Source organism: Ramlibacter monticola, assembly GCF_016722785.1.
Classification (GTDB): domain Bacteria; phylum Pseudomonadota; class Gammaproteobacteria; order Burkholderiales; family Burkholderiaceae_C; genus Ramlibacter; species Ramlibacter monticola.
Window position 1 is genome coordinate 349,903 of sequence record NZ_JAEQNE010000006.1, and the last position, 45,569, is coordinate 395,471.

Consider the following 45,569-nt stretch of genomic DNA (forward strand, 5'->3'; position numbering starts at 1 on the left):
GGCGGCGGGATCGTCGAGGTACAGCAGCATTTCCGCCGCGACGCCGCGCGATTCGCGCGACAGGCGGCCCGGATGCAGGAGGCGGTCCCTCAGGTCAGCCTGCACTGCGAACAGGTGCTGGGCATCGGGACGATGCGCGCCGTTTTCCATACTGCGTGTTCCTTTCCTGTCGAAGAAATCCGCCCACCCCCGCCGCGGGGGCGCACCCGGGACCTACTCGGGGATCACCGCCGTGGCCTCGATCTCCACCTTCGCGCGGTCCTCCATCAGCGCCGTCACTTCCACGGCGGTCATCGCGGCGTTGTAACTGCCGATGATCTCGCGGAAGGCGCGGCCCACGTCGCGGCCGGCGGCCAGGTACTCGCGCTTGTCGGTGACGTACCAGGTCATGCGCACGATGTGCTCCGGCCGGCCGCCGGCTTCGCGCAGCACGTCGACGATGTTCTGCAGCGCCTGCTGCGCCTGGCCGGCGAAATCGTCGGTGTGGAACACGCCCTGGGCGTCCCAGCCGATCATGCCGGCGATGTAGACCTGGCGGCCGGTGACGGTGACGCCGTTCGCGTAGCCCTTGGGACGGGGCCAGCCGGCGGGGAGAAGCACTTGCATCGGGGTTCCTCGGATGGTTTGATATCTCGGTGGCGCGCCGCGCTCAGCGGCCCGCCTTCAACAGTTCGCGGGCGATGATCAGCTGCTGGACCTCGGTCGCGCCTTCGTAGATGCGCAGGCTGCGGATCTCGCGGTAGAGACGCTCCACGGGCATGCCGCTGCGCACGCCCAGGCCGCCGAACATCTGCACGGCGGCGTCGATCACCTGCTGCGCGCCCTCGGTGGCGGTCATCTTGGCCATGGCGGCCTCCCGGGTGACGGCGCGGCCCTGGTCGCGCTGCCAGGCAGCGCGGTAGGTCAGGAGCGCGGACGCGTCGATGGTGGTCGCCATCTGGGCCAGCTTGGCCTGCGTGAGCTGGAAGTCGGCCAGCGTGCCGTTGAACATCCTGCGGGAGGTGGCGTGCTGCAGCGCCTCCTCCATCGCGCGGCGGGCGAAGCCCAGGGCGGCGGCGGCCACGGAAGTGCGGAACACGTCCAGCGTGCGCATCGCGACCTTGAAGCCCTCGCCGGCGGCGCCGATCCGGTTCGCAGCGGGAATGCGGCAGTCGCTGAAGCGCAGGCGCGCCAGCGGGTGCGGCGCGATCACCTCGATGCGCTCGGCGATCTCGAAGCCCGGCGTGCCGGCTTCGACGATGAAGGCGCTGATGCCGCGCGCGCCCGGCGCCTCGCCGGTGCGCGCGAAGACCACGTACAGGTCGGCGATGCCGCCGTTGGAGATCCAGGTCTTCTCGCCGTCGAGGACGTAGTCCCCCCCCTCGGCGCGCGCCGCGCATTGCATGGCCGCCACGTCGGAGCCCGCATCCGGCTCCGACAGCGCGAAGGCGGAGATCGCCTCGCCGCGGGCCACCCTGGGCAGCCACTGCGCCTTCTGGGCCTCGCTGCCGGCGAGGCTGATCGCGCCGGAGCCCAGGCCCTGCATGGCGAAGGCGAAGTCCGCCAGGCCGTTGTGGCGCGCCAGCGTTTCGCGCAGCAGGCAGATGGAGCGGGTGTCGATGACGTCCGCCGCGCCGCCGTACTGCCGCCCGGCCACGGCGTGCGACAGCCAGCCGGCGGCGCCGAGCATGCGGACGAGGCGGCGGCAGTCGGCATCGACGTCGTCGCCGTGCACGTCGCGGACCTGGGCGGCGGCCCAGGGCTCCAGCGCCTGTTCGAGATCGCGGTGCCGCGGCTCGAAGAAGGGCCAGTCCAGGTGTTCGCGCTGCATCTCAGTTGCCCTCGAAGCGAGGCTTCTGCTTGGCCACGAAGGCTTCGTAGGCGCGGTTGAAGTCCTGCGCCAGCATGCACAGGGCCTGCGCCTGCGCCTCGGCCTCGATGGCTTGCTCGATCGTCATGGCCCATTCCTGGTGCAGCATGGTCTTGGTGATGCCGTTGGCGAAGCTGGGGCCTTCGACCAGCTGGCGGGCCAGGGTCTGCGCTTCGTGCGCCAGGGCCTCGGGCGCGGCGAGCCGGTTGAAGAAACCCCAGCGCTCGCCCTCTTCGCCACCCAGCGCGCGCCCCGTGTAGAGCAGCTCGCCGGCACGGCCCTGGCCGATGATGCGCGGCAGCATGGCGCAGGCGCCCATGTCGCAGCCGGCCAGGCCGACGCGGTTGAACAGGAAGGCGGTCTTGCTGCGGGCCGTGCCGATCCGCAGGTCGGACGCCATGGCGACGATCGCGCCGGCGCCGGCGCAGACGCCGTCGACCGCCGCCACGATCGGCTGCGGGCACTGCCGCATCGCGTTGACCAGGTCGCCGGTCATGCGCGTGAACATCAGCAGTTCCGGCGCCTTCAGCTTCACCAGCGGGCCGATGATCTCGTGCACGTCGCCGCCGGAGCAGAAGTTGCCGCCGGCGCCCTGCACCACCACGGCCTTCACGTCGTCGGCGTACTTCAGTTGCCGGAACAGGTCGCGCAGCTCCGCGTACGAGTCGAAGGTGAGCGGGTTCTTGCGTTCCGGGCGGTTCAGCGTGACCGTGGCCACGCCTTCCTTCACTTCCCACAGGAAGTGGGTGGCACGGTAGCCCGCGGCGGGGCGGCGGTTGCCCGCCAGCAGGGCGGGGTCGACCCGCGTGTCCTTGTCGTCCATGGTCTGGTTCCCTGGTTTGTTCACATCACTTCGCCACCGGAGACCGAGATGGCCTGCCCGGTGATCGCGGAAGCGCCGTCGCCGCACAGCCAGCGCACGGCGTCGGCCACTTCCCGGGGGTGCACGATGCGCTGCTGCGGATTGCCCCTGGCGAACTCCGCCAGCGCCTCCGCCTCGCTGCGGCCGGTCTTGGCCACCACGTTGGCCACGCTCTCGCGCAGGATGTCTGTTTCGGTGTAGCCGGGACACACCGCGTTCACGGTGATGCCCTTCTTCGCCACCTCCAGCGCCAGCGCGCGGGTGAGCCCCAGCACGCCGTGCTTGGCGGCGACGTACGCGCTGACGTAGGCATAGCCCTTCTGGGCCGCCGTGCTGGCGATGTTCACGATGCGGCCGCCGCCGGCCGCCAGCATCTGCGGCAGCGCGGCCTGCGAACAGAGGAAGGTGCCCGTGAGGTTGACGGCCAGCATGCGCTGCCACAGCTCCACGCTGGTCTTGAGCAGGGGCGCGCTCTCCGCCTGGCCCGCGTTGTTCACGAGGACATGCAGCGCGCCCCGCTCGGCATGGGCCCGCGCGAACGCGGCGCCGACCTGCTGCGGGTCGGCCACGTCGGCGACGGCGATGCCGTGACGCCCCGGAAGCTGCGCGGCGAGCGCCTGCAGCGCCGCCTCGTTGCGCCCCAGCAGCGTCAGCGACGCGCCCTCCTCGGCGAGCGTGCGCGCGATGGCGGCGCCGATGCCGCGCGCCGCGCCGGTGACGAGGGCGTGCCGGCCCTGCAGCATCAGGCGCCCATCGCGCTGTTCGCCTGCTGCAGCGCCGTGAGGCCGGCGGCCTGGCTGGCGGCAGCGCGCTCGCGCTCCAGGTTGCGTTCCAGCTGCATCTTGGCCGAGCGGTACTGCTTGGGCCAGGCGAGATCGAGGTAGCCGATCTTCGCGGCTTCCATCAGCGTCCACGCGGGGTTGGCCAGATGCGGCCGCGCCACCGCGCAGAGGTCCGCGCGGCCGGCCGCGATGATGCTGTTGACGTGGTCCGCCTCCGAGATGGCGCCGACCGCGATGGTGGCGATGCCGGCCTCGTTGCGGATGCGGTCGGCGAACGGCGTTTGGAACATGCGGCCGTAGACCGGCTGTTCCTGCTTGCTCACCTGGCCGGAAGAGCAGTCGATCAGGTCGGCGCCGGCGCTCTTGAAGGCGCGCGCGATCTGGACGGCATCGTCGGGCGTGATGCCGCCCTCGACCCAGTCGTGCGCGGAGATCCGCACCGACATCGGCAGGTGGCTCGGCCAGGCGGCGCGCACGGCCTTGAACACCTCCAGCGGATAGCGCAGCCGGTTCTCCAGCGAGCCGCCGTACTGGTCGGTGCGCTGGTTGGTCAGCGGCGAGATGAAGGAGGACAGCAGGTAGCCGTGGGCGCAGTGCAGCTCCAGCCAGTCGAAGCCGGCCTGCGCCGCGCGCCGCGCGCCGGCCACGAAGTCGTCGCGCACGCGGTCCATGTCGGCGCGGCTCATGGCGCGCGACCACTGGCTGACGCCGTCCAGGTACTGCTGCGGCGAGGCGGAGATCAGCGGCCAGGCGCCCTGCTCCAGCGGCTGGTCGATGCCTTCCCAGGCCACGCGCGTCGCGCCCTTGGCGCCGGCATGCCCGATCTGCAGGCCGATCTTGGCGTCGGAGTTCGTGTGCACGTAATCGACGATGCGCTTCCAGCCGTCGCGCTGGGCGTCGCTCCAGATGCCGGGGCATCCGGGGGTGATGCGGGCATCCGGCGAGGGGCAGGTCATCTCCACCATCACCATGCCGGCGCCGCCCATGGCGCGCGCCCCCAGGTGCACGAGGTGGTAGTCGGCCGGCATGCCGTCCACGCAGGAGTACTGCGCCATCGGCGAGACCAGCACGCGGTTCTTCAGCGTCGTGCCGCGCACCGTGAAGGGCGTGAACATCGGCGGGATCGGCATCTGCTGCGGATGGCGCTCCACGCCGGCGCGCACGGCCATCCAGTCCTCGTAGGCTTCCACGTAGGCCTTGTCGCGCAGGCGCAGGTTCTCGTGGCTGATGCGCTGGCTGCGCGTGAGCAGCGAGTAGGCGAACTGCGCCGGCGGCAGGCCCACGTAGCGGTCGACGTTCTCGAACCACTCGGTGGAGTTGCGCGCGGCGTTCTGGATGCGCAGCACGCCCACGCTGCGCTCGGCCTCGTAGTCGTTCAGGGCCTGGCCGAGTTCGGCCGGGTTCTTCGCGATGCAGCGCGCCAGCTCGATCGCATCCTCGAAGCCCAGCTTCGTGCCGGAGCCGATGGAGAAGTGCGCGGTGTGGGCGGCGTCGCCCATCAGGACCACGGGCGCGCGGCCGTTGTGGTGCACCCAGCGCTTGCAGACCACGCGCGGGAAGCGGATCCACTGGGCCGAGCCGCGCAGGTGCGCCGCATTGGACATCAGGCGGTGGCCGTCCAGATACTTGCCGAACAGCTTCTCGCAGAAGGCGATGGATTCGTCCTTGTCCATCTTGTCGAGGCCGGCGGCCTGCCAGACCTCGTCGGGCGTCTCGACGATGAAGGTGGAGGTGTGGTCGTCGAAGCGGTAGGCGTGGGCCTGGAACCAGCCCCACTGCGTCTTCTCGAAGGCGAAGGTGAAGGCGTCGAACAGCTTGTGCGTGCCGAGCCAGACGAAGCGGCAGCGGCGCGTGTCGATGTCGGGCTGGTAGGTTTCGGCGTACTTGGTGCGGAAGCGGCTGTTGAGGCCGTCGCTGGCGATGATCAGGTCGGCGTCCGGGTAGTCGGTGTCGTCCTGCACGTCGGTCTCGAACACCAGCTTGACGCCCAGCTCCTCGCAGCGCTCCTGCAGGATGTTCAGCAGGCGCTTGCGGCCGATGCCGCAGAAGCCGTGGCCGCCGGAGCGCATCCTGTTGCCCTCGATGTTGATCTCGATGTCGTCCCAGTGGTTGAACGCATCGAGGATCTTCTCCGCCGTGGGGGCGTCGGCGAGCTGCAGGTTGCCCAGGGTCTGGTCCGAGAACACGACGCCCCAGCCGAAGGTGTCGTAGGGACGGTTGCGCTCGACCACGATGACTTCGTGGCGTGGATCCTGTTTCTTCATCAACAGGGCGAAGTACAGGCCCGAGGGGCCGCCACCGATGCAGACGATCTTCAAGGGACGCTCCTTCCCGCAGTTGCGACAGTTAGATGAATAATCATTTGTTTAGGGTTAAACAATTCTAGGGCGAGCTTCCCCGACTGGCAAGCTGCGGGGAAACCCTCAGGTGTGGCTCGGCAGGGACGGCCCGTCGCCTTCGATGGCGGCGCGCAGGTCCGGGGGGATGGCGACGGCGCGGTGCGTCTCGAGCGAGGTAGTGACGACGACCTGCCGCATGCGCATGCGGACTTCGCCGTCCCTGGCGGCCACGCAGCGCCAGTCCAGGGTGAGGGAGCGGCTGCCCAGCCGCTCCACCTCGAGCAGCAGGTGGACGGCATCGCCGACCCGGCTCGGGGCCTGGAAGTCGGCCTCGATGTGGACGCTCGGCAGGCCGATGCGGCGCCGGGTGACGAGGTCGGCGAAGCCGACCCCCAGGGCATCGACCCAGTCCTCCATCGCCCCGTTGAACAGCACGAAGTACTGCGGATAGAACACGATCCCGGCGGGATCGCAGTCGGAAAAGCGGATGCGCCGCTCGGTGCGGAAGCTGCGCATCACGCCCTCGCCCCGCGGTCCCAACAACCGGGCGGGATGCCCCGCTCGCGCAGCTTGTACTTCTGCACCTTGCCGTTCTCCGTGCGTGGCAGCTCCGCGACGATGTCGATGAAGCGCGGGATCGCGAACCTGGGCAGCCGCCCCTCGCAGAATGCCGCCAGTTCGGCCGGCGCCAGCATCGCGCCCTCGCGCGCCGTCACCGCCGCCATGACCTCGTCCTCGGCCAGTTCGGAACGCACCGGATAGACCGCGGCGGCCCCGACGGCGGGATGCATGGTCAGCACCTGCTCCACCTCCCACGAGGAGATGTTCTCGCCGCGGCGGCGGATCGCATCCTTGATGCGGTCCACGAAGCGGAAGGCGCCGTCGGCGTCGCGCACGACGCGGTCGCCGGTGTGGAACCAGAGGTTGCGCCAGGCCTCCACCGTCTTGCCGGGCTGGCCGAAGTAGCCGGTCGCGAAGGCGAAGGGCGCGTCGGCGCGCAGCACGAGTTCGCCGGCCTCGCCGGGCGGCAGCTCGTTGTCGGCCTCGTCCACGACCCGGGCGTCGAAGCCGGCGCGCACCCAGCCCATGACGCCCTGCCGGGGCGAATCGGGCCGGGTGGCGATGACGAAGTTCGTCTCGGTGGAGCCGTAGCCTTCCAGCAGCGGCACGCCGGTGCGCTCGCGGAAGGCGGTGCCGGCCGCCTCGGGAACGCCCGGGCCGAGGCCCAGCCGCACGCGGTGCGCGCGTTCCGCCGGGCCGGGCGCCTGCGCCAGCAGGATGGGGACCATGGCGCCCAGCAGGTAGACGACCGTGGCCCCGCTGTCCGCCATCGCGGGCCAGAAGCCCGAGGCGGAGAACTTCTCCAGGAACTGCACGCGGCAGCCGGTGACCGACGCCTGCGCGAAGGTGTTGAGCGCGTTGACGTGGAACAGCGGCAGCGTCGTGCACAGCACGTCGTCGCCGCGCAGGTCCAGCACGTCGGCGCTGTGCACGCCCCACCAGTAGTACTGGGCGTGCGGGCACAGCACGCCCTTGGACGGCCCCGTCGTGCCGGAGGTGTAGAGGATCGCCAGGGTGTCGGAAGGAAGCACGTCCGCCGCTTCCACCGCCTCGCCGGGCGCGGGCCAGGCGTGCAAGCGCACGCGGGCTTCGATGCCGCCGGCCGCGCTGCTGCCCTCGCCGACCACCCACACGGACTCGAGCGTCGTGCGGTCCAGGTCCGCCATCCGCAGCCGCTCGACGAAGAGGTTCTCCATCACCAGCAGGCGCGCCCCGCTGTCCGCCAGCAGGTATTCGATCTGCGGCCCCATGGAGGCGCTGTTGACCGGCACCGCCACGGCGCCCATCCAGCCGCAGGCCAGCACCGTCTCCAGGAACTCGGCGCGATTGCCGCACATCACGGCCACGCGGTCGCCGCGCTGCACGCCGGCCGCCTGCAGCGCCCCCGCGCGGCGCGCCGCCACCGTCGCCAGTTCGCCGTGCCGCCACTCGCCACCGGGGAGCGCGACGCAGGGCCGCTCGCCGAACCGGCTCGCCTGGCGGCGCAGCAGCGCCGGAAGGGTGCGCTGCGCCGGCGGCAGCAGCCACTCAGTCTTCATCCGCGTCGCCCCCGAGGTAGGTGGCCTGCACCCGCGGATCGTTGATCAGGACGTCCGAGGCGCCGCTCAGGGCGATCTCCCCGGTCTCCAGCACGTAGCCGTGGTCCGAGCTGAGGAGCGCGGCGTGCGCGTTCTGCTCCACCAGCAGCACCGAAACGCCCTCCCCGCGCAGGCTGCGCACGAAGGTGAGGATCTCCTGCACGATCAGCGGCGCGAGCCCCAGGCTCGGTTCGTCCAGCATCATGAGACGGGGCGAGGACATCAGGGCACGGCCCAGGGCCAGCATCTGGCGCTCGCCGCCGGAGAGCGTGTCGGCCCGCTGGGCCCGCCGCTCGCCCAGGCGGGGGAAGCGGTCGTAGACGAACTCCAGCCGGCTCTTCAGCGCGGCGCCGCGCAGCTTCTTCGGGAAGGCGCCGAGCATCAGGTTGTCCAGCACGGTCAGCTCGCCGAACAGCTCGCGCTTTTCCGGCACCAGGCACAGGCCCCGCTCGACGCGCTCCTCGACTTCCAGTTCGTGCAGGTCCTCGCCCTCGAAGCACAGCTTGCCCTTCGAGGGCAGCAGGCCCATGGCGGCACCCAGCAGGGTCGACTTGCCCGCGCCGTTCGGCCCGATCACCGAGACGATCTCGCCCGCGTCCAGCGTCAGGGACACGCCCCGCACCGCCTCCACCTGCCCGTAGCCGACGTGCAGGTCCCCGATTTCCAGCATGGGCGCGCCCATCACATCCCTCCCGCCGCGACCCTGCGCGGCTGCTCCATGGCCGCCCCGGCGGACACTTCCGTCGGCGAGGCGACGCTCTTGCCGGCGCGCGGCGCCGCGGCGATCACGCTGCCGCCCAGGTACGCGGCCTGCACCTCGGGATTGGCCCGGACCTCCGCCGGCAGGCCCTCGGTCAGCTTGGAGCCGAAATTCATGACCACCAGCCGGTCGACCAGCTTCATCACGAAATCCATGTCGTGTTCGACGATCAGGATCGTCACGCCCTCGGCGCGCAGCTTGCGCAGCAGCTCGCCGAGCTCCTGCTTCTCCTTGCGCCGCAGGCCGGCGGCCGGCTCGTCCAGCACCAGCAGCACCGGGTCGGCCGCCAGCGCGCGGGCGATCTCCAGGATGCGCTGCGTGCCGAGGGGCAGGCTTCCCGCCAGTTCGTGCGCGCGCCCGGCCAGCCCGATGCGGGCCAGTTGCCGATGCGCTTCGGCGAGGATCTGCGCTTCTTCGCCACGGTCCAGGCGCAGGCCCGCGGCCAGCATGCCCGCGCGGGTCCGGCCGTGGGCGCCCAGGGCGACGTTGTCCAGCAGGCTCATGTGCGGACGCAGCTTCACGTGCTGGAAGGTGCGCGCCATGCCGCGGCTGGCGATCTGCCGCTGCGCCAGGCCCGTCACGTCCTGCCCCAGGAAGTGCACCTCGCCACGCGTCAGCGCCGCCGCGCCGGTGACCAGGTTGAACATCGTCGACTTGCCGGCCCCGTTGGGCCCGATCAGGCCGACGATCTCGCCGGCGCGCACGTCGAAGCTCACCTCGTTCACGGCGATCAGGCCGCCGAAGCGCTTCACCGCACCGCGCACCGACAGCAGCGGCTGCCCGCGCGCGGGCAGCGTCCGCCGCGGCAGCGGCTCGGCGGCCGGCAGCGCCAGCGGTGCGGAGGGAGCGAAGCGGCCACGCGTCCAGCGCGCCACGAAGCCCATCACGCCGCCTCGCGCGTAGTGCAGCAGCAGCAGGAACAGCACGGCGAAGGCCACGGCCTCGAGCTGGCCGGCGCGCGTGGTGAGCAGCGGCAGCACGTCCTGCAGGCCGTTCTTCATGACCAGCACCGCCGCCGCGCCGACGATGGCGCCGCCCAGGTGCCCCAGGCCGCCGGCGACCGCCATCAGCAGGAATTCGATGCTGGCGCGCACGTCGAAAGGAGACGGGCTGACGAAGCGGTTCATGTGGGCGTACAACCAGCCCGCCACCCCCGCGAGCAGGGCGGCCATGACGAACAGCGCCAGCCGCACGCGGAACGCGTCCGCGCCCACGCTCGCCATCAGGATGCTGCCCCCGCGCAGGCTGCGGATGGCGCGGCCGCTGCGGGACTGCAGCACGTTGTGCGAGAACAGGAAGGCCAGCCCCACGATGGCCCAGATCAGGTAGTACATCGCGCGCGGGTCGGCCAGCGACCAGCCCGCGAGGTGCAGCGGCGGGATGTTGGACAGGCCCGTGTGGCGGCCGAGCGCATCCACGTTGCCGAACAGCAGCGCGATCGACAGTCCCCAGGCGATGGTGGACAGCGGCAGGAAGTGCCCGCCCAGGCGCAGCGTCAGCGAGCCGATCACCAGCGCCGCCGTGCCCGTGAGCCCCAGCGCGAACAGCAGGCCGATCCAGGGCGACATGCCCTGCTTGGTGGTGAGCCAGGCGCTCGCATAGGCAGCGATGCCGACGAAGGCGGCCTGGCCGAAGGAGGTGGCGCCGCCCACGCCCGTGAGCAGCACGAGCCCCAGCGCCACCAGGGCGCCGATGCCGATGTCATTCAGGAGGCTCACGCCGAAGTTGCCCAGCAGGGCCGGGGCGATCGCCACCCCGGCCACCACGGTCGCAACCAGCGCGAGCTGTCGACGATCCTGCGTCATGCCTCGATTTCCTCCACCTCTTCTTCGGGATGGCGCGTCAGCGCGGAGCGCAGCATCAGCACCGGCACCAGCAGGCTGAACACGATCACGTCCTTGAGCGCGCCGCTCCAGAACGAGCCGAAGGCCTCCACCACGCCCACCGCCAGCGCGCCGACGGCCGTCAGCGGGTAGCTGAGCAGGCCGCCGATGATCGCGGCGACGAGGGCCTTCAGGCCGATCAGGAAGCCCGAGTCGTAGTACATGGTCATCACCGGGGCGACCAGCACGCCGATCAGGCCGGCCAGCAGCGAGGCGAAGGTATAGGCCAGCAGGGCCGTGCGGGCCGGCCGGATCGCCACCAGGCGGGCGCCCACACGGTTGACCGCCGTGGCGCGCAGCGACTTGCCCACCGCCGTGCGCTCGAAGGCCAGGAAGAACAGGCCGCTGAGGACGAGTGCCGAGACCACCATCAGCACCACCTGCGCCGTGACCGAGAAGCTCCCCAGCGTGAAGGCCCCTTCGGCCAGCGGCGCGGTGCGCGAACCCTCGGGCCCGAAGAACAGCAGGCCCAGTCCGGACAGCAGGAAGTGCAGCGCCAGCGACGCGATCAGCAGCACCAGCACGGACGCATCCGCGATCGGCTGCAGCGCCACGCGCGCCACCAGCGGCGTGATCGGCACCACCAGCAGGATCGCGCTCACGATGAACACCGCATGGGGCAGCTGCTGGCCCGAAGCGGCCCAGGCCAGCGCGCAGGGCAGCGCCGGAAGCACGCCCCAGCCCAGGATGGCGCGCGGGATGCGCGCCGCCTCGCCGCGGCGCAGGAGCGTCACGCATTCCGCAACCACGGCGAGCAGGGCCAGCGTGAGCACCAGGGCGATCGTCGCCGGCTGCTTGCCGGCTTCGAAGGCCGCCAGGCTCAGGGCGGCGAAGGCCGCGACGTCGCCGAAGGGGACGAACACCACCCGCGTGACGGAAAAGATGAGAACGAGGCCGAGGCCCGCCAACAGGTACACCGCCCCGTTGGCTACGCCGTCGATGCCGAGGATGAGTGCGACGTCCCAGGTCATGTCAAGGTACCAGTTTCCATTGGCCGTTATCGAGCTTGACGATCACGCGCGCGCGCTCGTCCACGCCATACAGGCTGCCCGGCTTGAAGTTGTAGACGCCGTAGGTTCCCACCACCATCCGGTGCTCCCGGCGGGCGCTCAGGGCGCCAGCCTCCACTGCGCCTTGTCCAGGCGGATCACGACGGCCGAGCGCCGGTCCAGGCCGTAAGGATCGTTCGGCTTGAAGTTGAAGATCCCGTGCGTGCCAGCGAGTTCGTGCGTCTGCGCGATGGCGTCGCGCAGGGCCTGGCGGAACTGCGGCGTGCCCGGCTCCGCCTTGCCGGCCTTGGCGGCGCGCGCGGCGGCGTCGGCGAACACCAGCCAGGCATCGAAGGTGTAGGCCGAGAAAGCGTCCACCGGCTGCGCCCCGTGCGCCTTCTGGTAGGCGGCGCGGTAGTCCAGCGCGATCTTGCGCACGGGACTCTCGGCGGGCAGCTGGTCCGCCACCATCACCGGGCCGCTCGGAACCATCAGGTTGTTGGCGGCCGTGCCGGCGACGCGCACGAAGTCCGCGGTGATCAGGCCGTGCGTGCCGTAGATCTGGCCCTTGTAGCCGCGCTCGGCGAGCGCCAGGTACGGCAGGGCCCCTGGCGTGCCGGAGTTGCCGGCGAACACCGCGTCGGGGCGCGCCGCCACGATCTTCAGCACCTGGCCGGCCACCGAGCTGTCGCCTCGCGCATAGCGCTCGTTGGCGATCACCTCGATGCCGGCCGGCTGGGCCGCCTTCACCAGCGAGTCGTAGGCGAGATCGCCCAGGGCGTCGGAGAAGCCGATGAAGGCCACGCGCTTCACGCCGGCGGCCTTCATCTTGTCCACCACGGCGGCGACCATGAGCGGGAACGGCTGGGAGACCGTCACCGTCCAGCCGTTGTCGTTCGCGGGCACGCTCACCGGGGTCGGCGAGATCAGCGGCGTGCCGGTCTCGCGCGCCACGGCGGCGATGGCCAGCGCGCCCGGCACGCCGGACGTGCCGATCAGCACGTCGACGTGGTCCTCGGTCACCAGCTTGCGCGCGTTGCGCGCCGCGACCGTGGGGTCGGACGCGTCGTCCAGCACCAGCAACTGCACGTTGCGGCCGGCCACCGTGGCCTTGTACTGCTGCGCCGCCTGGATCCCCTTGTGGTAGGGGATGCCCAGCGCGGACACGGGGCCCGACAGCGAGGTGATGAAGCCGACCTTGATGTCCGCGGCGAGCGCCTGGGCGCCCACCACGGTGCCCAGCGCCAGGCCGGCGAGGCGTACAGCGATGCGATTCATGTAGCTTACTGCTCCAGCTTCCATTGACCCTTTTCCAGCTTCACGATGACGCGCGAGCGCTCGTCGGACCCGTAGCGGTTGTCCGGCTTGAAGTTGTAGACGCCGTGCGTTCCCACCAGCTCCCTGGTGCTGACGATCGCATCGCGCAGCGCGACGCGGAACTGGGGCGAGCCCGGCTCCGCCTTGCTGGCCAGGGCGCGCTGCGCGGCGCTTTCGAACAGCAGCCAGGCGTCGAACGAATAGGCGGAGAAGGCATCGGTCGGGGCAGCGCCGTTGGCCTTTTCATAGGCCGCGCGGTAGTCCAGCGCCACCTTGCGCACCGGGTTGTTCGCCGGCAGCTGCTCCGCCACGATCACCGGGCCGGTGGGCGCCAGCAGGCCTTCCACCGAGGAGCCGCCCACGCGCACGAACTCGGGGTTGATGAGGGCGTGCGTGCCGTAGATCTGGCCCTTCCAGCCGCGCTCGGCGAGCGCGCGGTAAGGCAGCGCGCCGGGCGTGCCGGAGGTGCCGGTCAGCACCGCGTCCGGGCGCGCGGCCACGATTTTGAGCACCTGGCCCGTGACCGAGGTGTCGCCGCGGGCGTAGCGCTCGTTGGTCACCACCTGGATGCCGGCCGCCTTGGCCGCGGGCACCAGCGAGTCGTACACCAGGTCGCCCCAGGCATCCGAGAAGCCGATGTAGCCGACCGTCTTGACGCCGCTCTTCTTCATGCGCTCGACGATGGCACTGACCATCAGGGGCGCGGGCTGCGGCAGCGTGACCATCCACTCCCCGTCGGGACCGGGCAGGTTGGCATTGGCGATGGAGATCAGCGGCGTCTTCGTCTCGCGCGCCACGGCGGCGATGGCCAGCGCGCCGGGCGAGCCCGCCGTGCCGATGATCACGTCGACCTTGTCCTCGTCGATCAGCTTGCGGGCGTTGCGCGCGGCGGTGGACGGGTCGGAGGCGTCGTCCAGCTGGATCAGCTGCACCTTGCGCCCGCCGATGGTGGACTTGTAGGCGGCGCCGGCCTGGATGCCCTTGCCGTACGGGATGCCCAGGGAGGAGACGGGGCCCGACTGCGAGGTGATGAAACCGACCTTCAGGTCGGCGGCCAGGGTGTTGAACGCGAAGGCCGCGCCCAGGGCGACGGCGGCGAACTGCTTGAAGGCTTTCATGGGTCTCCTCTGGTTCAAAGCGAAAGGCTGCCGAGGCTGGCGCCCCCGCAGACGTACAGGACCTGGCCGGTGATGAAGCCGGCCTCCGGCTGGATGAAGAAGGACACGCTGCGGGCGACGTCTTCCGGCTCGCCGATGCGACCGACCGGGATGGAGGCGGCGAGCTTCTGCTCGCGCTCGCTGCCGGCCGGGATCACGTCGTAGAACATGTCGGTGTGCACGGGGCCGGGGGCGACCACGTTGACCGTGATGCCCTGCGGCGCCAGTTCCAGCGCCCAGGTGCGCGCCATGCCCAGCATGCCGGCCTTGGTGGCGGAGTAGCTGGTGCGCGTCTGGGCGCCCAGCGCGGCACGGGAGGACAGCAGCAGGATGCGGCCGAAGCGGCGCTCCTGCATGTGCGGCAGCGCGGCCTGCGCCAGCAGCACGGCGGAGCCGAGGTGCAGGTTCACCAGCGCGTCCAGGTCCTCCAGCTGCACTTCCGGCAGCAGGGCGGGACGGATCACGCCGGCGTTGTGCACGATCGTGGTCAGCTCGAAGCGGCGCGCGACCTCGCCCGCGGCTTGCTTCGTCGCGGCGCGGTTCGTCAGGTCCACCTCCACTTCGTGCAGGCGGGCGTGGTCGATGCCGCTGCGCCGGCGCGCCAGCGACACCACGTCGTAACCCTCGGACAGCAGGCGCTCGACGATGACCTTGCCGATGCCCGCGCTGCCGCCCGTGACGGCGGCGACCTTGTTCGCTCTCATTTCGTCTCCTCCACCAGTGCCAGCACGCGCAAGGGGCTGCCGCTGCCCTTCTGGATCTTCAGGGGCGGGCAGATCAGCAGCGCCCCCGTGGGCGGCAGCAGGTCCAGGTTGGTCAGGCACTGCAGGCCGTACTTGCCGGCGCCGTGCATGAAGTAATGGCAGGGGTACGGCGGACGCAGGTGGTAGCCCTGCCCCGCATCCGTGCCGATCGCCTCCGAGCCGAAGCCGAGCACCTGGCGCTGCTGCACCAGGAACTGCACCGCTTCCGAGCTGGGGCCCGGGGTGTGTTGGCCCGCCTCGTCGAAGTTCTGGTAGGCCTCGGGATCCATGCGCTTGGACCAGTCCGTGCGCATCAGCACCCAGGCGCCGGGCGTGATGCGCCCGTGCTCGCGCTCGAAGCGCTCGATGTCCTCCACCGTGAGCAGGTAGTCCGGGTCCTGCTGCACCTGGGCGGAGCAGTCGATCACGAAGGCCGGCGCGACGAAATCCTGCACCGGGATCGTGTCCACCGAGTTGTTCGGGAGGTCCTTGCCGGAGATCCAGTGGATCGGGGCGTCGAAGTGCGTGCCGGTGTGCTCGCCGCAGGAGAAGTTGTTCCAGTACCAGCCCGGGCCGCGCTCGTCGTAGCGCGAGACCTCCTCGATGCGGAAGGGCCAGCACTGGCCCATCTCGGGCGGCAGCGCGATCTGGGGGAATTCCGGCGTGAGCGTCTGCGTGAGGTCCACGACGCGGATGCGGCCGCTCGCGAGCGCGAGCGCCATCGCCGCCAGCGCGCCGGCGCCTGCCTGTGTCTTCATCTCAATGTCCTCCAGCTGCGAGTTCGCGCTCGAGCACCTTGGGGTTCTCGCGCCAGCGTTCCAGCCATTCCTGGGCGACGTCGCCCGGGTACACGTCCTCGATGCCTTCCTTCAGCGCCTTCACGATGGCACTGGCCAGCGCCGAGGGCGCGAGCTTGGGCGGCGGCATGTTCTGGTTCCACTCGTCGTCGATCGGGCCCGGGAACACGTTGACCACCCGGATGCCCGCCGGCCGCATCTCCGCGCGCAGGCACTGCGCCAGCGACAGCGCCGCGGCCTTGGAGGCCGAGAAGGTGCCGTGCGCCGGGTAGTTCGCCAGCGCATAGATCGACAGCAGGTTGACCCAGGCGGCCGCGTGCGTCACGCCGTCGGCCGAGCGCGCCCGCAGCGCGGGGCCGAACTCCTGCGCCAGCCGCAGCAGGCCGAAGTAGTTGATGTCCATCTCCGCCTTGGCGACGTCGGTGCCGCGCCGGCCGGAGATGCCGAAGGTGCGGTGCACCTCCGCGGTGTTGATCACGATGTCCACCTTGCCGCCGATCTCCCCGGCCAGCTCGGTGACGGAGCGGCCGTTGGTGAGGTCCAGCGGCACCAGCGTGACCTCCTTCATCTTCGAGATGTCGTCGAATCCCGGCAGCTTCTTCCAGGGTTCGGCATGGCCGACCCACACGATCTCGGCGCCGGCCTTCACCAGGGCCTGCACCATGGCCTGGCCCACCGCCGTCTTGCCATCGGTGACCAGCACCTTGCGGAACTTGGGGTCGCTCGTCATTTCTCTCAGCATCTTGTCGTCCGCCATGTGTTCGCTCCCGTCCGGGGGGAATCCGATCAGCACCGCCTGCCCGGCGCGGTCCAGGCGCGCGCCCACGTGCACGCGCGTCGGCGCCTCCCCCACCTCGCCGTGCAGGTGCACGATCAGCGAGGGGCCGCTGTCCAGCTTCACCAGCCCGAGGCGCCACGGCAGGCGCTCGCGGAAGAACAGGTCGTTGCTGTGGTGCAGCGTGGTGAGCGCGAGCAGCGTGCCCTCGCCCGGCTGCGGCTTCCATTGCAGGCGCGGCGACAGGCACTGGTGGCAGGCTTCGCGCGGCGGGTACTGGATGGCGCCGCAGTCCTTGCACGCCTGCAGTTCGAAGCGGCCTTCCGCGGCGGCGGCCGTCATGCCCAGGGCCACGCGGCCGCGGGCCCAGGGCGGCAGGTTCATCTGCCGCGTGCGCAGGACCGGGTTCTTGCGCTTGGGCTTCATCAGCGGCATCGTCATGCGGACCTCCCGAGGAGCACGGCGCCCGTGCACAGGCAGCGGTCGTAGGTGACCATGCCGAAGCCGCCCACCAGGCCCAGCTTCGCGTCCTTCACGGCACGCTCGCCGGCCGCGCCGGTGAGCTGGCGGACCGCCTCGGTCAGGCCGAGGAAGCCCCCGGCCGCGCCCGCCTGCCCGCAGGAGAGCTGGCCGCCGCTGGTGTTGTTGGGAAGCTCGCCGTCGAAGGTGCCGCGGTGCGCGCGCACGAACGCCGGCCCTTCGCCCTTCTCGCAGAAGCCCAGGTCCTCGAACTGGATCATCACGATCACGGGGTAGTCGTCGTAGGTCTGGACGAAGTCGACGTCGTCCGGCTTCGTGCCGGCCTGCGCGTAGAGCTCGTCGCGATCCATGCGCCAGCCGCCCCGCACCATGATGGGATCGTCGGAGTAGGCGTTGTGCCGCTCGATGGCGCCGCGCACCAGGGCGTGCGGCAAGCCGAGTTCGCGGGCGCGCTCCTCGCGCATCACCAGGAAGGCTTCCGCGCCAGCGCAGGGCATGACGCAGTCGAACAGGTGGATCGGGTCCGAGATGGACCGCGCGCCCATGTATTCGTCCAGCGTCAGCGGCTTCTTGAACAGCGCGTTCGGGTTGCGCAGCGCGTTCGTGCGCTGGTCCACCGCGATGCGGCCGAAGTCCTCGCGCGTCGCCCCGTAGGCGCGCATGTAGTTGGCCGTGATCATCGCGAAGATGGAGTTCGGGCCGCCGGAGCCGTAGGGGTAGCTGGCGTCGCGCGCGAAGTTGCTGAAGGCGCCCAGCGTCTGGCGGAAGGAGTCGACGTGGTTGGTGTCGCCCGACACGCAGGCCACGATGTCGGCGTCGCCCGCCTGCACCGCGCGGGCGGCGCGGCGCAGCGACATCACGCCCGAGGCGCCGCCGGTGGGGATGTGGTCCAGCCAGCGCGGCGAGAGGCCCATGTGCTGCGTGACGCCGACCGCCGTGTCCGGCGTGAGCGAAAAGCTGCTGACGGTGAGTCCGTCGATCTGCTCCTTGGCGATGCCGGATTCCTGCACCAGCCGGTGCAGCGCCTGGCCGATGAACCAGTGGGCGCCGCGCGTGGAGTAGCGCTCGTAGGGCACCGTGATCGGTACCGCGACGGCGATGCCTTCGTAGGAGAGCCGCCTGCGGGTCATGCTTGCCGCTTCTTCATGGTGCGCGTGTCGATGCAACACGGCTTCGAAGGCAAGGTCCGCGCCAGCTCGCGCAGCTGGCCGCGCTGGATCTTCTGCGAGCTCGTGAGCGGCACTTCGTCGACGAAGGCGACGTAGCCCGGGGCCTTGTAGTAGGCCAGCTGCGCCAGCGCGTGCTGCACGATGGCCGCGGCCACGGCGGCGCGCTGCGCCTCGGGCACCGGGTCGCGGGGGATGATGCAGGCCAGGACCTCGTCGCCGCGGACCGCGTCCGGCGTCGCGGCCACCGCGGCGCTCTTCACCGCGGGATGCTGGTTCAGCACGCTCTCGACTTCGACCGCGGAGATGTTCTCGCCGCTGCGGCGGATCACGTTCTTCTTGCGGTCCACGAAGAACATGGAGCCGGCGTCGTCGCGCCGGACCATGTCGCCGGTGTGGAACCAGCCGCCCTCCCAGGCCTCGTCGGTCGCCTTGTCGTCCTTGAGGTAGCCCGAGAAGAAGTAGCGGCGCGGGTCCGGCCCGCTGGAACGCACCAGCAGCTCGCCAGGCACGCCCGCTGGCACGTCTTCGCCGGCCTCGTCCACCAGCCGCAACTCCACGAAGGACTCGGGCTTGCCGAAGCAGCTCGTGCCGATGTGGCGGGGCTCGTGGTTGGCCATGATGCAGGCGGCCGCGCCCGTTTCCGTCATGGCCCAGGCCTCCACCAACGGGAAGCCGAAGCGCTGCTCGAAGACGCCATGGTTCTTCCGGTCCACGCCGGCACCGAAGCCCCAGCGCACCGAATGGGCGCGGTCGGCTTCCGATGCCGGTGCGGACAGCAGCATCGCGGGCATCACGCCGAGGTAGTGCACGATGCTCGCGCGACTTTCGCGCACGCTGTGCCACCAGCTCTTCGGATGGAAGCGATCGAGCTGGATCAGGCAGCCGCCGGCCGTCAGCACCACCATCGTGGAGAAGGCCATCGCGTTCACGTGGTTCAGGGGGAGCGGCGTGATGATGCGTTCGCGGTCGGGGCGGACCGGGCACACGCCGTCCAGCCCCGCGTACCAGTCGCCGGCGCGCAGGAAGTACTCGTTCGTGAGGCGGCAGCCCTTCGGCCGCCCGGTGGTTCCCGAGGTGTACAGCAGCGCGCACTCGGTCGCGAGGCCGGGAGCCGTTGCCGCCGCGGGTGCGGCGCTGGTCGCGCGGGGCGGGCTACCGACGGCGTCCCACGTTCCCATGGGCACGCCGGCGGCGCGCGCCGCGTCCTGCAGGTCCGCCGCGCGCTGCGGCAGCGTGACGGCGAGCGCGATCTCGCTGTGGCCGATCAGGTACTCCAGTTCGGCCGAGCGCATTTCGGCGTTGATCGGCACCACGCTGGCGCCCACGGCGTTCAGCGCGAACCAGTGGAACAGGAAGGCGGGCCGGTTCTCCAGCAGCAGGCCGACCCGGTGGCCGTGGCCGTAGCCCGCCTGCGCGTACTGCTGGCGCAGGCGCTCCACTTCCGCGGCGGCCGCCGCCCAGGTCACCGGCGCGGCAGGAATCCCGTAGACCTCCGCCGTGACCGCGTCGACGAACAGGAACTCGCCCTCGGGCGCCCGCCGCGCCGTGGCGGCAAATCGCTGGTGGACCGTGGACATTCGCTTCAGATGAACAGCTGCACCGAGGGCAGCGCGGCGTCGGGGTTGAGGAGGTTGACGCGCTTGAGCGTCATGCGCAGCGCGCCCTCCTGCACCGTCAGGTGGTGCACGGTGTGGCCCACCAGGAAGATCAGGGAGTCGCCCTGCGCCTCGGTGTAGTGGAACTCGGTGCGCACCACGTAGCGGTTGGAGGCCGGCTCGAATTCCTCCACCGTGGGGGTCTGCAGCAGGTGGTGCGCGCGGCTGGCCGGCTGCTGCGAGAAGGCGCGCGGGCTCTTCAGCCGCTCGATGCGCACGTCGCGCAGCAGCTTGTCCTCGTACATGTGGGAGGTGTGGTTGAGGCCGTCCACCTGGTCGGGCACCAGCGGCACCCAGTAGAAGGCGTCGTCGGTGAACAGCTGGTTCCACTCGTCGAAGTGCCTGGCGTCCAGCAGGCGCGCCTCGCGCACCACGAAATCGATCAGGTCCTGGCGGGTCGGTTCGCTCATGCCTTGCCTCCCATGGTCAGGGTCATGTACCGGGCCCAGGCGCGGTACTGGTTGCGCATCGAGATCTCGCTGGTGCCGATGGTCGTCACTTCGCGCTTGCCGATCTCGGACTCTTCGTAGTTGCGGTGCAGGCTGATCCAGTCGTTGCCGCTGGCGTGCAGGCCACGCTGGATGCCGCGGTACGCCGCCAGGTCGTCGTGGCCGACCACCGAGAAGGGCGAGTTGATCAGCCGGTTGTACATGGTGGTGCGCTGCAGGAGTTCCGGCGGCGCGCCCTTGAGGCGGAAGCTCCAGCTCTCCACGAGGGTCTTGTCCGCCGCGAGCGGCTTGATGACGCGGATCGTCTGGATCGCGCCCTTGATGGTGAGCGTCGGGTAGTACACCGTGTTGTGGCGCGCCTGGCCCAGGACCTGCGCGGCCTTCTCCTCGCCGTGCGCGGCCTTCAGGGACTCTTCGTAGGCGGGGATGCCCGAATACTTGCTGTGGATGCTGAAGTGCACGCCCGAGAAACTGTGGCCGTTCTCGTAGACCCGCACGCCCATGTCCTCGAAGAACTTGTAGTCGGACATGAAGGGCACGAACTGCTCCACGGCCATCGGCTTGGGCGCATCCGCCGGCTGGCCGGACCACAGCTTCTTGGCCGTGCCCGCCGAGGACTCGTGCGTCACCATGGGATGCATGGTGTCGTTGAGGTTCTCGATGACCATCTTCCAGTTGCAGTCGTGCATGAAGCGCAGCACGCCGCCGGCGATCTCCAGCTCGCCCTGCGGCGAGCGGTCGGCCATGTTGTCGATGGAGCTGAGCGAGTCGCCGAAGTACTCCTCGAAGCCCGGGCCCACGTCGTTGATCTTCACGAAGATGAAGCCGCGGTACAGCCGCACGTTCTTCACCGCCACCAGCCCCCGCGAGCCCTCGCACTCCGAGAACATCGTGTTGTCGTAGCCGTTCTTCAGCGGGATCGACAGCAGCGAGCCGTCGGTCTTGAAGGTCCAGGCGTGGTAGGGGCAGCGGAAGAACTTGCCGGTGCTGCCGCAGCCGTCGCTCACCACCTTGGCGCCCTTGTGGGCGCAGCGGTTCATCATCACGCGCACGCTCTGGTCGGAGTGGCGCACGACGATCAGCGGCTGGCCGGCCACGTCGGCCGTGATGTAGTCGCCCGCCTTCGGCACCTGGCTGTCGTGGCCGACGTAGTTCCAGGTGTTGGCGAAGAAGTTCTCCTGCTCCAGCTCGAACAGTTCCTGGCTGATGTACAGGTCGCGGTGCACCCGGTCCGGCTTGACCAGCGCGCGCACGGCGTCCGGGTTTCCTCGATAGCTTTGGCTCGTCATGGCTCCTCGCTCCTCACAAGTCAAGTACCAGCCGCGGCCCGCGGGCGCGCGACACACAGATCTGCATCACCCTGCCCGCGGACCGTTCGGCCTCGCTCTGGCAGTAGTCCCGGTGCTCCACCTCGCCCTCCAGGACCGTGCACGTGCACACGCCGCACTCGCCGCGCTTGCAGTCGAACATGGGGTCGCAGCCGGCATCGATCAGGGCGTCCAGCACCGACTGGCTCGCGCCGACGGCCACCGTGCGCCCGCTTTGCGACAGCACCACCTCGAAGGCATGGTCGCCCGCCTGCGCTTCCGGCGCGCTGAACAGTTCGAAGTGCACGCGGTCGTGCGGCCAGCCGCGGGCCTTCGCGCCGGCGAGCACCGCGTCGAGCAGGGGCTTGGGGCCGCACACGTGCAACTGGTCGTGCGCCCCGCAGGCGGCCAGCAGCGCGTCCACGGCGAGCGGCGCACCCGCTTCCGCGTCGGCGTGCACGGCGAGGTCTTCGCCCAGCAGTGCCTGCAGTTCGGGCAGCAGGGCCATCAGGTCGCGGCTGCGTCCCGCGTATTGCATGCGCACGGCCTGGCCCTGCGCGCGGCAGTGCGCGGCCATGGTGGCCAGGGGCGTGACGCCGATGCCTCCGGCCACCAGCACGACACGGCCGGGGCCGCGGTGCAGCGGAAACTCGTTCTTCGGCGCTTCGACCGTGAGCTGGTCCCCGACGCGAACGGAGTGCATGAAGCGCGAGCCTCCGCGGCCTTCGTCTTCCCTGCGCACGGCGATGGTGTAGCTGCGGGGCGCCTGCAGGTCCGCCGACGGGTCCAGTTCCACCAGGGAGTAGTGACGCCAGTCGCCCGCACCGCTGGCGGGCGGCACCTGCACGCGGACGTGCGCGCCGGGCGTGAAGCCCGGAAGGATCGCGCCGTCGGCGGCGGCGAGCCGCAATTGGCGGATCAGGGGGTTCAGGTCCCGCGTTTCGATGACGCGCAGCGCCAGGCTCATGCCGCTTCTCCCACCGCAAGGGCCGCACCGCGCGTGGCGGTGGCGGCGGTTTCGCCGAAGCCCAGGCGCTCCAGCGCCACCTGCAGCTTGTCCCCGCGTTCGTCCGCCAGGGCGGCGTCGCGCAGTTCGCGCACCGCGGCCGGTGCGATGCGTGCGCCGGCGCGCTCGATGGCGGCCATCAGGGTCTCGTAGTTGCCCAAGCCGCGCTCGTGCGTGTCGCCGTAGCCTTTCACCAGGCGCTGGCACTGGGCGACTTCGGTCGCGAGCTGCGGATTGATGGCGGCAATGCGCACGATGCGCGCCAGCCAGTCCTCGATCCGGCCCACTTCCAGCTGGTAACGCAGCGTGCTGCGGCGCCAGCGCTTCATGCCCGACAGCGTGTAGAGCATCAGGAAACCCGGGAGGGAGCTCGTGGCCACCACCCTGCCCTTGCAGGTGAGGCGCTCGACCAGGCGGCGCGGCCAGCCCGAACGCGCGAGCCAGCGGCCGAGGCCGGCCGGCATCGTTTCGCAGATCTCCTGCAGCCGCGGGTGCATGAATTCGTTGATCGCCAGCAGCTGGTCCTTCTGCACGTGCACCTCGGAGCTCACGCGCTCGAAGCGACTGCTGCGCGTCTTCAGTTCCGCCACCCGGATGGTGTCCTCGTAGGACATCCAGAGCGCCAGGTGGCGGGCCGTCTCGGACAGAAGTTGCGCGTCGTTGCCGCCGGGTTGCGCGTACAGGTGCGCGAGCCGCTGGAGATAGAGCCCGGCGTAGTCGGGGTCCTGGTAGTCGACGAGGCGGCGCACGCCCTCGGTGAGCACGAAACGGGCGGAGGCGGGGAAGTCGCCCGCGATGCGCGCGAGCAGCGCGCGCACCTGCGGATCACTCGCCGCGGCGGGTTGGGTTTCCGGCGCCGCGGCCGGAGCGGCGACTTCCTTGTCGTCCTCGGCGTTCGCACGGCCGAAGCCCGCACCGAAAGCCTTCAGGCTGGCCTTCACACCCACCCCGCCGCGCTCGATGGTGGCCTCGAACTGCGCGCGGCTGAAGGGCAGCACGCCGGTGCCGGCCAACGCACCGAACAGCACGGCGCTGATGACGCTGCCCGATTCCTCCGCCACCTGCGCCATGTCGAAGCGCACCAGGCGCTTGGCGGCACGCTGGGCGTGCGCCAGGAGGTTGGCGGTGTCGGCGCGCCCGTCGCCCATCGCGATCTTCTCGGCGATGGCGTAGACGCGGTGCGTGGAGGCGACCAGCGTCGTGCGGTCGGGCGTCACGAGTCCGCGCTGCACCGCGCGGCCAGCTTCCATCAGTTCGGAGGCCAGCACCACGTCGACGTCGCCCGGCAGGGGCATCAGCGCCAGCACGGGGTGGCCGCCGTCCGCTTCGGCCTGGGCGCGCGGATACATCTCCACGTAGTAGATCGTCGCGCCCGTGCGCTGCGCGACACCGGGCACGGACGTGGTCTGGGCGATGTAGCCATTGGCTTCGCCGAGATCGACGATCCAGTCCGCCAGCACCCCGCCCCCCTCCCCGCCCATGGCGAGGATGGCAATCTTGATCGGCTGCACCTTGTTCATCCGGGTTCCTCAGAAGGCGTAGCGCGCGCGGGCCCGGGCGTCGCGGCGCTGCAGGTAGCCGATGACGGCGCTGCGCACGCGCTGGCGGAACCGGTCCCAGCGCGTCGGGTTGGTGATGATCTGCGCCTTGTAGAAGGAAGGGCACAGGACGGCGGCATGCGACACCTCGCCGCACAAGCCGCAGCCGACGCAGGAATCGAGTACGGTCGCGACCGGGTCGGTGCGCAGCGGATCGGGATTGGTCTTGATCGACAGCGAGGGGCAGCCGGACAGGCGGATGCACGAGTGGTCGCCCGTGCAGGTATCGGAATCCACGCCGAATCGATCGCGCACCACGCGCTTGCCTTCGGCGGCGGCCTTGCGCGCCAGCGGCTTCTCGCGCCGCTGCCGGTTCAGCATGCACTCGGATTGCGCCACCAGCACCTTGGGGCCCTGCTCCCTGGTGGTGAGCGCTTCGCGCAGCGCGTCGCGCATGCCCGCGACGTCATAGGTCCGGCGCAGCGTCTTCACCCAGTTCACGCCGACGCCGCGCACGGCTTTCTCGATCGCGTGGCCGGTGCTGCGCGACTGGTTCTGCGCCGTGGACGACAGGATGTCCTGGCCGCCGGTGGCCGAGGTGTAGCTGTTGTCGACCACGATGGTCAGGTTGTCGCTCTTGTTGAACACCGCGTTGGCGATGCCGCTGGTGAGGCCGTTGTGCCAGAAGCCGCCGTCGCCCATGACGCTGATGGCGCGCTTGTGCGAGGGCGCGTTCAGCGCGGCCGCCCCGGCGGCGCCCAGGCCGTAGCCCATCGTGGTGTTGCCGATGTTGAACGGCGGCAGGATGGAGAACAGGTGGCAGCCGATGTCGGCGCTCACGTGGTGCGGGCCCAGCTCGCGCTCCACCAGCTTCATGGCCGTGAAGATCGGGCGCTCCGGGCAGCCGGTGCAGAAGCCCGGCGGCCGCGGCGACACGCTTTCCCCCAGTGGCTTCAGCGGGATCACCTTGTGCGCCTGCACGGGCGCGGGCTGCGGCTGCAGGCGGCCGTAGCGCTCGAGGAAGGCCCGCACGCCCTTGAGCGTCTCGGCGGCGGTGTACTCGCCGGCCACCGGAAGCACGTCCTTGCCGTGCAGCGCGGTGGCGGAGCCGGCCTGGCGCAGGATGGTCGCGATGTTCTGCTCGATGAAGTTGGGCTGGCCCTCTTCCACCATGAGCACCGCGCGCTTGCCTTCGCAGAAGCGCAGCACCTCGGGGTCCACCACCGGGTAGGCCACGTTCATGCAGTACAGCGGGATGCGGCTGTTGCCGTACACGTCGGCGAAGCCCAGGCGCTCCAGGACGCGCACCAGCGTGTTGTAGGAGCCGCCCTGGACGATGATGCCGATCTCGTCGCTGCCCTCGGCGAAGAATTCGTTGAGCTTGTGCTCCTGGATGAACTTCACCGCGGCGGGCCAGCGCTGGCGCACCTTCTCCTGCTCGTGCACGAAGCTCGCGGGCGGCAGCACGATGCGGTCCACGTCGCGCTTCGGGTTGTCGACCGCGTCGGCGATGGTGAAGGACGGGATGCGGTTGTCGGAGGCGACGAACTCGCCGTGCACGTGGCAGGCGCGGATGCGCAACTGCAGCATCACCGGCGTGTGGCTGGCCTCGGAGAGCTCGAAGCCCGCCTTCACCGCCTGCACGATGCTGGGCAGGTTGGGGCGCGGGTCCAGCAGCCAGATCTGCGACTTCATCGCGAAGGCATGGCTGCGCTCCTGCATGATGGAGGAGCCCTCGCCGTAGTCCTCGCCGACCACGATCAGCGCCCCGCCCGTCACGCCGCCGGAGGCCAGGTTGGCCAGGGCGTCCGACGCGACGTTTGTGCCCACGGTGGACTTGAAGGTCACGGCGCCGCGCAGCGGGTAGTTGACCGAAGCCGCCAGCGTCGCGGCGGCCGTGGCCTCGCTGGCGCTGTTCTCGAAGCGGATGCCGTACTCGGCCAGGATGTCCTGCGCGTCGGCCAGCACGTCCATCAGGTGCGAGATCGGCGAGCCCTGGTAGCCGGCCACGTACGCGACGCCGGATTCGAGCAGCGCCTTGGTCACGGCGAGGATGCCCTCGCCACGGAAGGTCTCGCCCGCGCCCAGGCGCAGCTTCTTCACTTCTTCGACAAACGAACGCTCGGCCATTCAGATCCCCGGTATCGCCATCGCCCCACGCAGGAGGTGCGTATGAGTTCGGATTAGTTTAAGCTGGAACATATGAAAAGTCATGCGATTTCCAGCCCCGGGGAATCCCCTAAGTTGACGGACGAGGCCAAGTCGGATCCGGGTCGCCGCATGAGCCGGCGCGAACCGGCGCAGCCCTTCGTCGGGGCTTACCTGCCCGCGCTCCTGGCCCGGGTGCACGCCATCGTCTCGGGAGAGTTCCACGCCGTCGCGGCGACGCACGGTTGCGCGGCCGCCGAGTGGCGGGTGCTCGCCACGCTCGCGGAAGGACAGCCCGTGAGCATCGGCCGGCTCGCCGGGATCGTCGTGATGAAGCAGCCGACCCTCACGCGCGTGCTCGATCGCATGGTGGCGGCCGGACAGGTGGACCGCGTGCGCCATCCTGGGGACCGGCGCATCGTCCTGGTGAGTATCACGCCGGCAGGCCGGCAACTCGCGCGCAAGCTCGTGCCCCTGGCGCGCTCCCACGAACGGAGCCTCCTGCGGCCGCTCGGGCCGCGCCGCGCCGCCGGGATGAAGGCGGGATTGCAGCGGCTGATCGCCCTGCACGGGCCCGCCGCGGAAGACCACGCGGAACCCTAGCAGCCTCAGGCCGTCAGCACCGCGCGGCCGGCATGGCCGCGCATCGCGATCCATTCGAGCGCGCGGGCGGCCTCCTCCAGCGGAAACGTCGTCACCGCGAGCTGCAGCTCGCCGCGCTCGAGCATCTGCAGCAGCCGCGGTGCCGCGGCACGCCCTGCGGCTTCACGCCGCAACATGTTCAGCGGCAGCAGGGCCACGTCGCGCTGCAGCAGCTCCGGCAGGTCCAGCTGCGCCTGCGTTCCGCCCGCATAGCCCACCAGCACGGCGCGTCCGCCGGGAGCCACGCCGCGCAGGGCCAGGGGCAGCGCCGCGCCGCCCACGGTGTCGATGAGCAGCGGCGCATCCGCGCGCAGCTCGGAGGCCGGGATGCGCTCCGTGCCGGGCGGCAGGCGCCCGGCCTGCGCATCGTCGAACACGACCGCCACGGCCTGCGCGCCGGCCGCGCGCGCCAGCTGCAGCGTGATGGAGCCGACGGCGCCCGTCGCGCCGGTCACCAGCACGCGCTCGCCCGGGTGCACGTGCCCCACTTCGTGCAGCGCGACCCAGGCGGAGGTGCAAGGCGAGAAGAACGCGGAGCCCAGCGCGAAGGAGACCCCCGACGGCAGCGCGCCGAGCGCGTGGTCCGGTGCCTCGACCAGCTCGCGCCAGGTTCCGTCGCGCGCGATGCCGAGTCCCGCGCCCCGCAGCCAGACCCGTTCCCCGGGCTGGAACACGCTGCTGCGCACGACCACGCCGGCCGCCTCCACGCCGGGCACATAGGGCAGCGTCGGCCGCCGCAGGAAGCTCCCGCTCCACACGCTGCGGTCGATGTGCCCCACGGTCGCGGCATGCATGCGCACGAGGCTCAGGCCCGCCCCGCCGGCCGGATCCGGCACTTGCTCGATGCGGGGCGCCTCGCCCCAGGCGTGCACGCGCGCGGCCTTCATGCCTGGGCATCCAGGAAGGGCAGCACCGCCGCTGCGAAGGCTTCCGGCAGCTGGTCCGGGAGGGGCACCATGCCGCCCGGAATGTCGACGAACCGGGCGCGCGGCAGGACCTGCCGCCAGTGCACCGCATGCGGCGCGGCGAAGGGGTCGTCCGTCGCGCGGAGCACCAGCACCGGCTGCTGCACCACGGCGATGCGGTCCTCCATGCGATAGGAGGCGACGGCACGGTGACCCGCCTCCACGTCGCCACCCACCTTGAGCGCATCGAGAACGAAGGCGTGCAGCAGCTCGGGCCGGCCGGCCGGGTAGAAGCCCTGGCGCTTGCGCCACAGCTGAGCGAGGTGCGCGCCGTCCCCGCTTGCCTCCACCGCGTCGATCGGCGGCTGCCCGGCGCGCGCGCGGCGGAACGGCTCGTCGGTGTACGGCGTGGACGACAGCACGAGGGAGCGCACACGCTGCCCGTACCGCGCCGCCAGCTCGATGGCGATCACGCCGCCCGTGTGGTGGCCCACGACGTGCACGCGGGCGATGCCCAGCGCCTCCAGCAGTTGCGCGGCGATGGCGGCCCAGGCTTCGATCGAGGGCACGGCGGCCGGCGGGTCCGACGCGCCGAAGCCGGGGGTGTCCATGGCGATGGCCCGGTAACGCGCACCGAGCAGGGGCAGGACCTCGCGGTACTCCGCCCAGCTGCGCGGCGTCTGGTGCAGCAGCAGCACGGCGGGGGCGCCGCGCTCACCGCACTCCGCGTAGTGCACCTGGCCGTGCGGCAGGTCGACATAGGCGCGGCGGGGCTTCACGACAGCGTCCCGTCCCCGGGGGGATGCCACAGTCCCGCCTGGCGCAGCTGGCCCAGCACGCGCGACAGGACGTCCAGCCGGTAGGCTCCGACGTCGCGGCCGGCGTAGTCGAAGAAGCCGCTGCCCGTCTTGAGCCCCAGGCGCCCCTCTTCCATCATGCGGCCGACGATGGCCGGTGCGCGATAGCGCGCCGCATCGATGCTGCCGGCCATTTCGCGGCTCGCGTGGTGCAGGATGTCGCAGCCGCCGAAGTCGATGAATTCCACGACTCCCAGCGCCGCGAAGCGCAGGCCGAGGCCGAAGCGGGTGGCCTTGTCGATCTCCTCCGCCGTCGCGACGCCTTCTTCCACCATGCGCGCCGCCTCGTTCATGATCAGCGCCTGCAGGCGCGGCACGATGTAGCCCGGCGCCGGGCCGCAGACGACGGGCACCTTGCCGATGCTTTCCATCAGCGCGCGCGTGCGCGCCAGCACCGCCGCGCTCGTGCCGGGGTGCGTGCTCAGCTCCACGACCGGGATGAGGTAGGCCGGGTTGAGCCAGTGCATGTTGAGGAAGCGCCCGGGCCGGCGCACCAGTTGCGCGAGCTGCGTCACCAGGATGCTGCTGGTGGTGGAGGTGAGGATCGCGTCGTCGCGGCAATGCCGGTTCATCGCCTCGAAGGCATCGCGCTTGGCCTCCAGGGTCTCCGGCACGCCTTCGAAGACCAGTTCCGCGGCCGCGAGCGCCGCCGGTGCGCCGTCGGCGTCCACGAAGTCCACGCGCGACGCGATCTCGGGGATCTGCTCCTCACGGACGGCACCCAGCTTCGCGAGGCCCTGCAGCGCGCCGCGGATCTCGGCGCCCGCCTCCTCGTGCAGGGCCTGCAAGGCCCGGGGCGTGCGCCGCCGCAGGTCCACCAGGGCGATGCGGTATCCGGCATACGCGAAGCTGATCGCGATGCCGCGGCCCATGCGGCCGGCGCCGACCGCGGCAAAGCGGGGCCCGCTCATTCGCCCTCGTGCAGCAGTTGCTGCAGCGCCTTGCGGTCGAGCCGATGCAGTCCCAGCGCCTCGAGCGTCCGCGGCCCCTGCCGCAGGTCCCGCCCGAGATAGCCGCCGACGACGGCCAGCAGGCCGTGCGCGATCGGCGCATCCGCCTGCGCCCAGCGGGCCACGGAGGCGAGGAAGGCGAGCCCCAGCTCGGTGTCTTCGGTCACGTAGCGGTGCGCATGCAGGTCGATGTGCTCGCGCCAGTCACCGGACTTCACCAGCTTCCTGTGCGCATCGCCGTACATCCACTGGTCGTTGCGATAGTGGTCGGCCAGCGGGTAGTGCGGCGCCCCATAGCCCAGGGCCTCGCGGACGGCCACGCGTTCCTGGTCGAGCCGGTCGGTCACGGCGCGCACGGCGGGCTGCGTGCCCTCGTTGTGGATGTCCCAGCGCTCGAAGTGCTGCAGCGGCGCGGCATTCATCACGATCAGGGGCGGATGGATGATCGGGCCCGCGTTCATCAAGGCGCCCGAGAGCGCATCGCCGCAGCCGTGCACGCTCGGGTAGGCCCGGCGGATCACGGCGAGGGCCTGCTCCGACTTGCGCGCCGGATAGACGCCGGTGGGCAGGCGCACGGCGCGGATCGTCACGTTCACTTCCCGGTCGCCATGCTTGCGGGCGAGGTAAGGCAGGGTCCCCGTTTCGGCCCAGGCCACGTCGGCGCGGTTGCCGGCGGCCCGGACGATGCGCGACATGACGAAGCTGCCGAAGGTGCCCGGCGCCAGGAACACCACCTGGCCGTCCGCCAGGTAGGGGGCCATGGCACGGGCGATGTCCTCCTGCGCCGTCGCCGGCGAGGGAAGGACGATGAGCTCCGCCCCCCGCAGCGCCTCGCCCATGTCCGATGTCGCCCGGGCGATACGAACCTCGCGCGCCCCGTCCGAGTCCTTCAGCACGATGGAACCGCTGTCGATCACGGGCCGCAGCGCCGCCGCGTCGCGCCGCCACAGGCGCACTTCGTGGCCGGCTTCCGACAGGTCCGCGGCAGCGGCATAGCAGCCGTGGCCGCCGCCCAGGATGGCAATTTTCATCTCCGTTCGTCTCCAGATGCGGTGCGCGAAGCTTCGCCCGCTTGCGCAGCTACATTACTTTTCATATATTGAGCTGTCAACAATGAACTTGCCCCGCGAGGGCGCAAGGGCCCGCAGCACTCAGGGAAAGCGAGAATGGGGACATGAGCAAGGCCAAGCCCGTCGAGGGCTCGTTCGTCGATGGCTACCTGCCGGCCCTGCTGGCGCAGGCCAGTCACCTGATCTCGGGGGAGTTCCACCGGATCGTCACGCGCAAGGGCATGACCGTTTCCGAGTGGCGCGTCCTGGCGAGCCTGGCCGGGGCGGAGCTGATGAGCATCGGCGAACTGGCGCGGTCGTCGATCATGAAGCAGCCCACCCTCACCCGCGTGCTGGACCGGATGGAAAGCCGCGGCCACGTGCAGCGGGTCGCCCACGAAAAGGACAGGCGCGTCACCCTGGTGGCGATCACGCCCGCGGGATCACGGCAGGTTGCCGACCTGATCGAGCTGGCGAACGAGCACGAGCGCCGGGTGCTGGAGCCCTTCGGGATGGCCCGGTCGCAGGAACTGAAGAAGACTCTCCGGAAGATGATCGAACTGCACGAGAGCCTGGCGGAGGAAGGGCCGGAAGCGGAGGACCTCGAGAGCTGAGGGCCGCTGGGGCAAGGTTTCGCGCGCTTGGGCGCCGGACTCAGCCGCGGCAATACCCTTCGCCTGGCTTCACCACGAGGCAGTCGGTCTTGTCGGCGAGCCACTTCATGCCCGTCTCCGCGCCAGTGCCGGCGCGGATGGATTCGCCGGCTCCGTCCCTCTCGAAGGTGATGCGGTTTCCGGCGGGAGTCCCGTCGAAGGTGCGCGGACCATCCAGATTCCGGATCGTGATCCGGTACTTCTGGCCGTCAGCGGAAATGTCGAGGAACGTGCCTTCGGGTCCCACCCATCGGCCGATCCACCGATCCGTTGAGGCGCTCGGAAGGGCGCCGCGAACCGGCGCCGCAGCCGGATCGTTCCTGCCTTCGCAGGCCGCCAGGAGGCACAGACACGACAGGAGCAGTTGCCTTGACGCGCAGGGCTTACGCGCCATTCGCCGATTCCAGGGTGCGCTTCATGGCCGCGAGGCCTTGGTCGATCATGGCAGCGATGGCTGGCGCCATCTCATTGGGAAGCAGGTCGGCGATCCAGACGACGTTGCATGCCCCGCTCGCCACCGGAACGACCTGTGCCGAGGCGTTGTGGTGACTCAGGCTGCCGCCCTCGGCCGACCACGCGACCCTCTGGTCTTCTTCGCTGATGTCGACGATCCGTTCGCGAACGGTCATTCCGTTGGCGAAGGTGACGATCCGCGAGTCGCCTTCGAGCCTGCAGTCGGTGACGAATCCGACGACGAGCCGGGTGTGCAGCGCGCCTACATCGCGCAGCGCATCCCAGACCTCTGCCGAGGGCCTGTCGATGCGGACTTGCCGGCGAATGGATGCCATGGTGCCACCTCCACTCCGTGCGGGGACGAGCGCGAATTCGATTCTAGGCCGCCGGATACAGTCGATACCAGGCGACCAGGATGAGCAAGGCACAGAGTGTCCAGGCGAGTGTTGCCCATGCCAGAGTAGCGACCAATGCCAGCCGAACGCTGAGCCAGTAGACCGACGCCAGATACACGGCGTAGGGCACGAGCGACCAAAGACCGAACAGTGCGGTGGCACGCAAGTCGGCCGCCGAGCGCTCCGTCCCGACGATGTAGTGCGCGATGAGCGCGAAGGTCGGAAACAACGGCACGAGCCCCGCGACGAAGAAGCTTCGGGACCTGGACAGCAGCGCGATGATCAGCACGGCCAATGCGCCGAGCAAGCACTTGAGGAACAGCGAGAGCACCTGGCGCCTAAGGAACGGGGAAGTCGCTCGCCATTCTCACCCTGCGAGTCGAACTCGCCAACAAGGTGGATCGGCCGGTCGGGACGCTCTGGAACACACTACCCGTTTCCATTCTGCCGCTCCCATGACTCGACATCGCCGGCGGTGACCTCGAACAGAGGATGGCACTCGGGTGTTTCCACTGTGCGCCAGCGTCGCAGAGTCTCGGGGCTCCGTCTCGAGAGCTTGCCCATGAGGTGCTGCCACTCGTACTGCACCTGTCCCGCGGTCACTGCAATGGGCTTGTGCGGCTTCCCGATCACGATCTTCGCTTCGTCGAATGCGTAGTTGCGCGTGCGGGCTTCGGTGCACACGGCCGCCAGATAGGAGCCAATGGCCGCCACGGCGTTGCGCTGCGCGCGAAAGCGCTCCAACTGAGGGTGGGCCTTGTAGCCACGCGTGTGGCCTTGCAGTACCGCCTGCGCAAGAAGGGCCTCCCGCCAGAGCGCGACCAAGCCCTGCGGGTCAAGATACTTGGGGTGGAGCGACCAGAGACGCAAGCTACTTGACTCCGTGGTCCAAGGTGAAGGGGAATCGGCGGACCATGGCCTCAGCCAAGCTCCTCGGCCAGCGCGACGATGATGCCCTCCGGACCCCGGAGGTAGGCCAGCCGATGCGAGTTCTCGTACTGCATTTCGCCAATGAGCTCGGCCCCTTGGGCACGCATGTGCGCAACCAGGGCGTCGATGTCATCGACGGAGAACATGACGCGACGGAAGCCCAGCGTGTTGACCGGCACATCCACGGGCCCGAACCTGATCGCACTGGGCGTGTGAAACTTGTCCAGCTCGATTCCCTGCCCATCGGGAGTCCGCATCATCGCGAGAGTGGCCCGGACGTCCTCGAGTCCGATCAGGCGCCCGACCGAAGGCCCTTCAACGGTGGTCTCGCCTTCGAGCCTGAGACCCAGGTCGAGGAAGAACGCCTTGACGGCCTCGAGATCGTCGACAACGATGAGGACGTTGTCCATGCGTTTGATCGTCATATCCTTCCTTCGCCGTCAGTGTGGCTTCGATGCCCTCTTGACATGCCCCGGGTCACCCATGTCCGCGTGAACGTCACGCAGAGTCGCTTGTGTCCGCAGGGACCGCCTCCTGCTCGCTCGTCCCATCGCCCGCAACCCCCAACAGTTGATGCGCTCCCACGGCGATCACAGCGCCCGCGAGCTGTGCCAACACGAATCCCGGTGCGCTGGAGGGCGCGATTCCCGCAAAGCTGTCGCTGAACATCCGGCCGAACGCAGCCGCTGGATTGGCGAACGACGTGGATGCCGTGAACCAGTAGGCGGCGCCGATGTAGGCCGCGACCATGGCGGCAACGCGGGAAGCCGGTGCGCGCAAGATCACCAGCAGGAGCCCGAAGGTGGCCACGCCCTCGGCCACCCATTGCCCGATGCCCGTCCGCACCTTCGTCGAGAACTGCAGAATGGGCATGTCGAACATCGCATGCGCCAGCCACGCGCCCAGAATGGCGCCCGCCAGCTGGCACAGGATGTAGGGTGCCAGCATCGGCCAGGGGAGATTTCCGCGGCAGGCCATCGTGAGCGAAACGGCGGGGTTGAAATGCGCGCCTCCGATGGGCCCGAACAGCTCGATCAGGATGTACAGACCGCCCACCGTGGCCAGGGAATTGGCCAGCAAGGCAATGGCGACGTTGCCGCCGGCCAGGCGCTCGCCCATGATTCCGGAGCCGATGACCACCGCCAGCAGCATCGCCGTGCCCAGGAGCTCCGACGACAACTTCTGTGGAAGAGTCGCCTTCATCTCAGCTCGCGCAGATGGCGTCCAGGGCCTTCTGCAAGTCCGCGTCGTCCATGGTGTCGAGCGGCAATTGCAGCAGCTGCAGCATGCGGTACCCGATGGCCTGGCGAGTGAGCTCGAAGGCCTTCTTCCTCTCGCTCTCCGGCGCATTGGAGGGGTCCGGGTAGCCCCAGTGCACCTTGACCGGACTTCCCGGCCAGTACGGACACTGCTCGGCGGCCGCGCTGTCGCAGACAGTGATCACGATCCGCATCCGGGGCGCCTCCGCCTTGGTGAACTCGTCCCAGCTCTTGCTGTAGTAGCCCGCGGTGTCCACTCCGGCTTCCGAAAGTGATTCCACCGCGTAAGGATTGACACGACCGCTGGGAGCGCTGCCGGCGCTGTAGGCACGCACGTCCTTGCCGAGCTTCTTCGCCCAGTGATCCAGCATGCCCTCGGAGAGCACGCTGCGGGCGGAATTGTGCGTGCAGAGGATCAGGACGTTTGTGGTCATTTCGCGGGGATGGTTCGGACTTCCTTTGGCTGGCGAGACGGTCGAGGCGTTCGAGCGGCAGGGACAGCATTGATGCGCCACCGGTGCTTCATCATGGTGATCACGGGGTGCCTTGGAGACGGAGGTCAGCAGCGGCAATTCGCAGCCGCCGAATCAGCCGTGCACCCGGCGCCCTGGCAGCAGTTTTCGGTGAGGTACCCAAGCAAGGCGTTCATGTGGTCGAACGCGGCTCGGTAGATCAGGTTCCTGCTGGAACGCTCCTGGGTAATCAGCCCGGCGTTGGCAAGCTCCTTGAGGTGAAAGGACAGCGAGCTCGCCGAGATCCCGAGGCCCTCTGCCATCGTCGAAGGCGTCATGCCGCGCGGACCGGCGACCACCAGGGCGCGGAACACCTCCAGGCGGATGGGCTGCGCCAGGGCAGCCAAGGACTTCACGACCGAGGCTTGATCCATATTTCAATGATACTTGAACTCTGGGAATTATGGAGCAATACTGTGGGGCCAGCCAGGAAACCGACACAGGAGAAGCGCATGACCATGCATGAGAACGTCAAGGAAGTGGTCCGGGAACGATACGGCGCTGCGGCCGACCGGGTGACCCGCGGGGGCAGCAACGGCTGCTGCGGCGGCAAGGCAGCATCGCTGGACGCGGTGGATCCGATCACGTCGAATCTGTACGACGCCAGCCAGGCGGCCGACGTTCCCGAGAAGGCGCTGCTTGCCTCTCTGGGATGCGGCAACCCCACGGCGTTGGCCGAGCTCAAGCCCGGAGAAAGCGTCCTAGATCTGGGATCGGGCGGCGGCATCGACGTGCTGCTGTCGGCGCGGCGCGTCGGCCCTGAGGGGTTCGCCTTCGGATTGGACATGACCGATGAAATGCTCGCACTGGCCGGGGAGAACAAGCGCAAGAGCGGGCTGAAGAACGTGCAGTTCCTCAAGGGAGAGATCGAGCGCATTCCCCTGCCAGACGACTCCGTGGACGTGGTCATCTCCAACTGCGTGATCAACCTGTCCGCCGACAAGGACCGGGTGCTGCGGGAGGCATTCCGCGTCCTCAAGCCGGGCGGCCGCTTCGCGGTCTCGGATGTGGTGGTGCGCGGGGAGGTTCCCGACTCCATCCGTCGCAGCATGAACCTGTGGATCGGGTGCGTGGCCGGCGCGTTGTCACACGACGAGTACCTCGCCAAGCTGCAAGCCGCCGGGTTCGAGCAGGCGGCCATCGAGGTCACGCGCGTCTACTCCGTCGAGGACGCCCAGGCATTCCTGGCCCATGAAGGCGAGGAAGTCCAACAGCTGGCCGCGCAGGTGGACGGAAAGTTCGTGAGCGGCTTCGTGCGGGCGAGAAAGCCTGTGAGCGCGCCGGTCGCCAAGGGTGAAGGGAGGGCAAGCGCGCAGGCGAGCAGGCAGTCTTGCTGCTCGCCGGGGTGCTGTGGCAACTGAGCAGCCCGCTTCAGCTGCTGGTCTGCGTTCCAGGGCAGCAGCGTCTCAAACTCGGTTGATCCAGCGCGACCCCGCGCGGACCAGGTTCGGCCGTCGAGTTGTCGATCTCGATGCCGTAGTCCTTGATCCTCCTAGTCCCAGGTTTTCCCATTGACCACTCTCTCCGTTAGGTGAAAGTGTCAACGAAGGCGAGGCAAGCTCCCTCCCCGCCCGAGTGCAGCGCGTTGTTGGGCGACATGATCCCTCTCCGAGTCAGCGCGCGCGCCGGTAGTGCATGGCGACCGCGCCGCTGCGGAGCGGCTTCACCGAGACCAACTCGAGCCGTCGCGTGCTGCGTAGCCCGCTCTCGTACAGCGTCGGGCCGTGCCCCGCGATTCTGGGATGGACGAGCAACTTGTACTCGTCGATCAGATCCAGCCCGTCCAGCTCGGTCGCGAGCTTGCCGCCAGCGAGGAGCACGCCGTCCGGGGTCGCGTCCTTGAGCTTCTGCACGCCCGCGCGCAGGTCGCCGGCGACTTGGTGGCTGTTGGTCCACGGGAAGTCCTTTCGCGTCGACGACACCACGTACTTCGGCTTGGCCTCCAGCTTGACCGCCCACTCGCGCATCGCTGGCGGCGCTTCCGTGTCGCCGCGGGCGACCGCCGGCCAGTAGCTCTCCATCATCTCGTACGTGACGCGACCCCACAGCATCGCCCCGGCCTCGTCCATGAGGCGGGTGAAGAAGGCGTGTGTCTCGTCGTCAGCGATTCCTTCCTGGTGGTCGACGCAACCGTCCAGGGTGACGTTGATACTGAAGGTCAATAGTCCCATGGTGTCCTCCGTTCGAGATACTCGACGAGACGCCCAGCCGTCTGGCTCCAACTGATCGCTGCGAGGTTCCGAAGGCGCACAGTTCTACTGCAACAGCGGATGCACCGCAATCTTGTCGCCAATACACGAAACTTGCGGCAAGGCTTCAACACACGAGCGCAATTCGCGAGAAACGCTCCCCTGTGTCGCCTAGCGTGAAGATGACCGGCACCCGGTGGCAAGGCGCCGCGAGGTGCAGAATTTCCCATGGCGCCTCGCGGCGCCTTGCCGCTGAGTTCCCTCGTCGACCGGCCTGTTATACGGCGACATCCACGTAGTCGACCGTGCTCTCGCCTGGAGGGACAGGAAGACCGTCTTCGCGCAGTCCCTCAAGATGGAAGACGATCGCCTCGCGGATCTCGGATTCGACTTCTTCGAGCGTCGCGCCCGTAGCAATGCACCCCGGAAGATCAGGGACGTACGCAGAGTAGTTGTCCTCCGCCTTCTCGATCACGATCGCATAGCGCATCACAGCCTCACTTCAGCCCGGCTTGCTTCCGGATGCTGTTCAGGGTGCCAAGGGCCACATCGTCGCTGGGCTTACCCGGGACAGTCACGCGACCGGGCTTGGTCGGGTGCTTGAACTGCCGGTGACTCCCGCGAGTTGCGACCAGGTACCAGCCGTCTTCATGAAGCAGGCGAAGCACCTCGGCAATCTTCAATAAAGGATAGCAGGGAGGGCGTCGCGCTCCAAACCGGCCGTTCTCTCGCCGTATAACGTCGGAGTTGACCGGCACGTAGCGGCATTGCGCCGCGAGGCGTATGCTCCCGCGCACGGCTCGCGGCGCAATGCCGCCGCGTGTCCGCGTCGAACGACCTGTTAGCCCTCATCGTTCCCCCCGTCATCTAGGGTGAGCTCTTGTTCTTCCGCCCACTCCCGAAGCGTGGCTTCGACAGCTCGCGCTTCAAATTCGTACCACGACTGCAGAAGTCCGGCGCCTTCAAGAAGACTCTTGAACTGACCATACGCTCCGCGTCGCGCGAAGATACTTTCGACCCTAGCATGAGCTTCGGGTAGACGCTCGCGCACGAAACGAAACACCAACGGCTTGCCAAGATCGAGGTCGCGTTTACTCGGCACCGGAATGTACAGGCTCTCGTCTCCGACGTTTTCCGGCAATGCGTCCTCGCCCGCCCCGAACTCGCCCGAGGCCGTCGAAAGGAAGATCTGCCCGGTGGCACGGCTGACATAGGCCTCGGCCTCCATCTCAATGCCCGCGCTCACCCACTCGTACGCTTCGAGCAGTTCGGCAAAGCTGACAACGGGGGCCATTCGTGAGGGCTAACGTCGGAGTTGACTGGCGCGCAGTGGCATTACGCCGCAAGACGTATGCCCTCGCGCATGGCTCGCGGCGCAATGCCGCTGCGTGTCCGCGTCGAACAACCTGTTAGCCATCAACCCACCTCGACTTCCATGTAGCTGCCTGGCACTGCGCTACTTACAGCCTCCAGTACCTTGGCAGTCACTCCGCGAATACGGGGCCAGCTTGTGGTTGATAGAACGACAACCGCGAGGCGCCGGCCTGCGAGGTTCTGCTGGTACTTCAGATTCTTATCCGTCGTGAGCAGCACCTCAAAGCCGTGGCTCTCCGTGGCAGCGATCAGGGCACCGTTTTGGAGCGTACCCCAGCCCAATTCGAACGCGGTCTCAACAGAGTGTCCGACCAGCGCGTGGCGCAGAGGCGCCGGCGTACCTTGGTCGAACAGGACGCGCACTACGCGACGGCCGCAGCGCTCCGAGCAGCGTGCTCAAGAACAGCGCGGACTTGCTCCAGAGACACGCCGGGGAACCACTGCACGAAGTCCTCGATGGAAGCACCATCTTCCAGGTTCTCGAAGAGGGCAGCGACGGGCACGCGCGTGCCACGGAAGACCCAGGCGCCGCTCACACGGCTGGGGTCGTTTTCCACGGCGGAACAGCTGGACCAGTCGATCATGGCACTCATGCTAGCACTGACGCTCAGTGATGGCTAACGTAGAAATGACCGGCGGACAGTAGGCCCGCGAAAGCGGGCCGATCGGACGTCCGCGTCGATTGCCAAGTTAGGTCTCGCCATCACAGGTTGTGCACCTTACAGCACTGGGAGAGATCACCTAGCTTCAAGGAGATGAACGGATGATCCATGGAGCGAGGCGGGCGTGGGACGTCTAGTGGCACCAATTTCACGGACACGTTCTCCACCGCAAATGCATCCCCACGAGGTACTGCGAAACGGTACTCCCGTTGCCATGAGAAGTGCCTCGGTTTCCGCAGTGCAATGCGCTCCGGGAGGGCCCAGTCCACGATGGGAGGTTCGTGCAAGTCGTAGTAGCGAACATCGCCATGAACCAAATGGTGTGCGCGTATACGAGCGCGCAGTGAAAGCGCGGTGCGCAGACGGTGGAGGAAATGGACCGGTTTGTGAATCTCGACGCACACAGAAGTTCCAAACCGCTTTGCCGTTTCGGAGTTCAGCTCAGAGCTCACGCAAAAGACAAAGATGTCATCCTCGCGGGCCGTGGACTCCAGGGTGTGCGGAAGAGGGATCTCTTCGCCACTATCAACCATCCTCACCTTCAACCCACCCTGCGGCCGATGGGCGAGAGTGCCCTCGAACGGGTCTGCTCGGACCCCAGCGTCCTCGTAGTCCCGGTAGTACGAGAGCGACCGCATAAGCATGGAACCGTTTCGAAGGAACGATTGCAGATGCCGGGGGGCCATGTACCGGAACAGCGGTTGCATGCGAGATCTAACGTCGGAGTTGACCGGCACGCACCGGCAAGGCGCCGCAAGACGTATGCTCCCGCGCACGGCTTGCGGCGCCTTGCCGGTGCATGTCCGCGTCGAACGACTTGTTAGCTCGAATTAAGAGGCGGATTTGCAGATGACTACGCCTTGGCTCTCGACTTCCGCTTCGCCGTCGCCTTCGCGGTTGGAGGATTCTGGCAGCCGTCTTGTGCAGTCGCAAAGATCGAGTCAGCGAGTCGCGTTCCCGTGGACGCCAGCTTGGCAAGTACTCTAATCTGCTCGCGACATGCCAGTAGCTTCGTCTCAGTCGGGTAATTCAGCGCATGGTCGATTTCTCCCCAGGCTTCCTCGAAGAGCGTTCGAATTTGAATTTCACACGACAGATCCGCCGAGGCTTGCGGCTTGACTACGTAGTGGATGCTTGTGTAGTACGACTCACGAGTCATCGCCCGAAGGTTTAGGCTCTCAAAGTATGCGGTCGCCTCCGGGTCCCAGCTATATGCGACAGGGGGCTCGAACAAGTGCCAATAGCCCTGTTGGATATGCTGCTCGATGGCGCGATGAATCTCAGTGAACTGACGAGAGTACAGATGGATCACTCGCACTCCCGCCAGATCTGTGATCCTGGAGAACAGATTCTCCGGAGTAACTGGTCCGTCAACCCACTTCCGTTGTACCTTCTCTCGAAGGTGGTCTACGTCCTTGAGGCGTGACTTCACCGAGTGAACCAATGGAAGCGGCGGTGCGTTGAACTGGCGAGAGATCAGGAAGAAGTCAGTGACCTGCCTCCGAAAGTAGTCCAGCTCGTCCCGCCGTGCCAGGTAAGCCTCGACGACTGCATCCACCTGCGCTTTGCGCGGAGACGGAGGCTTTGGCTCCTTCACAGGTCCGCCTCCACCAATGCGGTTCTTTTCAGCACCGCCTGCGCGAACTTCGCGTAGGCGTCTTTGGTATCCAAGTACCTTTGACGATTCGGCCGAATGGTCGCTTGGTCGCTTTCCTCCAAGTCCTCGCGATCTGGCAGTTCCCACATGGGGCAGTGGTACTTCTGTGCATGCGCCGGAAAGGTGTTATGCGTGTGCATTACCGCGGTCTCACCAATGGGCTGCCTGAGGAGCTTTGCCGCGATGCCCTCGCTAAGCTCCTTGGGCACGTGCTGCGAGATCACGTCGGGAATCTGCTGAGCGTAGTTGTAGTGCGCTATCGCCATGTCCCACTTCGTTGCACCCGCACGAAGTTTGGCGTTGTAGATCGTATAGCCAAGGAAGCGCACGAACGTGTTCGGAAAGTGAGGCCTGCGCGATGCCGGGATCAGCGTGTACAGCGTCCGTAGCTCCGCATTCCATCGGGTTAGAGAATTGCCGATGTTTCTGACGCCATAAAGGCTGAACAAATCGGGCGCACAAGGAATCAGGAATGCATCAACCGTGCTGAGTGCCACCTTGTTCAACGGGCCAAGGCTGGGGGACGTATCTGCGATGGCGATGTCGTACCCGTGGTGTTCGGCGTACTCCGAAATCAGTCGCCGGATTTCGCTCAGGGTTCTCAGCGCCAGCGGCTGGCCGACGAACGCCTCGCTCCAGCGCCTCGCGACCATTTCCTCAAACATGTGCAGGGTGAGACGCCCCGGAATTAAGTCGAGATTCGGGGCCAGACGATACGGGGGTGGAAGCGTCTCAAGCTCGCCTGTACCTTCTTCCGCGGGCTTCAGAAGAAAATGAATGGTCCGCGGCTTTGAGCAAACAGTCTTGAATGCGCGTGCGGAAACCGTCTTTCGCGTGTCAGCAAATCCCGGTTCGTCAATGTAGGGGACTTCTGCATCCCAGATCTCCTGGATTGTCTCCACCGGCATGCAGTAGATCGACAGGTTGCATTGGGGATCAAGATCGACCAGGAGTACCTTGTGCCCCATCTTCGCCAACGCGTGAGCCAAATGGAACGTGAGAGTCGTCTTCCCTACACCGCCCTTGTTATTGAAGATGGAAATGATTTTGACTGGCATGGTGCTCGCCATGATACGCAGCTCTGCAATCGAAGGCTAGAGTCACGCAAGCAGTAGCCGCACCCCTCTGGCGACTTGTGGCAAATCGCCAAAACGCCAAGTGACGGTAGCGGCGGTCGTTCACAAGCAGCCTGAGAGCTAACGTGAAGATGACCGGCGGACAGTAGGCGGGCGAGAGCCCGCCAATAGGACGTCCGCGTCGATCGACCTGTTAGAGCGCACTCTGACCTGCCTTCGTGAGTACTGCAGCCGACAGAAACAGCGCCTTCGTTGCAACCGCCGGGCTGGCGTAGTCTATCGGCTTGCACGGCGTCTCAGCGAGCCACAGAGCCCGCTCGATCAGCGAACGCTCAGGCCAATAGTCTGAGCCATGTTGGAGCTGAAACAGGAACTCGTTAAGGGAACCAAGAACGCGCCGATTCGCGGTACGACCGACGCGTACGGATGCCATTTCGCGACGCTCCCTCTCAACTGCCGCCGCATCGACTCCCTAGAGCTCAAGCATAGTGCAAGCGCAGTCCACCACACGGGCCGCTAACAATCTCAAATCCTTCGCTGGAACGAGCACGGGCAGCAAGGTCCTCTCGCTGACGCAAAGGACAAGATGCTGCGGCCTCCGAACAAGAACGTTGGCATACCAATCGCCAAGCAACGTAGTGGGCTCCGCCTCGGGGCCGGGAGCAGCAGCCAGACCGCGGCCAAGAAGCTTTTGAGTGCAGCGGAGCGTAAACATGGCTCGATCGTGCGCTCTAACGTTGGAGTTGACCGGCGCGCAGTGGCATTGCGCCGCAAGACGTATGCTCTCGCGCACGGCTTGCGGCGCAATGCCGCTGCGTGTCCACGTCGAACGACCTGTTAGCCGGCACCGCCACCCTCACCTGTAGTAGCCTGGCGACTCTTGCCCAAGAGATCGCGTGCTCTTGCCTCGAAGGCATCGAAGTCAGCCGGAGTGGCAAACCCACCTGCGGGGATGTAGAGGCACGCAACCCCTCGGTACACCAGGTAGATGTACTGCTTCTCACGGACGATGTCCTGAACCATCGCCCAGGGCACGCGCGTAAGCCCCATCCCGCCTTCAATTGATATGGCGCTGGCATCGAGGCGGACAGTGTCCGGCGAAGTATTCGAGCCCCAAAGCTGCTGCATGCCGCGCGACCAGATGCGCCGGCTGGCAGCAGTCGCCAACAGACCGACTAGGAACGCCATGGCAAAGATGCCGACAAACCACCGACCGTAGGGAATGTTTCTCGCTTCGACGACTCTCCAAAGGGTGAAGATCCCCAGGGTGAAAATTAAGGAGTACGAGCCACTCAGAACGGAGAGCGCCCACCGATGCGGTAAGCGTGCCCACATGCTCCGCATGAGGAACTGGTTCGCGGCGCTAAAGTCCTTCGCGCTAAATTGAACGTGCCAAATGTCGCTCATGTGCGGGCTAACGTCGGAGTTGACCGGCACGCAGCGGCATTGCGCCGCGAGACGTATGCTCACCCGCACGGCTTGCGGCGCAATGCCGCTGCGTGTCCGCGTCGAACGACCTATTAGCCCTCATCCCCAAGCCTCCCGATCCAATATGTCGGCCGCCGGCGGTTGTGTGCGACGGCATGAATGAGGACGCCGTAATCGGTCTCGGTGTACACGAGTGAGAACGGGAATGTCGCAAGGAGGCGCCGGCGTGCTACTCCGGCGACGGGTGCGCCAGATTTGGGGGAAGAAGCTGCAAGCTCCGCAGCCGCCTCGACTTCGGCGCGAAAGCGAGCCCCAAGACCCGTGCGGCGGCTTTCGTAATATGAGATCTCAGCCAGAAGCTCGGCTCGAGCAAGCGCGGTAAAGCGCGCCTGCTTCACGGGGCAATACGACGGGCTTCGGCGAAGACGTCTTCGGCAGAGAAAGTCTCGACTTCCCCGCGCTCAAACGCTTCCACTCGGCGTCGAATCTCGTCTTCCCAAGCGGCTTCGACTTGCGCGATCGGCTCTTCGTGCAGTGAATCGAGGAGAAGCTCCACCAAGCGGACGCGCTCCTCCGGCCCCAAGGACCTGGCGCGTTCCACGAGATCTGCAACAGGGTCAGCCATAAGGTGCTCCACGACTCCACTCATGATACGCCGACCGCTTCCGAGCGCCACCCTGGTGAGGGCTAACGTTGGAGTTGACCGGCACGCACCGGCAAGGCGCCGCCGGACGTATGCTCCCGCGCACGGCCGGCGGCGCCTTGCCGGTGCGTGTCCGCGTCGAACGACCTGTTAGGCATCGCTGGCACCGGGCTTACGGACCTGGAGGAAGACCGAGTGCTTGGTTGACCCCCCTCTCTCCAAACTGTTCGATGCGCTTCCACTGGAGGGCGGCCGAGTCGTCGCCAAGGCTCAGAAGGTGCCTCCTGATGTTCTTGAAGTCCTCAGCGGACCAGACGTGGGTTTCGGCTCGGACGACGAGACCGGCTGTGTGTGCCTGCCAGAGCTGTGTTTGAAACGAGCGCGGATTAATTCCTCCACCGTAGGTCTCCCGCACGCGGTGCATGGCGAGGAAGGGTGTCTTCGCGTAGAAACATGCGGCATCGATTCGAGAGGTCACTTGACCGATATGTCGTCCGGCACTGGTCGGTTCTCTTCCGACGGCGACCGCTGCGTCAGAGTAGGTCATGTGAAACGCTGGGTCAGCCAATATCTTGGCCTCAAGGTGTGCGAGAAGAGCGACAGCGTCTGCATGCTGGATATCGGCAGCCACAAGGTCTCCAGGTTCCTAGGCGAAGGTGAGCGACGGTTTGAATTGTGATGCCTAACGTCGGAGTTGACCGGCACGCAACGGCATTGCGCCGCGGGGCGTATGCTCACCTGCACGCCTCGCGACGCAATGCCGTTGCGTGTCCGCGTCGAACGACTTGTTAGGACGCACTTGACACTCGCGTGTAGGTGTAAGTCTTCTTGGCCAATTCGTCGCTGCAGTCAAACTTCATCGCACTGAACTCCGCGACCTTGCATGTGAAGAAGGACTGTTGCAGGCTCCCCAGAGCCTTACCGTCCTCGACCTGCGTATTCAGCTTGAACAGGCCCTCTGTCACATACCAGGGGCCTGAGAGCCTTGACTCTCGAAAGCCCTGCTCTCCGTTTACCATTTCGACGGCAAAAAACTTGCCGTCATCGCTCAACCTAACAGTGCCTTGCACAGCCCGTTCGAATTCGTCCTTGTATTCGAACCGCCAGCTGCCTACGAGCTTCGCCTTGAGGTCGACATCCGCCGAGCCATGCGGAGGCGCGCAAGCGATCAACATGCTTCCGCCTAAGATCGTCATTAGACAACGGAGCATCGTGCGTCCTAACGTCGGAGTTGACCGGCGCGCAGCGGCAGGGCGCCGTGAGGCGTACGATTGCGCGCGCGCCTCGCGGCGCCCTGCCGGTGCGTGTCCGCGTCGAACGACCTGTTAGACCGCAGAGGCGACTTGGTCCTCATTCAGCAGCCTCCTGGCGCAACGCATAAAGCCATTCGGGGTATGCGTCATTCTCGGCATAGAAGATGACTGCCTCAACGCGCTGCTCCGAGGTGAGTCGAGCGCCGAGACCATCCAACACGGCGTCGAGCGCCACGGAGACTTCTAAGAAATACTCGTACCCCGCAGAAAGAGCGGCGCTGGGAATGCGATAGTCCTCCGTCAGCTCCACGAGCTCCGCCTCCGCGTCCGCTGACCACGGCCGCTTCGCGACAATGCACCACTCGTCGTCCAGCGTCTCAAGCTTGGCGATAACCTCGAACAGTTTCATGCGGTCTAACGAATAGCGTTTATCTGCCGCCGCGCAGCATCGACAACCACGGACCCTCCCTGCGGCAGATAAACCTTGTTGGACTAAACCGCCGAGGCACGGCGGCGCTATTGGGCAGTGTAAGGTTTGG

Annotated in this window: 51 protein-coding genes and 1 pseudogene (1 of these 52 running past the window's edge); 4 read left to right on the plus strand and 48 right to left on the minus strand. The window is 68.0% G+C overall.

The window, feature by feature from the left end:
- The 23 genes from JJ685_RS22320 to JJ685_RS22430 form a co-directional block, all read right to left on the minus strand.
- Positions 1–150 carry the 5' end (the start) of a helix-turn-helix transcriptional regulator gene (locus JJ685_RS22320; RefSeq protein ID WP_201676537.1) on the minus strand. It extends 693 nt beyond the left edge of the window, so the window shows 150 of its 843 coding nt (coding positions 1–150); its start codon is at positions 148–150; its stop codon lies off the left edge, out of view.
- Between the two features lie 63 nt (positions 151–213).
- Positions 214–606, minus strand: coding sequence for a RidA family protein (locus tag JJ685_RS22325; protein WP_201676538.1), 393 nt, complete (start codon positions 604–606; stop codon positions 214–216).
- Positions 607–649: 43 nt separating this feature from the next.
- Positions 650–1,810 (minus strand): acyl-CoA dehydrogenase family protein, encoded by a 1,161-nt coding sequence (locus JJ685_RS22330; RefSeq protein WP_201676539.1) that lies wholly within the window; start codon positions 1,808–1,810, stop codon positions 650–652.
- A 1-nt stretch (position 1,811) separates the two neighbouring features.
- Positions 1,812–2,672, minus strand: a complete 861-nt coding sequence (locus JJ685_RS22335; protein WP_201676540.1) for an enoyl-CoA hydratase family protein — start codon at positions 2,670–2,672, stop codon at positions 1,812–1,814.
- 20 nt (positions 2,673–2,692) lie between these two features.
- Positions 2,693–3,454, minus strand: a complete 762-nt coding sequence (locus JJ685_RS22340) for an SDR family NAD(P)-dependent oxidoreductase (RefSeq protein ID WP_201676541.1) — start codon at positions 3,452–3,454, stop codon at positions 2,693–2,695.
- Positions 3,454–5,811, minus strand: coding sequence for a bifunctional salicylyl-CoA 5-hydroxylase/oxidoreductase (locus JJ685_RS22345; protein WP_201676542.1), 2,358 nt, complete (start codon positions 5,809–5,811; stop codon positions 3,454–3,456). Before JJ685_RS22345 ends, JJ685_RS22340 begins: the two co-directional genes overlap by 1 nt.
- A gap of 105 nt (positions 5,812–5,916) precedes the next feature.
- On the minus strand, positions 5,917–6,348 hold the full coding sequence (locus tag JJ685_RS22350) for an acyl-CoA thioesterase (RefSeq protein WP_201676543.1): 432 nt from the start codon (positions 6,346–6,348) through the stop codon (positions 5,917–5,919).
- On the minus strand, positions 6,348–7,931 hold the full coding sequence (locus JJ685_RS22355) for an ATP-dependent acyl-CoA ligase (protein ID WP_201676544.1): 1,584 nt from the start codon (positions 7,929–7,931) through the stop codon (positions 6,348–6,350). Before JJ685_RS22355 ends, JJ685_RS22350 begins: the two co-directional genes overlap by 1 nt.
- Positions 7,921–8,652, minus strand: coding sequence for an ABC transporter ATP-binding protein (locus tag JJ685_RS22360; protein WP_201676545.1), 732 nt, complete (start codon positions 8,650–8,652; stop codon positions 7,921–7,923). The genes JJ685_RS22355 and JJ685_RS22360 overlap by 11 nt, the downstream gene beginning before the upstream one ends.
- On the minus strand, positions 8,652–10,535 hold the full coding sequence (locus JJ685_RS22365) for a branched-chain amino acid ABC transporter ATP-binding protein/permease (RefSeq protein ID WP_201676546.1): 1,884 nt from the start codon (positions 10,533–10,535) through the stop codon (positions 8,652–8,654). The genes JJ685_RS22360 and JJ685_RS22365 overlap by 1 nt, the downstream gene beginning before the upstream one ends.
- Complete coding sequence (locus JJ685_RS22370; protein WP_201676547.1) at positions 10,532–11,584, minus strand: branched-chain amino acid ABC transporter permease; 1,053 nt, start codon at positions 11,582–11,584, stop codon at positions 10,532–10,534. The genes JJ685_RS22365 and JJ685_RS22370 overlap by 4 nt, the downstream gene beginning before the upstream one ends.
- Positions 11,585–11,722: 138 nt before the next feature.
- On the minus strand, positions 11,723–12,880 hold the full coding sequence (locus JJ685_RS22375) for an ABC transporter substrate-binding protein (RefSeq protein ID WP_201676548.1): 1,158 nt from the start codon (positions 12,878–12,880) through the stop codon (positions 11,723–11,725).
- 5 nt (positions 12,881–12,885) lie between these two features.
- Complete coding sequence (locus JJ685_RS22380) at positions 12,886–14,037, minus strand: ABC transporter substrate-binding protein (protein ID WP_201676549.1); 1,152 nt, start codon at positions 14,035–14,037, stop codon at positions 12,886–12,888.
- Between the two features lie 14 nt (positions 14,038–14,051).
- Positions 14,052–14,780: an SDR family NAD(P)-dependent oxidoreductase gene (locus JJ685_RS22385; RefSeq protein WP_201676550.1), complete on the minus strand. Its 729-nt coding sequence runs from the start codon at positions 14,778–14,780 to the stop codon at positions 14,052–14,054.
- The gene (locus JJ685_RS22390) at positions 14,777–15,577 is read right to left on the minus strand and encodes a cyclase family protein (protein WP_201676551.1); all 801 of its coding nucleotides are present in this window, start codon (positions 15,575–15,577) and stop codon (positions 14,777–14,779) included. Before JJ685_RS22390 ends, JJ685_RS22385 begins: the two co-directional genes overlap by 4 nt.
- Position 15,578: 1 nt before the next feature.
- Positions 15,579–16,832, minus strand: coding sequence for an SDR family NAD(P)-dependent oxidoreductase (locus tag JJ685_RS22395; RefSeq protein WP_201676552.1), 1,254 nt, complete (start codon positions 16,830–16,832; stop codon positions 15,579–15,581).
- The gene (locus JJ685_RS22400) at positions 16,829–18,001 is read right to left on the minus strand and encodes a thiolase family protein (RefSeq protein ID WP_201676553.1); all 1,173 of its coding nucleotides are present in this window, start codon (positions 17,999–18,001) and stop codon (positions 16,829–16,831) included. Before JJ685_RS22400 ends, JJ685_RS22395 begins: the two co-directional genes overlap by 4 nt.
- Complete coding sequence (locus JJ685_RS22405) at positions 17,998–19,617, minus strand: AMP-binding protein (protein ID WP_201676554.1); 1,620 nt, start codon at positions 19,615–19,617, stop codon at positions 17,998–18,000. Before JJ685_RS22405 ends, JJ685_RS22400 begins: the two co-directional genes overlap by 4 nt.
- A gap of 5 nt (positions 19,618–19,622) precedes the next feature.
- On the minus strand, positions 19,623–20,105 hold the full coding sequence (locus JJ685_RS22410; RefSeq protein ID WP_201676555.1) for an aromatic-ring-hydroxylating dioxygenase subunit beta: 483 nt from the start codon (positions 20,103–20,105) through the stop codon (positions 19,623–19,625).
- On the minus strand, positions 20,102–21,433 hold the full coding sequence (locus tag JJ685_RS22415; RefSeq protein WP_201676556.1) for an aromatic ring-hydroxylating dioxygenase subunit alpha: 1,332 nt from the start codon (positions 21,431–21,433) through the stop codon (positions 20,102–20,104). The genes JJ685_RS22410 and JJ685_RS22415 overlap by 4 nt, the downstream gene beginning before the upstream one ends.
- A 13-nt stretch (positions 21,434–21,446) precedes the next feature.
- A complete protein-coding gene (locus JJ685_RS22420; protein ID WP_201676557.1) occupies positions 21,447–22,418 on the minus strand; it encodes a PDR/VanB family oxidoreductase in 972 nt (323 codons plus the stop codon).
- A complete protein-coding gene (locus JJ685_RS22425) occupies positions 22,415–23,977 on the minus strand; it encodes an indolepyruvate oxidoreductase subunit beta family protein (RefSeq protein WP_201676558.1) in 1,563 nt (520 codons plus the stop codon). Before JJ685_RS22425 ends, JJ685_RS22420 begins: the two co-directional genes overlap by 4 nt.
- 9 nt (positions 23,978–23,986) lie before the next feature.
- Positions 23,987–26,125: a thiamine pyrophosphate-dependent enzyme gene (locus JJ685_RS22430; protein WP_201676559.1), complete on the minus strand. Its 2,139-nt coding sequence runs from the start codon at positions 26,123–26,125 to the stop codon at positions 23,987–23,989.
- Between the two features lie 150 nt (positions 26,126–26,275).
- On the opposite strand from JJ685_RS22430, the gene JJ685_RS22435 reads away from it, so the two are divergent.
- Positions 26,276–26,746, plus strand: a complete 471-nt coding sequence (locus tag JJ685_RS22435; RefSeq protein ID WP_201676560.1) for a MarR family winged helix-turn-helix transcriptional regulator — start codon at positions 26,276–26,278, stop codon at positions 26,744–26,746.
- Between the two features lie 5 nt (positions 26,747–26,751).
- Here JJ685_RS22435 and JJ685_RS22440 read toward each other — a convergent pair whose 3' ends face one another.
- From JJ685_RS22440 to JJ685_RS22455, 4 genes are read right to left on the minus strand one after another with little or no spacing between them, the layout of a single operon-like run.
- Complete coding sequence (locus JJ685_RS22440; RefSeq protein WP_201676561.1) at positions 26,752–27,672, minus strand: quinone oxidoreductase family protein; 921 nt, start codon at positions 27,670–27,672, stop codon at positions 26,752–26,754.
- On the minus strand, positions 27,669–28,469 hold the full coding sequence (locus tag JJ685_RS22445; RefSeq protein ID WP_201676562.1) for an alpha/beta fold hydrolase: 801 nt from the start codon (positions 28,467–28,469) through the stop codon (positions 27,669–27,671). Before JJ685_RS22445 ends, JJ685_RS22440 begins: the two co-directional genes overlap by 4 nt.
- Entirely contained in the window at positions 28,466–29,458 is a 993-nt protein-coding gene (locus JJ685_RS22450; RefSeq protein WP_201676563.1) for a 3-hydroxybutyryl-CoA dehydrogenase, read from the minus strand. Before JJ685_RS22450 ends, JJ685_RS22445 begins: the two co-directional genes overlap by 4 nt.
- The gene (locus JJ685_RS22455) at positions 29,455–30,528 is read right to left on the minus strand and encodes an NAD/NADP-dependent octopine/nopaline dehydrogenase family protein (protein ID WP_201676564.1); all 1,074 of its coding nucleotides are present in this window, start codon (positions 30,526–30,528) and stop codon (positions 29,455–29,457) included. Before JJ685_RS22455 ends, JJ685_RS22450 begins: the two co-directional genes overlap by 4 nt.
- A gap of 143 nt (positions 30,529–30,671) precedes the next feature.
- On the opposite strand from JJ685_RS22455, the gene JJ685_RS22460 reads away from it, so the two are divergent.
- Entirely contained in the window at positions 30,672–31,160 is a 489-nt protein-coding gene (locus JJ685_RS22460; RefSeq protein WP_201676565.1) for a MarR family winged helix-turn-helix transcriptional regulator, read from the plus strand.
- 40 nt (positions 31,161–31,200) lie between these two features.
- Here the strand turns inward: JJ685_RS22460 and JJ685_RS22465 are convergent, their stop codons facing one another.
- From JJ685_RS22465 to JJ685_RS22500, 8 genes are all read right to left on the minus strand, one after another.
- Positions 31,201–31,593 carry a hypothetical protein gene (locus tag JJ685_RS22465; protein ID WP_201676566.1) on the minus strand — a complete coding sequence of 131 codons (393 nt, stop codon included), beginning with the start codon at positions 31,591–31,593 and terminating at the stop codon, positions 31,201–31,203.
- Positions 31,583–31,987, minus strand: a complete 405-nt coding sequence (locus JJ685_RS22470) for an SRPBCC family protein (RefSeq protein WP_201676567.1) — start codon at positions 31,985–31,987, stop codon at positions 31,583–31,585. The genes JJ685_RS22465 and JJ685_RS22470 overlap by 11 nt, the downstream gene beginning before the upstream one ends.
- A gap of 43 nt (positions 31,988–32,030) precedes the next feature.
- Positions 32,031–32,378, minus strand: coding sequence for a GlpM family protein (locus JJ685_RS22475; protein WP_201676568.1), 348 nt, complete (start codon positions 32,376–32,378; stop codon positions 32,031–32,033).
- Positions 32,379–32,476: 98 nt separating this feature from the next.
- On the minus strand, positions 32,477–32,917 hold the full coding sequence (locus JJ685_RS22480; protein WP_201676569.1) for a pyrimidine dimer DNA glycosylase/endonuclease V: 441 nt from the start codon (positions 32,915–32,917) through the stop codon (positions 32,477–32,479).
- A gap of 50 nt (positions 32,918–32,967) precedes the next feature.
- Complete coding sequence (locus JJ685_RS22485; protein WP_201676570.1) at positions 32,968–33,402, minus strand: VOC family protein; 435 nt, start codon at positions 33,400–33,402, stop codon at positions 32,968–32,970.
- 73 nt (positions 33,403–33,475) lie between these two features.
- On the minus strand, positions 33,476–34,180 hold the full coding sequence (locus tag JJ685_RS22490) for an aquaporin (RefSeq protein WP_201676571.1): 705 nt from the start codon (positions 34,178–34,180) through the stop codon (positions 33,476–33,478).
- Between the two features lies 1 nt (position 34,181).
- On the minus strand, positions 34,182–34,670 hold the full coding sequence (locus tag JJ685_RS22495; protein WP_201676572.1) for an arsenate reductase ArsC: 489 nt from the start codon (positions 34,668–34,670) through the stop codon (positions 34,182–34,184).
- A 125-nt stretch (positions 34,671–34,795) separates the two neighbouring features.
- Positions 34,796–35,122, minus strand: coding sequence for an ArsR/SmtB family transcription factor (locus JJ685_RS22500; protein WP_201676573.1), 327 nt, complete (start codon positions 35,120–35,122; stop codon positions 34,796–34,798).
- A 78-nt stretch (positions 35,123–35,200) separates the two neighbouring features.
- On the opposite strand from JJ685_RS22500, the gene JJ685_RS22505 reads away from it, so the two are divergent.
- Positions 35,201–36,109 carry an arsenite methyltransferase gene (locus tag JJ685_RS22505; RefSeq protein WP_201676574.1) on the plus strand — a complete coding sequence of 303 codons (909 nt, stop codon included), beginning with the start codon at positions 35,201–35,203 and terminating at the stop codon, positions 36,107–36,109.
- A 252-nt stretch (positions 36,110–36,361) separates the two neighbouring features.
- Here the strand turns inward: JJ685_RS22505 and JJ685_RS22510 are convergent, their stop codons facing one another.
- The 11 genes and pseudogenes from JJ685_RS22510 to JJ685_RS22555 all read right to left on the minus strand — a co-directional run bounded on the left by JJ685_RS22510 (position 36,362) and on the right by JJ685_RS22555 (position 43,759).
- Entirely contained in the window at positions 36,362–36,919 is a 558-nt protein-coding gene (locus tag JJ685_RS22510; RefSeq protein WP_201676575.1) for a dihydrofolate reductase family protein, read from the minus strand.
- A gap of 295 nt (positions 36,920–37,214) precedes the next feature.
- The gene (locus JJ685_RS22515; RefSeq protein WP_201676576.1) at positions 37,215–37,427 is read right to left on the minus strand and encodes a type II toxin-antitoxin system HicB family antitoxin; all 213 of its coding nucleotides are present in this window, start codon (positions 37,425–37,427) and stop codon (positions 37,215–37,217) included.
- A 7-nt stretch (positions 37,428–37,434) separates the two neighbouring features.
- The gene (locus JJ685_RS22520; protein WP_201676577.1) at positions 37,435–37,620 is read right to left on the minus strand and encodes a type II toxin-antitoxin system HicA family toxin; all 186 of its coding nucleotides are present in this window, start codon (positions 37,618–37,620) and stop codon (positions 37,435–37,437) included.
- A gap of 158 nt (positions 37,621–37,778) precedes the next feature.
- Positions 37,779–38,231 (minus strand): hypothetical protein, encoded by a 453-nt coding sequence (locus JJ685_RS22525; RefSeq protein ID WP_201676578.1) that lies wholly within the window; start codon positions 38,229–38,231, stop codon positions 37,779–37,781.
- A 442-nt stretch (positions 38,232–38,673) separates the two neighbouring features.
- Positions 38,674–38,895 (minus strand): DUF433 domain-containing protein, encoded by a 222-nt coding sequence (locus tag JJ685_RS22530; protein ID WP_201676579.1) that lies wholly within the window; start codon positions 38,893–38,895, stop codon positions 38,674–38,676.
- 931 nt (positions 38,896–39,826) lie between these two features.
- Positions 39,827–40,531 carry a RelA/SpoT domain-containing protein gene (locus JJ685_RS22535; protein ID WP_201676580.1) on the minus strand — a complete coding sequence of 235 codons (705 nt, stop codon included), beginning with the start codon at positions 40,529–40,531 and terminating at the stop codon, positions 39,827–39,829.
- Positions 40,532–40,566: 35 nt separating this feature from the next.
- On the minus strand, positions 40,567–41,688 hold the full coding sequence (locus JJ685_RS22540; protein ID WP_201676581.1) for a ParA family protein: 1,122 nt from the start codon (positions 41,686–41,688) through the stop codon (positions 40,567–40,569).
- Positions 41,689–41,899: 211 nt separating this feature from the next.
- Positions 41,900–42,421: pseudogene (locus JJ685_RS30485) on the minus strand (DUF6933 domain-containing protein).
- 122 nt (positions 42,422–42,543) lie between these two features.
- The gene (locus JJ685_RS22545) at positions 42,544–43,113 is read right to left on the minus strand and encodes a YcxB family protein (protein ID WP_201676582.1); all 570 of its coding nucleotides are present in this window, start codon (positions 43,111–43,113) and stop codon (positions 42,544–42,546) included.
- A 113-nt stretch (positions 43,114–43,226) separates the two neighbouring features.
- On the minus strand, positions 43,227–43,532 hold the full coding sequence (locus JJ685_RS30490) for a type II toxin-antitoxin system RelE/ParE family toxin (RefSeq protein WP_201676583.1): 306 nt from the start codon (positions 43,530–43,532) through the stop codon (positions 43,227–43,229).
- Entirely contained in the window at positions 43,529–43,759 is a 231-nt protein-coding gene (locus JJ685_RS22555; protein WP_201676584.1) for an addiction module protein, read from the minus strand. Before JJ685_RS22555 ends, JJ685_RS30490 begins: the two co-directional genes overlap by 4 nt.
- Before the next feature lie 217 nt (positions 43,760–43,976).
- Here JJ685_RS22555 and JJ685_RS22560 point away from each other — a divergent pair, with 217 nt between their 5' ends.
- Complete coding sequence (locus JJ685_RS22560; protein WP_201676585.1) at positions 43,977–44,456, plus strand: hypothetical protein; 480 nt, start codon at positions 43,977–43,979, stop codon at positions 44,454–44,456.
- A 109-nt stretch (positions 44,457–44,565) separates the two neighbouring features.
- Here JJ685_RS22560 and JJ685_RS22565 read toward each other — a convergent pair whose 3' ends face one another.
- The gene (locus tag JJ685_RS22565; RefSeq protein WP_201676586.1) at positions 44,566–44,952 is read right to left on the minus strand and encodes a hypothetical protein; all 387 of its coding nucleotides are present in this window, start codon (positions 44,950–44,952) and stop codon (positions 44,566–44,568) included.
- Between the two features lie 175 nt (positions 44,953–45,127).
- Positions 45,128–45,439: a DUF7716 domain-containing protein gene (locus JJ685_RS22570; RefSeq protein ID WP_201676587.1), complete on the minus strand. Its 312-nt coding sequence runs from the start codon at positions 45,437–45,439 to the stop codon at positions 45,128–45,130.
- Between the last annotated feature and the right edge of the window lie 130 nt (positions 45,440–45,569).

Coding starts and splice junctions, on each gene's coding strand:
- JJ685_RS22325 (WP_201676538.1), bottom strand. CDS start 606: ATGCAAGTGCTTCTCCCCGCCGGCTGGCCCCGTCCCAAGGGCTACGCG.
- JJ685_RS22330 (WP_201676539.1), bottom strand. CDS start 1,810: ATGCAGCGCGAACACCTGGACTGGCCCTTCTTCGAGCCGCGGCACCGC.
- JJ685_RS22335 (WP_201676540.1), bottom strand. CDS start 2,672: ATGGACGACAAGGACACGCGGGTCGACCCCGCCCTGCTGGCGGGCAAC.
- JJ685_RS22340 (WP_201676541.1), bottom strand. CDS start 3,454: ATGCTGCAGGGCCGGCACGCCCTCGTCACCGGCGCGGCGCGCGGCATC.
- JJ685_RS22350 (WP_201676543.1), bottom strand. CDS start 6,348: ATGCGCAGCTTCCGCACCGAGCGGCGCATCCGCTTTTCCGACTGCGAT.
- JJ685_RS22355 (WP_201676544.1), bottom strand. CDS start 7,931: ATGAAGACTGAGTGGCTGCTGCCGCCGGCGCAGCGCACCCTTCCGGCG.
- JJ685_RS22360 (WP_201676545.1), bottom strand. CDS start 8,652: ATGGGCGCGCCCATGCTGGAAATCGGGGACCTGCACGTCGGCTACGGG.
- JJ685_RS22365 (WP_201676546.1), bottom strand. CDS start 10,535: ATGACGCAGGATCGTCGACAGCTCGCGCTGGTTGCGACCGTGGTGGCC.
- JJ685_RS22370 (WP_201676547.1), bottom strand. CDS start 11,584: ATGACCTGGGACGTCGCACTCATCCTCGGCATCGACGGCGTAGCCAAC.
- JJ685_RS22375 (WP_201676548.1), bottom strand. CDS start 12,880: ATGAATCGCATCGCTGTACGCCTCGCCGGCCTGGCGCTGGGCACCGTG.
- JJ685_RS22380 (WP_201676549.1), bottom strand. CDS start 14,037: ATGAAAGCCTTCAAGCAGTTCGCCGCCGTCGCCCTGGGCGCGGCCTTC.
- JJ685_RS22385 (WP_201676550.1), bottom strand. CDS start 14,780: ATGAGAGCGAACAAGGTCGCCGCCGTCACGGGCGGCAGCGCGGGCATC.
- JJ685_RS22390 (WP_201676551.1), bottom strand. CDS start 15,577: ATGAAGACACAGGCAGGCGCCGGCGCGCTGGCGGCGATGGCGCTCGCG.
- JJ685_RS22395 (WP_201676552.1), bottom strand. CDS start 16,832: ATGACGATGCCGCTGATGAAGCCCAAGCGCAAGAACCCGGTCCTGCGC.
- JJ685_RS22400 (WP_201676553.1), bottom strand. CDS start 18,001: ATGACCCGCAGGCGGCTCTCCTACGAAGGCATCGCCGTCGCGGTACCG.
- JJ685_RS22405 (WP_201676554.1), bottom strand. CDS start 19,617: ATGTCCACGGTCCACCAGCGATTTGCCGCCACGGCGCGGCGGGCGCCC.
- JJ685_RS22410 (WP_201676555.1), bottom strand. CDS start 20,105: ATGAGCGAACCGACCCGCCAGGACCTGATCGATTTCGTGGTGCGCGAG.
- JJ685_RS22415 (WP_201676556.1), bottom strand. CDS start 21,433: ATGACGAGCCAAAGCTATCGAGGAAACCCGGACGCCGTGCGCGCGCTG.
- JJ685_RS22420 (WP_201676557.1), bottom strand. CDS start 22,418: ATGAGCCTGGCGCTGCGCGTCATCGAAACGCGGGACCTGAACCCCCTG.
- JJ685_RS22425 (WP_201676558.1), bottom strand. CDS start 23,977: ATGAACAAGGTGCAGCCGATCAAGATTGCCATCCTCGCCATGGGCGGG.
- JJ685_RS22430 (WP_201676559.1), bottom strand. CDS start 26,125: ATGGCCGAGCGTTCGTTTGTCGAAGAAGTGAAGAAGCTGCGCCTGGGC.
- JJ685_RS22435 (WP_201676560.1), top strand. CDS start 26,276: ATGAGCCGGCGCGAACCGGCGCAGCCCTTCGTCGGGGCTTACCTGCCC.
- JJ685_RS22440 (WP_201676561.1), bottom strand. CDS start 27,672: ATGAAGGCCGCGCGCGTGCACGCCTGGGGCGAGGCGCCCCGCATCGAG.
- JJ685_RS22450 (WP_201676563.1), bottom strand. CDS start 29,458: ATGAGCGGGCCCCGCTTTGCCGCGGTCGGCGCCGGCCGCATGGGCCGC.
- JJ685_RS22455 (WP_201676564.1), bottom strand. CDS start 30,528: ATGAAAATTGCCATCCTGGGCGGCGGCCACGGCTGCTATGCCGCTGCC.
- JJ685_RS22460 (WP_201676565.1), top strand. CDS start 30,672: ATGAGCAAGGCCAAGCCCGTCGAGGGCTCGTTCGTCGATGGCTACCTG.
- JJ685_RS22465 (WP_201676566.1), bottom strand. CDS start 31,593: ATGGCGCGTAAGCCCTGCGCGTCAAGGCAACTGCTCCTGTCGTGTCTG.
- JJ685_RS22470 (WP_201676567.1), bottom strand. CDS start 31,987: ATGGCATCCATTCGCCGGCAAGTCCGCATCGACAGGCCCTCGGCAGAG.
- JJ685_RS22485 (WP_201676570.1), bottom strand. CDS start 33,402: ATGACGATCAAACGCATGGACAACGTCCTCATCGTTGTCGACGATCTC.
- JJ685_RS22490 (WP_201676571.1), bottom strand. CDS start 34,180: ATGAAGGCGACTCTTCCACAGAAGTTGTCGTCGGAGCTCCTGGGCACG.
- JJ685_RS22495 (WP_201676572.1), bottom strand. CDS start 34,670: ATGACCACAAACGTCCTGATCCTCTGCACGCACAATTCCGCCCGCAGC.
- JJ685_RS22500 (WP_201676573.1), bottom strand. CDS start 35,122: ATGGATCAAGCCTCGGTCGTGAAGTCCTTGGCTGCCCTGGCGCAGCCC.
- JJ685_RS22505 (WP_201676574.1), top strand. CDS start 35,201: ATGACCATGCATGAGAACGTCAAGGAAGTGGTCCGGGAACGATACGGC.
- JJ685_RS22510 (WP_201676575.1), bottom strand. CDS start 36,919: ATGGGACTATTGACCTTCAGTATCAACGTCACCCTGGACGGTTGCGTC.
- JJ685_RS22515 (WP_201676576.1), bottom strand. CDS start 37,427: ATGCGCTATGCGATCGTGATCGAGAAGGCGGAGGACAACTACTCTGCG.
- JJ685_RS22525 (WP_201676578.1), bottom strand. CDS start 38,231: ATGGCCCCCGTTGTCAGCTTTGCCGAACTGCTCGAAGCGTACGAGTGG.
- JJ685_RS22530 (WP_201676579.1), bottom strand. CDS start 38,895: ATGATCGACTGGTCCAGCTGTTCCGCCGTGGAAAACGACCCCAGCCGT.
- JJ685_RS22540 (WP_201676581.1), bottom strand. CDS start 41,688: ATGCCAGTCAAAATCATTTCCATCTTCAATAACAAGGGCGGTGTAGGG.
- JJ685_RS22545 (WP_201676582.1), bottom strand. CDS start 43,113: ATGAGCGACATTTGGCACGTTCAATTTAGCGCGAAGGACTTTAGCGCC.
- JJ685_RS22555 (WP_201676584.1), bottom strand. CDS start 43,759: ATGGCTGACCCTGTTGCAGATCTCGTGGAACGCGCCAGGTCCTTGGGG.
- JJ685_RS22565 (WP_201676586.1), bottom strand. CDS start 44,952: ATGTTGATCGCTTGCGCGCCTCCGCATGGCTCGGCGGATGTCGACCTC.
- JJ685_RS22570 (WP_201676587.1), bottom strand. CDS start 45,439: ATGAAACTGTTCGAGGTTATCGCCAAGCTTGAGACGCTGGACGACGAG.